This is a genomic window from Streptococcus minor DSM 17118 (assembly GCF_000377005.1).
In the GTDB taxonomy this organism is placed as follows: domain Bacteria; phylum Bacillota; class Bacilli; order Lactobacillales; family Streptococcaceae; genus Streptococcus; species Streptococcus minor.
This window is the reverse complement of record NZ_AQYB01000024.1, coordinates 1-46479: the sequence shown is the minus strand read 5'-3', so window position 1 is coordinate 46479 and position 46479 is coordinate 1. Positions and strand designations below refer to the sequence as shown.

The window sequence follows — 46479 nt, the reverse complement described above, 5'->3', positions numbered from 1 at the left end:
ACAAGATAAAAGCCCGTTGTTACGGGCATCAGTCAAGTAATGAAAGCATAACCTGAACGAAGTTCAGCGAGCGTCTTTAGGCGCCGCTGGAGATGAACGGCTTATAGCCGGTGTACAAGCCACCCGTTTTCACAGGTGGTTATGACTTATAGTACATTGGTCTTAAGAAGGATAGCTAGATAAGTTTTGTTCACTCTTGGCCAATAGCAGTTATTTACTTCAAAAACTAGAGCCTATCCGAATCTATCTGGATAATCCCTCTCCACTATAGAAGAAGAGGTAGTAAATACATGGGGGATAAACTGTTCGAAGAGATACAACTAGCTGCATATTTAAAAAATAGTAATTAGGAGTATGTAAAAAACAAAAAAAGAAGAAGTCAATCAACTTCTTCTTTTAGAATGCTTATTTAATCAATTCTGGAACTGAATCATCCAAGGAGAGAACTTCGTGGAAGACACGTTGTGTCAACTCAGTTTTTTGTTCTTTGGTGAGGTACTTGGTATTGACACAGTAGCCTGAGATACGAACAATAACATCTTCACCACTCATGATTTTTTCATAGACATCATTCAAGTCCATGACGTTCAAGTTGACATGCTGACCACCTTGTTCAAAGTAACCGTCAAGGATAGTCACAAGGTTATTCACTTGCTCATCAAATGTTTTACCAAGAGCTTTTGGTGAAACTTGAGTTGTGAGTGAGATACCATCGTTAGCATGTTTAAAGTTGAGCTTAGACAAGGAGTTGAGGTTTTGCAACCAACCACCGCGTGATTTAGAGGTTGGGTTGGCACCTGGTGGGAAGAATTCAACTTTGCTAGTATTGACTGAGCCATCTTCGTTGAGGAAGACACCACGGTGAACTGGAGAGTTAGCTGTTTGCTTAGAGTAAGCAACGTTTGATGTAATTGTCAAGATAGACACAGTTGCTTCAGCATTCTTGTAGAGTTTGTGTCTGTTCAAACGAGTGAAGAATGCTTCCATGAGCCATTTTGCAATATCATCTACACGGTCATCGTCTTCACCATATCGTGGGAAGTCACCAGTTACTTCGTAGTCGTAGATGAAGCCATCTTCGTCACGGATTGGTTTTACTTGAGCGTACTTGATAGCTGATAATGAGTCAACAGTATTTGCAAATCCACAGATACCGAAGCCCATGTTAGCACGAAGATGAGTTGGCAAGAAGGCCATTTGTACTGCTTCGTAGTTGTACTTATCTGTCATGAAGTGAATGATGTTCATGGCATCTACATAAGTATCAGTCAACCAATCAAGGGCGATTTCAAAGTTCTTGATAACTTTGTCATAGTCAAAGATTTCAGAGGTATCAGGTTCTACACCATCAAACACTTTGTAATCTTTGTGGACATCATCATAACCACCATTCCAACTTGAAAGGAGACCTTTCAGAACGTTGACACGTGCACCGAAGTACTGGATGTTGTGACGTTTGTCTTCACTTTCAGGGTCCAGTGGTGACACACAACAAGAAATACAAGACATCTCGCCGTAACCGTCCTTAGCCATGGTTGTCACACCTTCATACTGGATAGAAGAGTGTTTGTGGCTCATTGCCATACAGTAGCGACGGAAAGCATATGGAAGCTTATCAGACCAAAGAACAGTCAAGTTTGGCTCTGGGGAGTTACCGATATTATCCAAGGTGTTCAAGAAACGGTAGTCCATCTTAGTAACACGGTGGCGGCCATCATTTCCCATACCAGCCATGGATGTTGTCAAGAAAGTTGGGTCTCCAGAGTAGATTTCGTCGAAGGATTTTGTACGAGCGAATTTCACTGTACGGAGTTTCAATACGAAGTCATCAACGAATTCTTGGATTTCAGATTCTGTGAAAGTACCACGAGCCAAGTCACGTTCTGCATAGATATCAAGTACGATTGGCACACGACCAAGAGAAGTCGCAGCACCGTTGATGACACGGCAGACAGCCATAAAGGCAATATTTACCCATTGGATAGCTTCTTTAGTATTCAAGGCTGGGCGACGAACATCCACACCATAGTGATCACCAAGGCGTACCACTTGTTGAAGAGCTTGATATTGCAAGTTGACTTCTTCGCGAAGACGGATTGTTTCTTCGTCAATCGCAACGATAGCATTCCAGTCTTTTACTTTTTCTTCCATCAAGTAGTCAGCTCCGTAAAGGGCAAGACGAGCGTACATACCGATGATACGGCCACGTGAGTAGGCATCTGGTAGACCAGAAACGTGGTGAGAGTGGCGCGCGCGACGGATATTGGAAGTATAGGCACGGAAAATACCATCATTTACAGTTGTCGCATGTTTAGTATAGATTTCGTGGAGAAGAGGGTCTGGGGTGTATCCGTTTTCAACCAAAGTTGTTTCAGCCATACGGATGCCACCACGAGGCATGAAGTTCAACTTGAACAACTCATCATTTTGGATACCAAAAATTAATTCATTTTCTTGGTCAATGTAACCTGCTGGGATATCTGCGATGGAAGTTGCACGATCGATGTCCATAGGGAAACGAGTGTCTTCATAGTGCGCTTTTGTTTCTTCAATAATCTTTTTGATATGAAGAGAGCGCTCAGTTGGACCAGCTAGAAAGCTTTCATCACCATCATATGGTGTGTAGTTTGCTTGTACGAAGCGAGTCACGCTTGCTTTTTCTTGCCAATCTGTGCCGGCAAAACCTTCCCAAGCTTTGGCGAAAATGTCTTCAGTTACATTTTTTGTTTTAACTTTTGTTGACATGAGATTTCTCCTTATTAAAAGTTATGCATCAAAGATGCACTTATGTATATATTATAACATGATGGAAAGCGATTTACAACCGCAAAAAGCTTGAAAATATATGAAAAATTGTGAAAATATTTACATGAGAATTGTGAGAAAAATCACAGCTGTTTCAGGCTTTATTACAAGGTTTTTGGAAGATGTCAGAAGAGAAATAACAAAAAGAAAGGGTTTCCCAAAGAGCGTTGAATGGGTCAGAAATGGGGTGAAAAGGGAGAGAATGTGATATAATGAACTAATGCATAAAAATAAAACCAAGGAGGCTGTTGTGCTCATTTTCCCTCTTATCAATGATACATCAAGAAAAATTATCCACATTGATATGGATGCTTTTTTTGCTGCCATTGAAGTGCGGGACAACCCAGACTTGAAGGGAAAACCAGTCATCATTGCTAAAGATCCGAGGCAATCTGGAGGGCGTGGGGTGGTTGCAACCTGTTCCTATGAAGCGAGAGCGTTTGGGGTTCATTCGGCCATGTCTTCCAAGGAGGCCTATGAGCGTTGTCCCCAGGGAATCTTTATCTCAGGCAACTATGATAAATACCAGGAAGTTGGTCGGCAGGTGCGGGAGATTTTTCATCGTTATACAGATTTTGTGGAGCCAATGTCCATCGACGAGGCCTATTTAGATGTGACGGAAAATAAACTGGGTATTGTGTCAGCTGTCAAGATTGCCAAACTTATCCAGTATGATATCTGGCAAGAGCTTGGTCTGACCGCCTCTGCCGGGGTTTCATATAATAAGTTTTTAGCCAAAATTGCCTCTGATATGGAAAAACCACATGGTTTGACGGTCATTTTGCCAGACCAAGCTATCAGTGTCCTGTCGAAGCTTCCTGTTGAAAAATTTTACGGAGTCGGCAAGAAATCGGTTCAAAGGCTACATGATATGGGGGTTTACACGGGAGCAGACTTGCTGGAAATACCTGAAATGACCTTGATTGACCTCTTTGGGCGTTTTGGTTATGATCTCTATAGACGAGCTAGAGGCATTTCCAACTCGCCTGTAAAAACACATCGGGTTCGCAAATCTATTGGCAAGGAGAGGACTTACAGCAAGCTACTCTACCGGACAGAAGATGTGCAAAAAGAGCTGGCTATCTTGGCTGAAAAAGTCACAAATGGTCTAGAAAAGCATCGCAAGGTCAGCAAGACCATTGTCGTTAAGGTCCGCTATGCTGACTTTACGACCCTTACCAAACGTCGAACCCTAGAGTTTCCGACAGATGAAGAGAAACTAATTTTACGGACTGCAGAGGACATCTTTGATGCAGTCGGTGACTTGAGTAAGGGTATCCGTCTGCTGGGTATCACACTGACAAATTTAGAAGAGAAGCTATTGAAATAATTAAAAAACCATTACCAAAGTGACAATACTTTGATGATGGTTTTTATTGTGTAGTTTTGAAAAAAATTTGGATGTCCTCATCAGTTAAACCGATCATAGGCTCAATGGTCTGGAAGTTTTGGGGAGTTAGGATGTAATTGGATGATTCGACTGGTTGACTGACTTGGTCAGGTTGTGGATTATCTGGAGTTGTCTCAGTCATCTGAGGAATAAAGCGCTCCACTAGGTAGGTCTTGCGCGCTGTTCCAGCATTTTTGACAGCCTGGTCAAAGGCGGATAGCTGTCCCAGTAAAATCAACTTGCTTTTCGAGCGGGTGATGGCAGTGTAAATGAGATTACGCTGGAGCATCCGTTGGCTAGAGTGGGTAATAGGGAGAATGACCACTTGGAATTCGCTACCCTGAGATTTGTGAATAGACATGGCATAGGCCAGGGTGATTTTGTACCATTCGTTTCGCGGATAGGTGATTTCTCCACCCTCAAAATGGATGGTGAGCTCATCTTGCTTAGAGTCGCTGTATTTGGCAGGTAGGAGATCGCTGATATAGCCTAAATCGCCATTAAAGACATTGCTTTCAGTATCATTGACCAGATGGATGACGCGATCCCCTTGTCGGAAAATCTGGTCGTTATAGGGAAATTCGATTTCGCCACTTTCTAGCGGATTGAGGAGTTCTTGAGTGAGTTTGTTGAGTTGATCGATGCCAGCTAGGCCGCGGTACATGGGAGCTAGGATTTGAACTTGGTCTGCTGGGATACCTGAGGCAATCGCAGCAGATACGATGCGTTCCACCATAGCGGGGATTTGTTCATTCTGAGCTTCAAAATAGGAGCGGTCAGCTTTCTTTTCTCGGAAATCATCTGGAAGAAATCCCTGTCGGATATGGCTAGCCAGATGAACGATGGTTGAGTCTTCGGATTGCCGATAGATTTTTTCTAGAGTAATGTTGGGCAAGCTTGGAATTTTTAAGAGATCAGCGAGAACTTGGCCAGGGCTAACGGAAGGGAGTTGCTCAGCATCTCCAACGATGAGAACTTGACTGTTGGAGGAGATGTTTTGGAACAGTTGATGGGCCAACCAAGTATCGACCATGGAAAACTCATCAATAATAATCAAGTCAGCATCGAGATAATCTTCCCTAAAACTCTCGTTTTGTCCTTCAGTCAAGCCTAGATGGCGGTGAATAGTGGCACTTGGAAGTCCTGTCAATTCGTTCATACGACGGGCAGCCCGTCCTGTTGGTGCAGCCAGTAAAATAGGGCTGTCTCCTGTTACCTTGGTCAAATTGAGTTTGTGGAGGAGAGCATACACAGCGATAATACCATTGATGACAGTGGTCTTTCCTGTACCTGGCCCGCCTGTTAGAATAAAGAGAGGATTATTGATGGCTTGAACGATAGCTTCTTTTTGAATCGAATCATAATGGATGCCAGACTCCTGTTCCAAATGAGAAATGGCCTCATCAATGACAGAACGTTCAAAGGGTTTGAGGGTGTGTTTGTTTAGCAGCCTAGTCAGGCTTTTTTTGATGCCTTCTTCGGCAAAGTAGAGGCTATTATCAAAGATTTTAGTGCCAATTTGTTGCAATTTACCATCAGCAATCAAGCCGGTTAATTCTTGAGCGACTGCGGCGGGATCTAGTTCGACCGGTCGGGCCTGTTCTAGGACAGTCAGGGTAGCTTCCAGTAAGTCTCTGGCTTCAATATAAGTATCTCCAGTTTCCAGAGATTGTTGGAGGAGACTGTAGAGGATACCCGCGCGAAAGCGTTGAGGGGCATGGCTGTTTATACCGAGATTGTCTGCGATTTTATCCGCAATGATAAAGCCCATTCCCTGAATATCTTCAACGAGTTGATAAGGATTTTCCTCTATGGTGGTCAAGGTCTTTTCCTTGTAGGTATCTTGGATTTGGAAGGCTAGTTTATTGGGGATTCCATATTCTGCCAGCTTAGCCAAAATCATTTCTGTTCCATAATTGATACGTAGGGTTTCTAAAAAAAGTTGGCGATTTTTAGCAGAAAGGCCTCGAATGGTAGATAGTTTTTCAGGTTCAGCCAGAATATGGTCAATGGTATTTTCGCCATAAAGTTCGACAATCTTTTCGGCTGTTTTGCGGCCAATCCCCTTGAAATGCTCACTAGAAAAATACTTGATGAGACCAGCAGAAGTGGGCTTGCTACGCTCATACCGGCTGACTTGCAATTGTTGGCCATATTTGGGATGGGTTACTAACTGACCATAAAAACAGTAGTCTTCTCCTTCGATGACATCTGCGATGGTTCCTGTTACGATGACTTCATAGTCTTCGAAGTCAGCATTGGTTTCATCAATTTCTAGCAGTAATATTTTGTAAAAATTAGCAGGATTTTCAAAGATTACCCGCTCAATCGTTCCAGTAAAAAAAAGTTCAGTCATAATATAAGATATAAAGGGCGTTTAGCGGACCCAGTGAAAATAAGGAGTAGCGCTGTGTCTTTTGACACAAGCAGGCTCCATATTTTCAGTTAGTCCGTAGCCCGTATTCGATTTGTCAAGATATAAAGGGCGTTTAGCAGACCTAGTGAAAATAAGGAGGGTTGCTGTATCTTTTGACACAAGCAGGCTCCATATTTTCAGTCAGTCTATATGTAGCTTAAAAAGAACAATCGGTATTCATTTTTGGAGATACAAAGAGAGTGGAAGTTGGGATAGTACAACCCCTCCTTTCCCACTCCCTACTTTTTTCTAAAACCGAGTGATGCGGTTAAGGGGCCACATCCGCAAGACAATTTTCCCCTTGATATTCTCTTTTGCAAAGCTGCCGACTGCGCGGCTATCCTGAGAGACGATGCGGTCATCTCCTAATAAGTAGTAGTGTCCTTCAGGTACAGTCACGGTAAAGGACGGTTGGAAATTAGTATCCACAGTGAAGGCTGTTGAAACTTGAGCTCTAGCCTGAAATTGGGCATTATATGAGTAGATGGCCTGGAGCTTATCCTTGGCAAAGGCTTCCAAGTACTCTTTTAAGTAAGGCTCATCCATCTGTTTATCGTTAACATAGAGGATATCATTGTCAAAACGAATGGTATCCCCTGGCATGCCAATTACCCGTTTGACAATGAGTTTGTCCTTGCCCGAACCATCAGATTCTCCGGCAACTACGATGTCAAATCTCTGGATGTCTTTGGTCCTGTACATGATGAGATGCTCTTTATCTTGCAGAGTGGGGTCCATGGAATGACCATCAACGGTCACAGGACTCCAAATCAGCCAACGGGAGATGATGATGATGACGACAATGAGGGTAAAAAGTCCCCATTCTTTGATAAATGCTTTCATAATAACCTCACTCTAGGAGTTTTTGTGCTTTTTTGGTATTGGCAAAGTGGAGCTTGGCTGTTTTTTCCAAGCCTGTCATGCCCTGTTGTTGTAAAATCTGGCTAGCAATCACATCTGACTTGTGGCCAGCACCTGAAGGAAGGGTCACTCCTACAGCCTGGCTCAGCTCGTCTAGGTTGTCCAGAAAGAGCGAGCGAGCCATGATAGAAGAGACAGCCACGGCCAAATACTTGCTCTCGGCCTTCTCAACCAGTGTGATGTTTTGGGTTACTTGATTGTTTTCCTGACGGGCATATTTGTCATAATTTTTAGTGCTGGTAAAGGCGTCGATGACAATTTGCTGAGCCTGGACTCCTTTTTGCAAGAGCAGGAAAATAGCCTGATTATGAAGAGCTACCTTGACCGAAACAGCATTGTAGCCCTGACTGATGACTTGGTTGTATTTTTTAGGTGTCAAGAACAAAGCCTGATGGGGAATGTTTTCTTTTAGGAGCGGGGTGATTTGTCGGATTTTTTGGTCCGTCATTTTTTTGGAGTCATCCACTCCTAGGTCCTTGAGGAAGGCATGGTCTGCAGGTGTAACAAAGCTAGCAACCACCGCAAGACCACCAAAGTAGGATCCGTTTCCAACCTCATCACTTCCAATCATGGGTACATTTTGCTGGATAGTCGCTTGGGTGCTAGTCTGATGTCCCCATTTTTGGGCGTAGCTTGCTGCCTTTTCTCCTTGGAATAGCACCTTACCCGAAGAATAGATGGTAATGCTCGCTCCTTCTGGTTTGAAAAAGGCTTCAACATAAGGATTTTTGCTAGTCTGGGAGAAATTGGCAAATGTCTGTTTGACTTGCTTTCGCTCTTGTTCGTTGAGATGTAACACAATACTTGTCATTCTTTTATTGTAGCACAAAATAAGAAAAAAACCTTTCTGGAGTCTGGTTTTAAAGATAGAGAAACAATTTTCTATGCTTAAAAACAAAAATTTTATAGGAAAAGAGATATAGAAAAGATGAGAGAGAACATGTGAAAATAAGACGTTATCGCCATTTTGATAACTCAAGATATATCTGTCAGTACTACCTTCCCACATACTCAAAGAAAGTTAGCCTTACCCTTGTTACGAAAATGAAAAGAGGTTTTTGCAAACCTCTTTCGTTGTTTATTTTAGAAAATTTAGTGTTTCTTTAGCAATATGGGCTGCTGTCAAGCCGTATTCTTCCATGAGATAGGCCATTTGCCCTACTTGGCCAAATCGTTCCTTGACTCCGATACGACGGATTGGAGTCTTGTTTTCTTCGCTGAGCAACTCAGTGATGGCACTGCCTAGTCCTCCACTTTGATTGTGATTTTCAGCTGTGACAATGGGTTTTCCTGCTAGCACATTTTTTAATTCTTCTGCTAACGGTTTGATGCGGAAAACATCTATAACTCCTACTGAGATCCCATCTTTAGCTAATAGTTCAGCTGCTTTTAGAGCTTCAGCTACCATGATACCAGAAGCAAGGATGACACCGTCTTGGCCATCGCGCAATTGGCAGTAGCCTTTGGAAAAGTCATGGTTTTCTGAGTAGATACGCTCAGGGGCTTTTCGGATAGTACGGATATAGGTCAAACCTTTTATCTCCAAGGTTTGTTCCAGGACAGCCTTGAACTGGGGATCATCACTGACTTCAAAAATGGTTGCTTGTGGGATAAGACGCATCAGCCCTAAATCTTCAAAGGGCATGTGAGTTCCACCGTTCATTTCTGCAGAGACTCCTGCATCAGAACCGATAATGGTAGCATTTAACTTGGCATAACCCAGTGAGAGGAAAACTTGGTCAAATACCCGGCGACTGGCAAAGGGGCCAAAGGTATGGATATAGGGTTTGTATCCCAGAATGGATAATCCAGCGGCAGCTCCCATCATCTCAGCTTCCATAATACCAAGGTTGACATAGCGTTTTCCATATTGGTCAGCTAGCTTGTTGGTTGCCATGGAGCTTGAAAGATCTGCTTCGAGAACTACCAATTTCTCCTCTGCTGAGCTATGTTCGGCAAGGAAGTCTCGATAGACTAAACGCATTTCTTTTGCTGTCATAAGAGTTCCTCCTTTTCCGATTTCAACAGTTCAACAGCTTTTTCTAGTTTCTGACGCATTTCTGCATCTAGTCGCAAGTGGTGATTGGCCTCCATGGTTTCTAGGAACGGAACGCCTTGTCCTTTAATCGTATCCAACACAATTACTTTTGGTTTGTCAGAGCCCGCGTTTTGTAGGGATAAAACAGCATCATAGATAGCTACAATGTCGTCTCCTTTGACACGAAGTCCGTCAAACCCAAAGGCCTGCATTTTTTCAAGAAAATCTTGCGTCTGGCAGATTTGAGCAGTGGTGCCGTCTAGTTGTTTCTTATTGTCATCGATAAAAACGATGAGATTAGATAATTTCTGGTGGGCAGCAAATTGGAAAGCTTCCCAACACTGGCCTTCATTTAATTCCCCATCTCCCACGATAGCATAAGTGTAGTATGGAGAATTGTCTATACTTTGACCGTAGGCAATGCCAGTTGCAACACTGATGCCTTGACCTAACGATCCAGTTGTCATATCGACACCGGGAGTCAGATTGCGGTCTGGATGGGATGGAAGTCCAGTTCCATTTTTGTTGAGAGAATGGAGAAAATCCTTATCGAAGAAACCCTGTAAATGCAAGGTACTGTAAAGGGTTGGCCCTGCGTGCCCTTTGGAGAGGACAAAGTAGTCTCTCTCCTTTTGGGAAAAGACTTCGGGCGTCATAGGCATAAGTTTTCCATATAAAACCGCTAGCGTCTCAACTATGGATAGGCTACCGCCATAGTGACCAAAACCCAGTTGATTAAGGGTTTCAAGTGTATTGATACGGATGTCTCTAGCAAAGTTCTTTATTTCTTGTAACTCGAGTTCAGTAAGGGGCATCACTAACCCTCCTTAGACTCTTTTTTTCCAAAGATTGTGAGAGCGAACATACCAGCCAATACGACAAAGATACCGATGGAAACGGTCATGACACCACCATTCTTGGCAAGAAGACCAAGGAAGATACCAGAAAGACCGAAGTCAGCATCTGAGAAGGTAGAGCCAGCAAAACCGAGGTTTCCAAGAACTGGAAGCAAGAAAACTGGTAGGAAGCTGATGAGAACACCTTGCATAAAGGCACCGACGATAGAGCCACGGATACCACCTGATGCATTCCCCATGACACCAGCTGTTGCACCACAGAAGAAGTGAGGAACAACGCCAGGAAGGATGACCACGCCACCAGTTGCAATCATGATAGCCATGCTGACCAAACCACCGATAAAGCTTGAAATGAAGCCAATCAATACAGCATTTGGAGCATATGGATAAACGATTGGACAGTCCAAAGCTGGTTTTGAATTAGGAACTAGTTTTTCAGAAATACCTTTGAAGGCTGGTACGATTTCCGCCAAGATAAGACGGACACCAGATAGGATAACAAAGACACCTCCGGCAAAAGTACCACCGAGTTGAAGGGCATAGACCATACTATTGGTGCCACCGCTTAGTTCTTTTTCAATATACTCTGGACCAGCAAAGATAGCTACAATGATGTAGATGATGGACATAGAGATGGCAATGCTGACAGTTGAGTCACGTAGAAAGGCCAATCCTTTAGGGAATTTGATGTCTTCTGTTGATTTTGATTTGTCACCCACCAGACTGCCGACAAAACCACTGAGCCAGTAGCCTAGAGCACTGAAGTGACCGAGGGCAACTTTATCATTTCCAGTCAATTGAATCATGTATTTTTGGACAAAGGCTGGTGATAATGTCATGATAATCCCAAGTGCTAAACCACCCATGACAATCAAGCCTGCGGAAGTAAAGCCAGCGACAGACAGGATAACTGCAATCATACATGCCATATAAAGGGTGTGATGGCCTGTTAAGAAAATGTATTTAAATTTGGTGAATCGCGCAATCAGAATGTTGAAGGCCATACCGACCAACATAATGAGGGAAGTCGCTGTTCCATACTCGTTTAAGGCCAAAGCAACAATCGCTTCGTTGTTTGGAACAACTCCTTTCAAGTTGAAGGCTACTTCAAACATTTGACCAAAGGGGTTCAGAGCTGTCAAGAGCAAGGTCGCTCCACCGCCCACAACCAGAAAACCAACAAAGGTTTTTAAACCACCTTTGACCAAATCAGATGCAGATTTTTTCTGCAGAGCTAATCCTAAAATCGCAATCAAGGCTACCAAAATAGCTGGAGTCTTGGCGATATCAATTAAGAAATCTAACATAATATATTCTCCTTTTAATGATGATACAGAGCCCATAAAACTCAAAGCAAGATGAGAAACTCAAGGAAGATTCTTCCGTTTAGGAGAGTTCTTTCTTTTGACAGAGAGCTCAGGGCAGTTTATTTGTTAAGATGAATGATGACAGACTTGTATTTCAATCTATTTCAACAAAAACTATAACAATTCTTTTTCCTGACAGATAGCTGTCACAACTTCTCTCAATTCATCCATATCAATAATGCTATTGAGCGGACGAACATCACCAAGGTGACTAGCAGAATCTGCCAAATCACGGCCGACAATCCAGACATCAGCATCGCTGGCTGTTGCACCACCTAAATCATAGTGCTCCACTTCGACATCCGAAACACCTAAATCTCTCAAAATGGATTCAATATTCATTTGAACCATAAAACTGGATCCTAAACCGGAACCACATGCTGCACCAATTCGTAACATAAGATTACGCCTCCTGTTGAATAATATTTTTGATTTCTGAATAAGACCGGGATGCTAAAAGGTTTTTGACATTTGCATCCTCTCTCAAGATAGTTGTCAAATGAGACAGGGCCTTGAGATGGGTTTCATTGTCAATGGCTGCGATGCACATTAACAAGTATATTTCATGTTTGGGGTCATCCAGTAAGTAGATGGGATGTTCCAAAACCAGCATCGACATGCCGACTTGGTTAACTCCATCTTCTGGTCGTGCGTGGGGAATCGCAATCCCTTTGCCTAGGTCGATAAAAGGACCAAACTCCTCCACTTTTGCAATCATGGCTTCTGGATAGCTAGGCTCAATTTGTCCTGAAGTCAGGAGTGGTTGTGCTGCCAAGCGGATAGCAGACTTCCAATCTAGTTTCTCAGAACAGGTCTGATATGTAGCCTCTGTAATCAATTCATGTAACAAGGGCTTCACTTCCTTTCTATTTTTCTTATTCTCTAATAATAAGTTCCGCAAAGCACTCCGTAGTGCGTTTTCTTGCGTCACATTACTGTATTTTTTGATTGTTTCCATCATTTTTTCCAACATGATGAGATCTCCGCAAATATCTGGAAAATCCTGAATCACCAAATCTGTTAGGCTCTGCGCCTGTTCCTCAGTCATAAGAACCGAGACTGGATAAGTAGGTTTTTGAGACTCAATTTCTACAGTAGAGAAGATGAGATCGTAAGTGGCTTCATCTAAAGCCTTGAGTTGCTCCAACCTAGTGGTGTGGCTAAAAGCAATCTTTGGAAATAGTTTTTTCAGGTCTTCTTTGATAATGAGGGAAGAACTAACGCCATTAGGACAAATAATGACAGCTCGATAAGGGAGCTTGGTTTGCGGTTGCTGGTGCAGGTAGCCGCCAAAATGGACTACAAAGTAGGAAATTTCAGCATCTGGGATAGGGTAGCCAAGTTCATTTTCTAAGGGTTGTAAGGCTCTTTGTACCAAGTCAAATAAATCGGGATAATTTTCCTTTATCTGTTCTGTATAAACATTGGTACTGAATAAGCGGTATTTTAGCCGGAAATAAGCTGGGATTAGGTGGCGCTTGAGTCCCTCTTCTAACTTATCTCGTTGTTCAAAATTCAGGAGAGAAATTTCCTCCATTTTTTCAATAACAGCCTTAGTCAGAGCCTGAAAATAAGAATCATTTTTCTCTAAATCCCCCTCGAAACAACCGGATAAGATACCAGATAGGTAACACTTTTCATTTCCTGTTAAGGCTCTTATCAAAGAAAGGTCAGCTGTGACATCCTGGATGATAATGTCTGTCAGTGATTGTAGGGAGGGGGAGAAGATGTCGTGTTCTAGGCTGACAAATTTGCTGACACGATGATAACGATAAAGAATGAATATCAATAAATAGAGGCATTCTTCTAGGCGATGTTGAATGGGAGTTAGCTGAAAGGCCAAGTAGTATTCTTGGGTTCGCTTCATGACTTCTTCAAATTTATCTGTATATCCCCAAGCTGATAGAACATGGTGCAGAGCCCAAAAGCCAATCGGCAAGGACAGTAGCTGACTGATGGCGTAAAGAGCTAGTCGGTGCTTATCTTTTTCCTGTCCCTGGATAGAGTAGCCTTCGGATCGAGTGTAGGTCAGAATCAAGTCAAATCTCTCCATCAGCTCTCGTAGGGTCTTGATGTCAGTCAAAGAGGTATTTTTGCTGACTCTCAAAAAATCTTGATAGTGGTTGTTTGAAACGAAGTCTCGTCGACAGAAAGTATAGAGATAAATCAGATAAATCCGTTCATTCTGTGTCAGATAGAGCTGTTCTTCTTTAAGCTCTTCAATGATATCTTGGGCTTGTTGCTGAATCATCTCAGGTAGGTCATAATAACCATCGGTCACTACCAGCTCTGGCAACTGCTTGGACTGAAAATAGTGATTTAAGCTATCCACCTGTGCTAGAAGTTCCTTGATGGTCAACTTAGTTTTGACGGAAAGAGCATAGAGTGATAGAGATGGCTCGCTTAGTAAGGTCAATAGTATGACAAGAGTTTTTTGATCGAACATGTATCCTCCCTTCTATTTTTCCTTCTTAAATCTAGTGTAGCGGAAAGGAAAATAAAAAACTAGCCCCTATTGAGCCCAAATTGTTGAAACTTTCCAACTTCACTCGTTGGGCTCAATCAAAAAAACTCTGACAGAAAACTGCCAGAGTTAGTTTTTAAAGCACAATTGCCAGAGTTTGATAAGGTTTTAGAACCAAGTGTTCAGCTAGCTCAACCCCATCATAATTACTGATGAGCACCTGACCAGTCTGGTAGTCAGCTGGGAGCTGGATAGTTGCCTCTTGAGAGAAAAAGTTGTTGAGAACGAGCAGTTTTTGACCATCTAATTGGCGCTCAAAAGCGTAAACCTTATCATTGTCTTGGAAGGCAGCTTGGTAGTCTCCTTCCGCAATCAGCGGTAAGTTTTTGCGTAGCGCAATGAGTTCCTGATAGAAACGAAAGATCTTGCCAGATTTTTCCTTTTCAACATTGATTTCTGGATAAGATTGACCAGCTTTGAGCCACGGTGTACCAGTAGTGAAACCAGCATGTTCGCTACCATCCCATTGCATAGGCGTTCGGGAATTGTCACGGGACTTAGCCTGAATGATGGCAAAAGCTTCTTTTTCAGACTTCCCAGAAGCCAGTAACTCTTGGTAGGCATTGATGGATTCAACATCTACATAGTCTGCCATAGACTCAAAATCAGGGTCAATCATCCCGATTTCCTCACCCATGTAGATATAAGGTGTACCACGTGAGAGATGGATAGCTGCAGCCAGCATGGTTGCTCCTTCAGCTCGGAAGTTTTTGACATCTACAAAACGGTTGAGGGCGCGTGGTTGGTCATGATTGTTCCAAAAGAGAGCAGACCAGCCGTTGCCAGCACTCATGCCTTCTCCCCAAGTATGAAACAGATTTTTGAGTTCTTCGAAATCAAAGGTTTTTACGGTCCATTTTTGGCCATCCTCATAATCCACTTTAAGGTGATGGAAGTTGAAGACCATATCTAATTCTTGACTAGCAGGGTTGCTATATTGGACACAGTTGGGAATGGTTGTAAAACTCATCTCCCCAACGGTCATCCCCCCTTGGTCTTGACCGAAAGTTGCTTGGTTGAGCATTTTTAGGTAATCGTGGTTGATCGGACGGTCTGTGTAGGCTGGTTTTCCATCGCTAATGGGACAATCCTCCAAGACTTCATCTTTACCAATCAGGTTAATCACATCAAAACGGAAACCCTTGACTCCTTTTTCCCGCCAGAAATTGACAACTTTGAACATCTCTTCGCGGACATGTGGATTACGCCAGTTTAGATCAGCTTGGGTGACATCAAAGAGGTGAAGGTAATAGAGTCCAGTATCGCCGAAGGGAGCCCAGGCATTACCTCCAAACTTGGATACCCAGTCAGTTGGCTGATCACGTAAAATGAAGAAATCTTGATAATATTTATCACCGGCCAAGGCCTTTTGAAACCATTCGTGCTCAGTTGAGCAGTGGTTGAGTACCATGTCTAGCATCAGCTCAATACCATGTTTCTTAGCGGCTTGAGTTAGCTCTTCAAAGTCTGCCATCGTTCCAAAGAGAGGATTGACTGCCGTATAATCAGAAATATCGTAGCCATTATCTCTTTGTGGGCTAGGATAGAAAGGGTTGAGCCAGATGACATCGACCCCTAATTCTTGCAAGTAGGGCAATTTCTCAATGATACCACGGAGGTCACCGACACCATTTCCAGTTGTATCTTTGTAGGATTTTGGATAAATTTGGTAGACAACCTGTCTCTTATCAAATGTCATTCTTTCTCCTTTTTTAAAATAGATGATGGAAAAACACTAACAAGCCCGGCGATAGGGATGTGCCAGGCCTGTTTAGTTTCTAAGTTTTATTTTTTAACAGCTGCCAACAATGCTTGACCTGCAACGACACTTGTTGGGAGGTTAGGAAGGTCAGCTGGTGCAAAGGCATCTTGGTTAGTGATGATAACAGGAGTTTCTGTTAGGTATCCTGCAGCTTTGATCGCTTCGATATCAAAGGTGATGAGCAAGTCACCAGCTTTCACGCTATCGCCTTGAGCAACATGAGCTGTAAATCCTTGTCCTTCTAAGTTAACTGTATCCATACCAATGTGCATGAGTAGTTCTACACCCTCAGTTGAAACCAAACCAACAGCATGTTTAGTTGGGAAGAGGACAGAAACTGTAGCGTCAACTGGAGCCACCAATTTACCTTCGCTTGGTTGGATGAGGACACCTTGTCCCATCACGCCTTGTGCAAAGACAGGGTCATTAGCTTGGCTTAATTCTTTAGCTTCACCAGTTAGTGGGCTGAGGATTGAAACTGTAGCACCCGTAGCAACCTCTTCTTTAACCACTTCAACCACTTCTTCTGTAGCAGGAGTAGCGACATAGTCTGCTTTAGCTTCATCTTCTGCCTTGGTCAAGATACCAGCTTTGCGGAAGAAGAAGGTTAAGATGAATGGAATAATAACTGCAACAGCCATAGCTAGGACAAATGGCAACCAATATTGTGCCTTGATAGCCAAGATTCCTGGTAGACCACCGACACCGATGGCGTTAGCTGTGATGTTAAGACTGGTTGAGAGGAGGCCAGCAATACCTGAACCAATCAAACCAGCAACGAATGGATAAATGTACTTCACGTTGACCCCGAAGAGGGCAGGCTCAGTCACTCCCAAGTAAGCAGAAATTGCAGCTGGAAGGGAAACTTGCGCTTCTTTCTCGTTATGACGATTCATGAAGTAGTAAGCCAAAACAGCTGAACCTTGAGCGATGTTAGAGAGGGCAATCATTGGCCAGAGACCAGTACCGCCAGCATCTGCAATCAATTGAGTGTCGATAGCATTGGTCATGTGGTGGAGACCAGTGATAACGAATGGAGCATAAAGAGTACCAAAGATAGCACCGAAGAGCCATTTAAGAGGACCAGTCAAACCAGCCAATACAATAGATGATAGGCCTTGACCTAACCACCAACCAAATGGACCAAGGACAGTGTGAGCCAAGATAAGGGCTGGAAGAAGAGATAGGAATGGTACAAAAATCATAGAAACGACTTCTGGGATGCGTTTGCGCCAGAAGATTTCAAGGTAAGACAAGCTCAGACCAGCTAAGAGAGCAGGGATAACCTGTGCTTGATAACCGATACGGTTTACTGTGAAGGAACCAAAGTTCCATACCCAGTCGCTGGCAATGGTCGCAGCATCTGTACCTGGTACTGCATAAGCATTGAGCAACTGTGGAGATACTAAACAGATACCAAGGACAATACCTAGGATTTGAGTCGTTCCCATCTTACGAGAAACAGACCAGGTGATACCAACTGGCAAGAAGTGGAAGATTGCCTCACCAGGCAACCAAAGGAAGTGGTTGACACCGTTCCAGAACGGAGAAACCATTGTAATGGTATTCCAAACGGGATTACCATCCACATCAAAAACTTTAGCGCCGTCAACAATTTGTTGGCCTAACCATGGCATACCAACGGATTCTAAAACGTTACGGAAACCAAGAATCAAACCACCAACGATGATAGCTGGGATAATCGGAGTGAAAATTTCAGCCAACATGGTCAAGACACGCTGTACCGGATTGAGGTTTTGCTTGGCAGCGGATTTTGCTGCTTCCTTGGATACGCCTTCGATACCTGAAACGGCAGTGAAGTCGTTGTAGAAAATCGGCACATCGTTACCGATGATAACTTGGAACTGACCAGCATTGGTAAAGGTACCTTTTACTGCTGACAAGTTTTCGATGGCCTTGACATTGGCCTTCTTGTCGTCATTTAAGACGAAACGCATACGGGTTGCACAGTGAGATACTGCCGCAACGTTCTCCTTGCCACCGACTGCTTCTAGCAGGGCTTTAGCATCTTTTTCAAATTTCCCCATAATGTCTCCTTATAAGATACGAAAAGATTTCTTGATTTGTACGTACAAATCATTTGCAGGATTATTGTAACCGATTTCTAAATAAAATGCAAGCTTTTTTTCAAAAAAATTTTTTTTTGGTATAATAGTTCAGATTATGTATGTAAAAAAGCAGAACAATGAAAGAAGCTATGAAAAAATATCAAGAGATTTTCAATGATTTACAGGAAAAAATCACTAACGGCCGTTACCAGGCTGGATTTTTATTGCCAACAGAGAAGGACTTACAGGAGCAATACGGAGTCAGTCGAGACACAGTTAGAAAAGCCCTTCGACTTTTGACGGAAAAAGGCCTGATTCAAAAGGTCCAGGGACGAGGTTCTCAGGTTCTCAAGCAGGAATTGCTCAACTTTCCTGTATCTGGTCTGACTTCCTATAAGGAGTTGGTAGATTCACTACACTTAAATAGTCAGACTCGAGTGATTGATTTGGAGCTACTGACGGTGGATGAGCAGACAGCCTTACAAACAGGTTTTTCAGAGGGAAGTCAGGTTTGGAGAGTTTTACGGACACGATCTATTGATGGTGTTATTTCTGTTTTGGATCTAGACTATTTGGCTCAAGATTGTGTCCCCACCTTGACCAAGGAGATTGCAGAAAACTCTATTTATTCTTACCTAGAGGGGGAGTTGGGCTTAGATATTTCCTATGCCCAGAAGGAAATCACTATTCAGGCTTCAACTGAGCGAGAGCGCCTACTCATGGATCATCAAGATGATTATTTAGTGCTGATTCGTTCTCGTGTTTACTTGGGGGATACAAGACAATTTCAGTATACTGAAAGCAAGCACAAAATTGACAAATTCCAGTTCGTGGATTTTGCCCGCCGCAAGCACTCGCTTTGATACGTTTCCTATTAGTCAAAAAAGTTTTTTTGCGGTATAATGAAGTTTGAGGTATTTTTATGAAGAACTTAAATCGATACAAATTTACATTTGGAAAAAAACAGTTGACACTCACAACCGAGCACGATAACCTCTTTATGGAAGAAATTGAGCGTCTGGTTCAAGAAAAATATCAGGCTATTGAAGAGAAATTACCCAATGCGGATGCGGAAACAAAGGCACTGCTTTTGGCTATCAATGCTTTGTCTGTGCAGTTATTACGGGAGATGGAGCATGCTAAAGTAGAGGCAGAATTAGCCAACGTCAAGGAAATGGTTCTGAAAAAGAATGTGACCTTGGTAGATTTAGATGAACTTGAGGAAAAGGTATGATTTCAATCATTTTATTACTCATCTTAGCATGGAGTTTTTATATTGGCTACAGTCGTGGATTGGTTTTGCAAATCTTCTACTGTTTTTCCTCGATTTTAGCCCTACTAGTCGCAGCTGGTAGTTATAAGAAATTAGCCAGCGTTTTCTATCTCTGGGTTCCCTTTGCTAATGCGACACAAGGTGCCAGTAATTATTACTTTGATAGTCAGTATCTCTTTGATTTGGACAAGATTTTTTACTCAGGACTTGCATTTTTGACTATCTATATCTTGGTCTATGCGCTCATGCGCTTGCTAGGAATTTTTATGCATCTGGTTCGTTTTGTCAGTCCGGATACGGCTAAGTTAAACTTGATTAGTGGAGCTTTATCGGTTCTTGTGACAGTGGTTTCCTTGCAGCTAGCTCTGACCATTCTAGCGACCATTCCCATTCCCCTTATCCAAGACACCTTGCATAAGAGTATCCTTGTCAATGCTATTATCAATACCCCATTGACTAGCCAATGGCTGCGTCAGCTCTGGGTTATTAACACAATCGGGTAAGGCTAAGCCTTGCTCTTTTTAGTAAGTAGAAATCAAAATGATGAACAAAAATATTTTAGAAATCTTGGAATTTGATAAGGTTCGAAGTCTTTTGGAACCTCTGGTAGTAACGGAACAGGGTAAAAAGGAGTTACAGGGCATCGGCCCAATGGTAGAGCTCAGTCGCATCCAACAGGCCTTTGATGAGCTAAAGGATATGGCGGATCTCTTTGTCCATTATCCTCATTTTACACTGGGAGCGACACAGGAGATTGGTCCGGCTATGCGCCGACTAGACTTGGAAGCAGACCTCAATATCACCGAATTGCTCGCTGTTAAGCGGGTGCTAACTGTTTCCAAAGAACTGGCTGATTTCTATGCCAATCTAGAAAATGTCCAACTAAGACAGCTAGATACACTCTTTGAAAAAATGGAGACCTTCCCAAATTTGCAAGGAGCCTTGATGGCTGTCCATGATGGTGGTTTTATAGAGGATTTTGCCAGTGAAGAATTACTGAAAATTCGTCGCCAGATTCAAGAAAAGGAAAGTCAAGTTCGCCAAGTTCTTCAGGATTTACTCAAGACCAAGGCGGATATGTTATCGGACACCCTTTTGGCCAGTAGAAATGGCCGCAATGTCCTTCCTGTGAAAAATACCTACCGCAACCGAGTGGCAGGGATTGTTCATGATATTTCATCCTCAGGCTCGACAGTATATATCGAGCCACGAGCAGTGGTTAGTCTCAACGAGGAAGTTACTCATTTACGAGCTGAGGAACGGCATGAAATTGCTCGGATTTTACGAGAGATGTCACGTCTCCTTAGGCCGCACAGCGGCATCATTGGTAACAATGCTTGGATTATTGGACATTTGGATTTAGTGCGGGCCAAGCATCTTTTTGCTCGTGCTTATGATGCGGTTGTGCCAGCCTTGTCTGATAGGCAAGATATCGCCCTTCTCAATGTCCGTCACCCCTTGATTAGTAACCCCGTTGCCAATGATTTAACCTTTGGAAGCCAACTCAAGGTCATTGTCATGACTGGTCCCAATACAGGTGGAAAAACCATCATGCTCAAAACCTTAGGTCTGACCCATCTGATGGCTCAATCGGGTCTGCCTATCTTGGCTGATAAGGGGAGCCGGGTAGCTGTTTTCAACAACATTTTTGCTGATATTGGGGATGAGCAGTCAATTGAGCAGAGCTTATCAACTTTTTCTAGCCACATGACCCATATCGTGGAAATCATGAAGCATGCGGATGAGAATTCCTTGGTTCTCTTTGATGAGTTGGGGGCGGGAACAGATCCACAAGAGGGGGCGTCCTTAGCCATGGCTATCTTAGATGATTTGCGCCTTCGTGGCATCAAAACCATGGCGACAACCCATTACCCAGAGCTCAAGGCCTATGGGATTGAGACTCCTGAGGTGGAGAATGCCAGCATGGAATTTGATACAGATAGCCTGCGTCCGACTTATCGCTTTATGCAGGGAGTTCCTGGACGATCCAATGCTTTTGAAATTGCTCGTAGACTCGGTTTAGCGGAAATCGTCATCCAGTCAGCTAAGGATTGGACAGATACAGATAGTGATGTCAATCGGGTCATCGAGCGTTTAGAAAAGCAGACAGTAGAGAGCCGTAAACGCCTGGACCATATCCGAGATGTGGAACAGGAAAACCTCAAGATGAACCGTGTTCTACGCAAGCTTTATGATGAACTCAATCGTGAGCGCGAGAATCTTCTCAACAAGGCTCGAGTAGAGGCTCAGGAAATAGTAGACTTGGCTCTGTCTGAGAGTGAGGACATTCTCAAAAACCTCCATGAACAAGCCAGTCTCAAGCCCCATCAGATTATTGAAGCCAAGAGCCAGCTGAAAAAACTAGCACCTAATGTAGTGGATTTATCAAAAAACAAGGTCCTGAAAAAAGCTAAGGCCGAGCGAGCGGCCAAGGTGGGAGATGAAATTTTAGTAACAGCTTATGGGCAACGAGGGACTCTCATCAACCAACTCAAGGATGGTCGTTGGGAGGCACAGGTCGGTCTCATCAAGATGACTCTAAAACGCGATGAATTTGGTCTTATTAAGGCAGAAAAAGATAATCAGCCACAACCGAAACAAATCCATGTTGTCAAGAAAACAAGTGGAAAGGGGCCTCGGGCTCGCCTAGACCTACGTGGCAAGCGCTATGAAGAAGCCATGCAGGAATTGGATGAATTTATTGACCAGGCCCTCCTCAACAACATGTCTCAGGTCGACATTGTTCATGGTATCGGAACAGGCGTTATTCGCGAGGCCGTCACCAAGTACCTCCGCAGCAATCGTAACGTAAAGGAATTTGGCTATGCACCACAGAATGCAGGCGGTTCAGGTTGTACGATTGTAACGTTTAAATAAAATACAAAATAGCCATATAGAGTATGGCTATTTTATGTTAGTAGTTGATCATGTTTACCAAACATTTCTGAATAGCTTCTTCTAAGTCTTTTGGGGCAGTTTTGGCAGAAAAACGGTTGACAACATGGCCTTCTCGGTCAATCAAAAATTTGGCAAAATTCCATTCGATAGCCTTTCCTAAGGGACCAGATTTTTCAGATTTGAGCCAGGTATATAGAGGGTCAGCTTCCTTGCCATTAACCTTGATTTTGGCAAATCTGGGAAAAGTAGTTCGGTAGTGAAGACTGCAGAAGTCATTGATTTCATCAGCAGTGCCAGGTGCCTGATGAAGAAACTGGTTGCAAGGAAAATCCAGTACCTCAAACCCCTGTTTTTGGTAGGTATCATAAAGCTCTTGTAAACCTTGGTATTGGGGTGTTAGTCCGCATGCGGTAGCGGTATTGACCACCAGTAAGACTTTGCCACGGTAGTCAGAGAGGGAGATGAGACTACCGTCTTGGGCCTGCACACTAAAACGATAAATGCTTGTCATAAAATATCCTTTCAGCTATCTTTGTTTTATTCTAGCATTTGGTCTAGTCGTCGTCCACTCAAAACCGTAGCAAATTTTTGGAAAAAAAAACTTTTTGGTGTAGAATAATAGTACAAATAAGTAGAAACGGAGAAACATAATGGTTCAAGCAATTACAGATGCAAACTTTGTAGAAGAAACAAAAGAAGGAGTAGTCTTGATTGATTTTTGGGCAACTTGGTGTGGTCCTTGTCGCATGCAAGCACCCATCTTGGAACAGCTAGCTTCAGAAGTGGATGAAGATGAATTGCGTATCTTTAAAATGGATGTAGATGAAAATCCTGAAACAGCTCGTCAATTTGGCATCATGTCTATCCCAACTCTCATGTTCAAAAAAGATGGACAAGTAGTGAAGCAAGTGGCTGGTGTCCACTCAAAAGCACAAATTTTGGCGATTTTAGCTGAAATCGGCTAAGCACAAACTCGGACTTGATCCGAGTTTTTTTTGAAAGAAAGGAAACGGTTATGCCAATCAAAGAAATCTATCTCGCAGGTGGTTGTTTTTGGGGTCTGGAAGAATATTTTTCACAGATTGAAGGCGTTTTGGAAACGCAAGTAGGTTATGCCAATGGTCAGGTCGAAACGACTTCCTATCAGCTACTCAAGCAGACAGATCATGCAGAAACAGTCTTGGTTCGTTATGCTCCAGAAGTGATTCAACTACGGGAAGTCTTACTCTACTATTTCCGAGTGATTGATCCTTTTTCTATCAACCAGCAGGGGCCAGATAAGGGTCGCCAATATCGGACGGGTATCTATTATACAGAGGAGGCTGATTTAGCAGAAATTCAAGCAGTCATGACCCAGCAAGAGGAGCAGTTTGGGCGTGGTTCCTTGGCTGTAGAGTTAGAGCCCTTACGGCATTTCATCGATGCAGAAGAGTATCATCAAGATTATCTGAAGAAAAACCCTACAGGCTATTGCCATATCGATGTTAGTCAGTCTCAAATTCCAGTCATTGATGCAAAGGACTACCAAAAACCAGCTGATGCGCAGTTACGAGCTGATTTGACTCCTGAGCAGTATGCTGTGACACAGGAAGCAGCGACTGAAAGGCCCTTTGCCAATGCTTTCTGGGAAAACGATGAGGCAGGAATTTATGTGGATATTACGACAGGTGAGCCGCTCTTTCTCTCAACAGATAAGTTTGATTCGGGATGCGGTTGGCCTTCCTTTACCAAACCTATCTCCAAAGAAGTAGCTCTTTATGTTCAAGATCTATCCCACGGTATGAATCGGATTGAAGTTAAAAGCCGAGCAGGCCATGCTCACTTAGGCCATGTTTTTGATGATGGCCCTAGCGATAGGGGAGGTCTGCGCTACTGTATCAATTCGGCAGCCCTACGCTTTATTCCTCGCGAGGAGATGGAATCAGCAGGCTATGGTGGTTTTTTAAGTCTTCTAGAAATATAAACAGAAAAAGGTTCGAGATGGTTTTCTCGGACCTTTTTGCAAAAATTTTTGTTATAATAATGGAAAAATGAACTGAATGCAGAAAGAATAATATGACTTTTTTACAAAAATACTTTTCCCAGTTTAATCTGGATGCGTTACTCCTTTCCTTTTTTAGCAAAGCCTTATCCCTTCTTTTGCTTTGTATTGTATTTTTCCTAGCCAAAAAGATAGTCCACTTCTCTATCAAGAAACTCTTGACCTCTTCATTGAAACTAGCCAATCAGGATCAGGGGCGGCAGAAGACCATCATGCGCCTAGTGGAAAATATGCTCAATTATGCTCTATACTTTATCCTGATTTACTGGATGTTGAGCATTTTAGGGTTACCTGTATCTAGCTTATTAGCTGGTGCTGGAATTGCTGGGGTTGCGATAGGTTTAGGAGCTCAAGGTTTCTTATCCGATCTGGTCAATGGCTTCTTTATTCTCATTGAACATCAATTTGATGTAGGAGATATGGTTTGTTTGACCAATGGTCCAATCACCATTGAGGGCACGATTGTCAGTGTCGGTATCCGAACTACTCAGGTTCGGGATGCGGATGGCACCCTGCACTTTATACCAAATCGCAACATTTTAGTGGTTAGTAATAAATCACGTGGCAATATGCGGGCGCAAATTGACCTCCCTCTCTCACCAATGGTAGACTTGGAGAAGGTGGCTCAAGTGATTGGAGCAGTAAACGATCGGTATCTGTCAGATTATCCTGTTATCAAGGACTGCTTGATCCTAGGTGCGCAGGCCTCACCTAATGGACAATTTTCTTACCGTATTCAGTTTATGGTTGAAAATGGCCAGCAAAATCATATTTATCATACCTTCTATGGTCTCTACCAGGAGGCCTTGGTTCAGGCTGGGATTGAGTTGCCCCAAGTCAGCATCATGCTAGGCAATAAGAAATAATTTTCGGCTATTAATAAAAAGAGCTCGTTTTTGAACTTCACCTAAAGGTGTTATTCAAAAACGAGTTCTTTTCTTTATGGTTACACCAAACCTTGGGCAATCATGGTGTCAGCAATCCGTTCGAAGGCTGCGATGTTGGCGCCTGCTAGGTAATCTGTACCGAGGTTGTATTTTTCTGCGGTTGTTTTGGCTGTTTCAAAGATGTTGGCCATAATATCCTTGAGGCGACCGTCTACTTCTTCACGAGTCCATGAAAGGCGGAGACTGTTTTGACTCATTTCAAGGGCAGATACGGCTACGCCTCCTGCATTAGCAGCTTTAGCCAAACCGTAGAGGACATTATTTTCTTTGTAGGTCTTTATGGCATCTAGGTTTGATGGCATGTTGGCACCTTCGGCCACACAGTAAACGCCATTTTTGATGAGATTGGCAGCTTTGCTGCCGTCGATTTCATTTTGAGTGGCACATGGCAGGGCGATGTCGACATGACCGTCGTAGTTCCAGACAGAACCTTCAAAGTATTGAGCTGTCGTTTTTTCAGCGGCATATTCGGTCAAGCGAGCGCGGCGATTGTTTTTCACGTCACAGAGGAGGTCAAAGTCGATGCCTGTTTCATCGATGACATAGCCATTTGAATCAGAAACAGAGATGACCTTAGCTCCAAGTTCAGTGGCTTTTTGGACAGCGAATTGGGCTACATTACCTGAACCAGAGATGAGAACGGTCTGGTCTTTAAAGGATTTGTCATTAGCTTGGAGCATATTGTCTGTGAAGTAAACCAGGCCGTATCCTGTTGCTTCCGGACGGATGAGGGAGCCACCAAAGTTGATTGGTTTACCAGTGAGGACCCCTGCATCAAATTGGCGAAGGCGTTTGTATTGGCCATACATGTAACCAATTTCACGACCACCAACACCGATATCACCAGCAGGAACGTCGAGCGAGGGACCGATGTATTTTTGCAGTTCAGTCATGAAACTTTGGCAGAAACGCATGATTTCAGCATCTGTCTTGCCTTTCGGGTCAAAGTCTGACCCCCCCTTACCACCACCGATTGGTAAACCAGTCAAGACATTTTTAAAGATTTGTTCAAAACCAAGGAATTTTAAAATGGATTGGTTGACAGTTGGGTGGAAACGAAGTCCGCCTTTATATGGACCAACGGCTGAGTTGAACTGGACACGGTAACCACGGTTTACTTGGACATTACCGTCTTTGTCAGTCCACGGTACACGGAAGCTGATGATGCGTTCTGGTTCAACGATACGCGCTAGGATGTTTTCTGTGATGTATTCTGGATGAGCTTCAAAGACTGGCTCCAAGGTGGCAAACAATTCTTCCACCGCCTGAAGAAACTCTGTTTCGTGCGGGTTGCGGGCTTTTACTGCTTCAAAAGAAGATTGAATATAGGCTTTTGCTGTTGTCATAAGAGCACCTCTTGTAATGTTTATTTATTAAATTGTCTGACAATTTAATATATCTGTTGATTATTATAACACCATGATTTCCAAATGTAAAGCAAAAAAAGCGAAATGTTTAGAAAGCTGCGTATCAGTATATGAAAGGATAGAAAAGTTCGGGAAAAAGCATGAAAGAATCAAATTTATGCTATAATAGAAAGAAAAAAACGGAGGAAGACGATGGTTTCGACAAAAACAGTTCTGGGAGATTTTGAATTTGACAACTGCCTCATGAATGCAGCAGGAGTTTGGTGTATGACCAAGGAAGAGTTAGAGGAGGTCAAGGACTCGGTTGCCGGAACTTTTGTAACCAAGACAGCAACCTTAGACTATCGAGCTGGTAATCCAGAACCTAGGTACCAAAATGTCCCTCTGGGTTCCATCAATTCTATGGGGCTTCCTAATCAGGGCTTGACATATTATTTGGACTACCTCTTGGAATTGCAGGAGCGTGAGCCAGAACGGACCTTTTTCCTTTCTCTAGTTGGTATGTCGCCGAATGAGACCCATACAATCCTAAAACAGGTAGAAGCAAGTAATTTTAACGGCTTGGTTGAGCTCAATCTGTCCTGCCCCAATGTTCCCGGAAAACCACAGATCGCCTATGATTTTGAGATGACAGAACAGATTCTCTCAGAAGTTTTTCAGTATTTCACGAAACCTTTGGGGATTAAGCTACCTCCTTATTTTGATATTGTTCATTTTGACCAAGCAGCAGCCATCTTCAATCAATTTCCTTTACGTTTTGTTAACTGTGTCAACTCGATTGGAAATGGACTATATATCGAGGATGAATCTGTCGTCATCAAGCCTAAAAATGGTTTTGGAGGCATTGGTGGAGAGTACATTAAACCGACTGCCTTGGCCAATGTCCATGCTTTTTATCAACGACTCAAACCAGAAATTCAGATTATTGGAACAGGTGGTGTGTTGACAGGTCGTGATGCCTTTGAGCACATTCTTTGTGGTGCGAGTATGGTTCAGCTAGGAACTACTTTGCAAAAAGAAGGTATGGAGTCTTTCCAGCGGATTACAGAAGAACTCAAGACGATCATGGCAGAGAAGGGTTATGAGAAATTGGATGACTTCCGTGGGAAATTGCAGTACATAGAATAAATCTAGCGACTTTAGCCTAGGCATGTTTATTTTAAAAGAAGGTTTGTGGGCACTAGTGGCTTGCAAACCTTTTTTGTCCTATTTCAGCAACAATGAAAATGAGGAATTGTTTTGTAGGCTACTGGCAATAGGGCTTGCTTCTACAGTTTATAAAAAACTTGCTGTCTTATCTTCAAAAAAGAACTTTTTTTCTGTGCACACTGGATTTGACGTTCTTTTGACTCTTGTGATGTTGAATAAATGATTCACAGAGATGTGGGATAGCTTCAAGGTAATTGGCTCTAATTTAGGGAAGTTTTCTAAAGGGATTTCTCAAATCCCCTAGATTTTTACTGGAAAAAAGCTTATACTAATTAAGAAACAAGGAGAGTATAATGAAAAGAAGAAATGACCGCATTGGAAAAAGAAAACGGTACCAAAAAAGAAGATGGGGCGTCTGGGCAGCTGGCGTTCTTTTGGTTCTTAGTTTTTTGGGTTCGATTTACCTTTTATTTAACCATGGTTTGCGTTCAACCGAGAATCCAAGTAGTCAAACCAGTCAGAGGAGTTCAGCTCCTGATAAGGGTACGCAACAAGAAAGAAAAGATAAGACAGCTCGAATTATGGCTCACGGGGACCTTCTTTATCATGACCTGCTCTACATGAGTGCCAAGCAAGAAGATGGTTCCTATGATTTTAGTGAGAATTTTACCTATGTCAAGCCTTGGATTGAACAGGCTGACTTGGCTATAGCAGACTTTGAAGGGACAATCTCCCCAGACTTTCCCTTGGCAGGCTACCCTCTATTTAATGCCCCTGCTGATGTGGTAACAGCGATAGAGGCAGCTGGCTATGATATGGTGGATTTGGCTCATAACCATATTTTAGATTCGCAATTATCTGGACTCATTTCAACTTCCAAGGCATTTACGGATGCAGGGATTGGGGTTGTAGGGGTCTATCCTGAAGGAAATCGCGGAGTCGCACCACTTCAAATTCGTGAAATCAATGGCATTAAGGTAGCTATTTTGGCCTATGCTTATGGTTTTAATGGCATGGAAGGAAACTTGACTCAAGAAGAGTATGAACGCTACTTGTCCGATTTAAACTTAGAAAAAATGCAGCTGGAGATTGAGCAGGCAGAAAAAGAGGCAGATATTACGATTGTCATGCCGCAAATGGGTGTGGAGTATCAGTTAGAACCCACTCAGGACCAGCAAACTCTCTATCGCCAGATGGTGGAATGGGGCGCTGATCTAGTTTTTGGAGGACACCCTCATGTTGCGGAGCCAACTGAAGTAGTCGAAAAAGATGGTCAACGCAAGCTGATTGTTTATTCCATGGGAAATTTCATCTCAAACCAGCGGATAGAAACTATGGATGGAGTACCTACTGCTCAATGGACTGAGCGAGGTGTGCTGATGGATGTGACGATCGAGAAAAAAGACGGTAGAACCACAATTCAGACTGCACATGCTCGACCAACTTGGGTCAATCGAGTGGCCAATGGACGCTATGCTGAAAATGGCCAGCCACTCTATAGCTACCAGACCTATATTTTGGAAGACTTTATCGAAGGTGGTCAGTATCGTAACCAACTAGATGAAGCCACTCAACTTAGAGTGGATACAGCTTATCAGGAGATGAACGACTTGATGAACTTAAATTGGTAACAGAGCTAGAAAGGATGACCATGACCATTAAACTGATTGCAACGGATATGGATGGAACTTTTTTGGACGAAAAGGGAGGTTTTGATCGCCGTCGTTTCGATACTGTTTTGACGGAGTTGGAAAAACGTGATATTCCCTTTGTTGTAGCTAGTGGCAATGGAATGGATCGCCTACTTCGGATTTTTCGAGGATTTGAGGAGCGTCTGACCTTTGTGGCTGAAAATGGCGGACATATTTACCAAAACGGTCAGACACTCTATCGCCAGTCTCTATCCCACTCTCTTATCCGAGAGGTGATAGACTATCTACAAGATGGGGTTAGAGAATATTGCTTCATGTTGGCTCATGATGAAAAGATTTATATGGCTCAAGGGGCGGGTCAGCCTTTTGCTGACCTTTTGGCCATTGAACCAAGCCAAATGGCTGCTTTCTTATCGCGTCTGACCTATCTGCCGGACATCACAGACTTCCCTGAACGAGATATTTTTTATAAGATGGGACTCTGGGTGACAGAAGAAAAGGTCTCTCGTGTGGTGGCGGCTTTCAATCAGGTTTTTGCAGGTAAGCTCGTTGCAGTAACTAGTGGCTACGGAAGTATTGATTTGATGCCAATAGGTACTCATAAGGCCTGGGGCTTGCAACAGATTATGGCTCCCTTGGGGATTGATTCTAGTCAGGTGATGGCCTTTGGGGATAATGACAACGATATTGAGATGCTCAATTTAGCTCACCATTCTTATGCGGTCGACAATGCCAGCCCTGCTGCTAAGGCGGCAGCCAAATTTCATATCCCTCACCATAGTCAAGCCTCTGTTTTGACCAGTATAGAGGCCTATTTGTCAAGAACAAAGAGGAGGTTTTGATGGAGCGTATTCGTTTGATTCTCAGTGATATTGATGGCACTATCTTGGATCAACACCATCAGCTCGATGGACGTCTAAAGAAAAATCTAAACTTATTAACTCAGAGAGATATTCCATTTTGTTTGGCTTCAGCTCGTTCTCCTCAAGGGATTAGGCCGATTCAAGAGGCTCTAGAACTAGATGCACCACTAGTTGCATACAATGGGGCCTTAATAGGCCGTTTTGAAGATGAGGAGTTTCAAGTTCTACAAGAAATTCCTATTGAAGCAGCTGATGTGGAGACCTTGATCCAGATGATTCGGCGATATTGTCCTGATGTTTCCATAGGCCTGTATGCTGGTACAAACTGGCATGTGGCACAAGATAGTCCTTGGATAGAGTTGGAAGCTAGCATTACTGGTGAAACACCTTTGCTGACGGATTTTGAGGAATTTTTGGCTCAAAGACCGGTTGTTCACAAGTTTTTAATGATCGGTGAGGAACTGGATATTAGCCGTCTTTTGACTTATTTAGAAGAGCAAGATTTGCCTGACATAGCCTGTTACCTGTCCAAAGCAAACTATCTAGAAATCACCAACCGTTCTGTTTCCAAGGGGCATGCCTTGGAGCTGCTGGCCGGACTCTATAGTTTGTCCATAGAGCAAACCTTGGCATTTGGAGATCATTTTAATGATGTGTCCATGTTGGAGATTGCCGGAGTTGGAGTAGCTATGGGAAATGCTCCTAAAGCTGTCCAAGAAGTAGCAGATGCAGTCACGGAAACCAGCAGTCATCAAGGTGTCTCGCTTTATCTGGAAGAGTTCGTACTCCAATAAACATATGCACTTGGGACAAATAGCATTTGATTTTTAAAATTATTTCTTATCAATGAAAATAAAAAATGAACAAGCAATATCCTGCTTTGTTCATTTTTTGTATATGAAATGAAATTTTTGTCTCAGCCATATGCCTATTGATAGTATTCTTTCCAGTCAATGGAATCCTTTTCAACAACATTGTTGTATTCTAGATACTGATATTGCTGATAGAGCTCAGAAATAGGAGCTTTTTCAGAGTAGTTGTAATTGGCATCGTAGTAGCCCCAGGTTGTCATAACAGGGATTTCCGCCTGGATATTGGATAAGAATTGATAGTAGGAAGATTGTGGCAGTGCATGCTCTGTTTTAGAGAGGATCTGCATGAGATAAGGAACCAAGTAGTTCGGACTAATGGTTGTTTCTTCTGTTTGTGGCAAGTCAAAGTTTGCCCACATAATAAAAGGAGTTTGGAAGCGAGAGCCTGGGTCACTAGCATCTAGATAGGGTTTGAAATACCCATCCGTCAAGATTGGTTGGTGATCTCCGTACATGATGACGATGGTAGGCTCATCATGAGTAGACAGTGAGGTTACCAGGTTCTCAAAAGCCTCGTCTGAAGCATCAACGCTGGATAGGAAATCTGTGGCAGATGCATCATTTTCCGCATTTGTGATTGAGATGGTCCGCGGAAACTCAGCTTCGCTATTGCTATATCCTCCATGTCCCTGCATGGTCACGACAAAGTTAAAGACAGGGTCTTCATTTTCTTCTATTAATTTCAAACTACCTTGGTAAAGAGCTTGGTCACTGATATAGCCACGCAGCCTCTCAGGATTGGGTACTAAATCTTGAAAAGCTGGACTTGAGTTTTCAAAGTAGGATTGGTCAAAACCAAAGTATCCAAAGACTTGACTGCGGCGGTAGTTGTCCTTTCCATAGGGATGAAAGGCATAGGAAGAGTAGCCCTGATGGTTGAGATAGTTGACGACACTATTTCTAGGCGAAGAGACCAGCTGTTGGAAAGGGAAAGAATTGGGTGGCAAAATAGCCAAGCTGTTGCTAGTTAGAACTTCGTATTCGGTATTGGCGGTACTGCCTGCAAAGACAGAAACCAACAGATTTCCCTTGATAGCATTTTTATCCAGAGAGTGCATGAATTGCAAGGGATCAGATGAAAATTGTAGATTGGTTAATTGCGAGTAGTCGGTTAGCGATTCATTTTGAATCAAGATGATATTGGGTTGTTTAGTAGTCTGTTCAGTTGTGCGAGGGTAGCTTGCTAAAACCTCTTTGGCTACTTGCTTGGAATAACCTTTCGGTTTTTTTATTTGTGATGCGATATGGTAACGTGTCAAGGCAACTGGAAGACCATGGTCATAATAAGTACTCTGCATAGTCCAGAAATAGAGAGAGAGTTCGACACTATTGGCAACGGCATAAATCGCTGGTTTAGCTAGGAAGAAAAGGCTGATGAATCCCATACTAATGAGAACGACCTTATGTATCAGTTTTCTCTGGAAGGAAGAATACTTACCTGTATAGGTTTTCCAGAGAGAAAGACGTTGGGCGATGACTGAAAAGTTAAAGAGTTGGCTAAATGCTGGTAGAAAAGCTATGCTAATCAGGTAAAGCCAGCAAACCAAAATCAAACCAAACATGCTACTGGTAAAGTGGAAATCAGTATCTCCAGCAACGCTCAACCCATCTCTGATTTGTAAGAAGTGATAGGAAAGGAGGGGCATATTTCGGGCGATGAGAAGGATTTTGGTTACCATTCCCACCACCATACTCAGAGCTACCAAGATAAAACTAGCTGCACGGATAGAGGTTGTGAGGAGGGCCAAGGTTAGCCAAATGATGACCAAAATCAAAATATTAGCCTGGTAGTCTCCCATGCTCAGGTGCTCAATGCTGAAAATGGAATAGGCCGTCTCTATCAAATAAAGTCCGACAAAAGGAGCGAGTGCAGTGAGGAAAAAATAGTAGCCTTGCGCCAGCCAACCTAAGCGGAAAGCCCTGAGTTTAGGCAGTTGGATTTTAACGAGGATAGAGAGAACAATGAAGCAAATCAATAGAGCAGAGAGAATAGAAGGAGAGACAAAGGTATTAAATAGGTAAAATTCTTTTGTATCTCCGTACTGAAAGGCTGATTTTAAGCTACCTATCGCCAGAAAATAGAATGCAGTTCCCCAGAGGATGTGGAAAAAGAAACTGTCCTTGTTGTTCTCTTTTGTGCGCCCTTTTTTCGTCAAGAAACTCAACAATAAGAGAGCAAACAGAGCTAGTTGAACCCACCATATACTGTTGGCTTTGGTGATGGCATAATGTTGTTCGAAGGTTAGAGTGATTGGTTTATACACCAGCTCTTTACTGTTGTAAGTATTGATTTGTGTATAGAGGACATCGTCTAGATACACTTGGAGAAATCCACCGATATCATAGCTACTGTATTCAAAATGTAGGCTTTTAATGGGACCATTGTGCTGGATTTCTAAGGTCTGATTTTCAGTTTTTTCCGCATCAGCGACGTAGATTGGAATGGGAATTCCTCCGCCGTATTCCCCCCATTCATTCCGTATGAAAGTGTTTGTATCAGGGATATTGCCGTTGATGGTGAGGTTGGTGCGGATGTTTTCCTTGTAACCATTTGATTGAGGATCCTTAGATTTGATGGCGACAAACTTGATATTACCGTTATTTTCGCCGACAGTTAGTTCATTTCGGATGAGAAAGGCATAGCCAGCAAAAGCCAAAATAGCCAGGATGGCAAAGACGGTCCTTTTTTGGGAGTTTAGCCATCTCCACCAGATTTGGCGACTGAGCCATTGATAGGCTTTTGAATGGTGAATAGCATTTTTGAATGCTCGTGCGCGCGTGTGAAAACTCATGCTAGTCTTTGTCCGACTCTTTTTCATATCTCGTCCTTTGTAAGTTTCGTTTTTCAATCTTCTATACTATATCACGATTTGACCCGAAAATAAAGTTCAGAAAATGAAATCTAAGGGTAGGGTTCGTATACACAGAACAGATAAAGGCAGTTGAGGCTTCTCTTTTTATGATCTAGTATTCCTTTACAGTTTTGTCCATTTTTTGTAAACTAATCTGTGGAAAAGAACTTTTACATGCCTTTAATCCGATCATATTGCCAGATGTAAAAGACTTTTGATAGATAAAAAAATGGTCTTATCGTATCCTACTGTTGAAAGGAGGTCGCAATGGAACTTGGAAAACAATTGGTTCATTATCGAAAGAAAATGAACTTATCACAAGAGGAACTTGCAGAAAAAATCTATGTGACCAGACAGAGTATTTCAAATTGGGAAAACGATAAAACTTATCCTGATATTCATAGTTTACTCTTGCTCAGCCATATTTTTCAAGTGACTCTTGATACTCTAGTAGAAGGAGACTTAGATACAATGAAAACAATTGTGCAACAAAAGGACTTGAAACAATTCTATACAGATGCCAAATGGATGCTTCTGGGAGTTTTCCTGACAGCTATTTCTGGTTATCCGCTCTTTCATTATCTAGGTTGGTGGGGAGCCTTAATTTTTCTTTTAGAGTGGCTCGTAACGATGTATTTTGGTCTGAAAATCGAAAAATTCAAAAAGATTCATGATATACAGACCTATCGCCAAATCTTAGCCATTACCAATGGCGAAACCTTGGATGCCATCCAAATAGCTGAAGAACGTGGAAAATATCCCTATCAAAAAGCCTTAATCGTTTTGCTGTTTACAGTGATTTCAGTGCTACTTGGTGTGCTGGCAAGCATCCTCATTCGATTTTTGTTTTAAAAAACCAGACCCTGTTAGGGTCTGGTTTGCTGTTATATTTATTTTCCTTTTCTTTCCCATCTCAGGATAAGGACCATGAGCCAGAAAAAGATGATTCCAGCCACTAGGAAAAAAATGTTAGCTAGACTTTTCTGACCTTCCTGAAAACTCAGTAAGCTTCCACCTAATACCAGGGCTAGAAAGAGAATGCTAAGAACTATACGATTCCCCAACCCTTGTAGTTGACGTGAACGGCTAGGATAGTCAATGAGGTCATGATTGATGAGTATTCGACCGTTCAAGACTTGCTCCATGAGCTGATTGAGTCGCCGCGGGATGCTCTTGCCATTGCGTAGAAGATAGAGCAGCTCAATCAGGAGAGTGTCACGGTTGAGAACCTGACTCAGGATATCGGTTTTCATATTTTCCATGAAATATTTTTTTGCGAGAGTCATCAGGTCCACATTTGGTGCCAACTCGCGAAAGACACCCTCAATCTGCAACATAGCTTTGCCTAAAATGGTAATCGCAGGATCTGCCTGTAGACCATGCTTTTGAAAAATTTGCAGTTGGTCATCCATGAGATCGGACAAAGAGAGCAGTCCTAAGTTGATATTGCCATACTTGGTCATCATACGCTCCACATCTCGTCCTAATTGCGTCATGTTGACCTGTTCTTCGGTTCTTGTCATCGAAAGGATGGCTCGTGCCATCCCGTCCACATCCTGTGAGGTAAAGCTATAGAGAATTTCATTGAGGTTGGTCCGAACCCCCTCCTCTAAGCGTCCCATAATACCAAAGTCAATAAAGAAAATTTTACCTTCGTGGACAATCAAATTACCCGGGTGTGGGTCGCCATGGAAATATCCATCCTTGAAGACTTGCTTGATAAAGCTGAGCATGAGCTTTTGACCGATATCTTCTAGATCATAGCCAGCAGCTACCAGCTCTTTGTGGTTATTGATCCGAATGCCCGGTATATAAGACTCGACCAACATCCGACTAGTAGTATATTCCTCAAAAACTATTGGAGCACTAATGCAGGCAATGTCAGCATTTTCTTTAGTGAAGTCGAGGATATGCTGGGCTTCGTTACGAAAGTCGATTTCCGCTTCAATGGATGCCTGCAACTGAGATAGGACCTTGGGCAGGTCCACCATGGGCATCCAAGAATCAGGGACTCGCCGAGCCAATTTGACTAGGAGTTCCAAATCTTCCCGCGTTTGTGCCGCTAGGTTTGGTCTTTGGATTTTGACAATCACTTCTTGACCATCCAAGAGCCTAGCTCGGTGTGTCTGAGCAACGGAAGCAGAAGCTAACGGGATTTCATCCAGTTTGGAAAAAACTGCAGAAAAAGGCTGACCGAGCTCATTCTCAATGGCTGCTAAAGCCACTTCCGTGGGCATAGGTGGCACATCATCCTGTAATTTTTCCAATTCCCGAATGTAGACCTCTGGTAATAAATCACTCCGAGTTGATAAAATCTGGCCAATTTTGACAAAGCTAGGCCCCAGCAACTCAAAGGCCAATCGGAGCTTAACAGGTGTGACTCGCTCTTCCCATGGGGTATTTTTTTCTTTTAGATGGGTCAATCCCACTCTGCTAAAGACAGTTAGGATTTCCCCTAAACGCTTATGTGACATGGAACCTTCCTATTTTTCTTAGTCTGTTTTGGACTGGCTGAGTTGCTCCAAGAGAGCATCCAATTTTTCTTCCAAACGTTTCAAATCATCCTTAGTAGCGTATTGGAGACTTTGAGATTTCTCCTTGATTTGTTCCAAGAAGCCTTCTGCTTCAGCCTGACTTTTGCGCTTGAGCTCAGACTGTAATTCTTTCCCTTCATCAATGGTCAGTCGCCCCTTGTCAATCATTTCTTTGACAAATTGTTCCACCTTATCGTAGGTCATGGCTGTCAAGCCGATTCCTGCCAACAACACTTTTTTTAGTTCATCCATGATGAGCACCTCCTTTTATTTCTACCCATATTTTAGCATTTTTCCAGAAAAAAATCAGCAGGAAACAGATAGGTAAACACAAGCAAGAAGGTTACCGCTTTAGATTTACCCCAACAAATCTAGATAATACTGAGCGATGGTCATCTCATCCAGTTTTTTGCCGTATTCTAGCCACCAAGTGACCGTTTCGATAAAGGTAGAGGTTACAAAGTTTTCCAAAAACTCCTTGGGTAAATGGTCTTTCTTGAGCAGAGCTTTCTCTTGCACCAAAGGAAATAGATAGACTTCCAGCTGGTCTTTGAGACGCTTGGTGAAATAGGTGTTTTTTGACAAAAGCAAGGTCGCAATCTTGTCTTGGTTGCGCTTAAAATGCAGGAAAAGGTGAGCAATGAGCTCAAAATACGACATTTCCTCCTGATGTCCGACAAAGGTATGCTCAAATAGCTCCTGACAAAGTTCCTCCAGCAGGGTTTCCTTGGTCTCAAAGTGAGCATAAAAGGTGGAACGACCAACATTGGCCTCATCAATGATTTCCTGAACAGTCATTTTTTCGTAGCTCTTTTGGTTCAGTAGGCTGATAAAGGCTCGGTAGATAGCCCGGCGTGATTTTTGAATACGTCTATCCATAACTCTTTCCGTACAGTTTTGAGAAAGTGTTCGATAACAAACATTTCAGCTAAACTGCTTCTTGTTTCCTCTTGATAAATAATAGATAATAATAGTGAACAAAATGTTCGATATTGTACTTATTATACTATAAATGAAAAAGGAGGACCAAATGAAATCAGAAAAAAATATGCGCATTGCCTTTTTGCTGAATGCTTCTTTTGCCATTATTGAGTGTCTGTTTGGGATTTTATTTAACTCCAGCGCCGTCTTGGCTGATGCTGTGCATGATATGGGAGATGCCTTAGCTATCGGTTTAGCAGCTTTTCTGGAAAAAATTTCCCAGCGCAAAGGTGATGAAAAGTACAGTCTGGGCTACAAACGCTTTAGTCTTCTGGGGGCTGTTTTAACCGCTAGCATCCTGATTGTCGGCTCAATCCTGCTAGTAGTAGAAAATATTCCCAAGCTCTTTGCACCAGAAACGGTTAATTATAATGGTATGTTGGTACTAGGAGTGGTGGCCATTATCATTAACTTTGCAGCTAGTAGAGTGGTCCGTCATGGTCACAGCCACAACGAGTCCATCCTAAGCCTTCACTTTTTGGAGGATATTCTTGGTTGGTTAGCGGTCATTCTGGTGTCTATCATTCTACGCTTTACCGATTGGTACTTCCTCGATCCACTATTATCTCTTGTCATCTCAACCTTTATCTTATCGAAGGCCATTCCACAATTTTGGAAAAATCTGAAAATCTTTCTGGACCATGTACCAGAGGATGTGGACCTGTCTGCTTTTGAAAAAGATATCCTTGCATTAGATCAAATCGAAGCCATCACTCAGCTCAATGTCTGGACCACAGATGGCTTAGAAAAATTTGCCATGCTTCATGTCTGTCCCAAAGATATGCAAGATAGTCAGGTTTGTAAGACCACCCTACGAAAGCTTGCTAGGACCTATGGCATCACCCACCTAACAGTTGAATTGGACCAGAGTGTGATAGAACATAAGGAACACGAAGGGTAAGGTGATTGTTAGAATAACATCTATTCAAAAAAAGAATCTCTCTATCTAACTAACTGCAGTGTGTCATAGCACTGCTTTTTATTTTGGTTGTTTTGTATGAAATGGAATGATGCTAAAAAAATATTCTATTTTATTCAAAGATTTGATTTTACATTGAAAAATTATGATAAAATAAAAGGAGTATTTTTAATAACCTTACAAAAATAATATAGAATATAGAGATAGGTAGAAAAGTGAAAAGATTTAGGAAATGGGCAGGTCTAATTTTGTTAGTCTCTCTTCTTGTTGCTGGCTTTTATGGGATGAAAAGCTTAGAAGATAGACAGTTAGAAGACAGCACGAAAAAAGAACTGATTAATCATAGTCATGCTAACCCAGATGTCTACGCTTGGCTAAAAGTTGAAGGGACCAATATTGATTATCCTATCGCCCAACATCCAAATGATGATAACTACTATCTGACCCATGATTTAGAACACCAAGCAACTTATTATGGTGCCATTTTTACAGAGAAAATCAATACCAAGTCTTTTGATGATTTTGTAACCATTATCTATGGGCATGCTATACAAGATGGTTCGATGTTTGGAAGTCTAGAAAACTTTTCTGAACAATCGATTTTTGAACGATATAAGACTATTGAAATTGAAACAGTTGATGATAAGTTCTCTTATGACATTATTGCAGCTTATCAAATGGATGACAGTCATCTTTTTCATAGCTACAAACTGGGAGATAAAGATAGGGTTAAAGAGTATGTTTTGAGTTTGGAGAGTCAAGCAAGACTTCAAGGAGGTTTTTATAGATTTCGCCCTTTTGATGTTGAAAAAGATAAGTTACTTATTCTATCAACTTGCGATTCTCAAACAGACACAAAGAGATATATCTTACATGCAGTCAGGAGGAATGAATAAAAATGGATTTTCTAAAAAAATATAGACGATATAGTGAATTGGTATTGGGGTTTCTCGCGTTCGGTCTTGGTCAAAGACTTCTAGGAACTGGGGTGTTGAGGCCATGGGCAGAAGAAAGGCAGTTTTCACTTAATTTGGGAGTGATTGGTTCGGTCCTATTTATAGGAGGAATCATTTTACTCACTCACTTACTCAGTTGGCTATTACGGAACTACAATCAAGATAATCGTATCCTAAAAGTGCTGGTTAGAGCACTTCTAGTTTCTATAACAGTAGGATTTTTGTTCGGACTTTTGGGAGAGTTTTTGTACGACTACACATCTATCTCCTACCAGTTCGTAAAAAATGTTATTTGGATTTTATCCAGTTTGATTCAAGCTAGCATAAAAATAACAGTCCTTTATAGTTTAATAACTTTTTATAAAGGAAAGGGGCTTTCTTTCAAAGAAAAAGAATTTAGAAATCTTCTTTTATTCGCTCTATTAATAATTGGCCTAGTTTCTGTCTGTAGTTTGCTCCTCCCACAACTAGCTGAAGTTCTGCTCTTTGTAACAGACAATTTTCTGGTATTGGGAACAGTTTATTATTTTGTAATTAAAGAAAAAATTTAGGATGAGATAAAATATGAAAAAAATAAGAAAAGTGTGTTCGTGGGTGATGTTGCTGACGATTGTCTTGACAAATAGTCCGCTCATATATGCAGAAGAAATTCACAATGCGATTGAAACCACTCAGTCTGAAGAATACCATCATCAATCAGTTGAAGAAGCTCAAGAAGCTGTCGTGGGAAATCAAAATCAAAACACCCCTGAACAAGCAGATAAGAATAAAGTTTTGGACGCAAAAGATAAGGATGGCGGAGATGCTATCCAACAGCCGAAACTTCCAGAGAGTGGACTTGGTGCAGAAGAAGCCGCTCTTCGTGAGAAGTATGGGGAACCGGTGGCTCAAAGTGGGCAGGAACAGCTTTACAAGGTAGATGAAACGCATTTTGTGACCTATATTGGTAGCGATGTAAAAACTTATAAGAACCAAGATGGACAAGAAATTCCAGTTGATTTAGATCTCTATTCTTACCATGTGGATGGAAAACATTATTATCTTCCCAAAGAATCACCAGTTGGAGTTGTCTTACCGAGTCAAGTTGATAAAGAAACGCCCATTGATGTCATCAGTCAAGACGATAAGATTTCTCTTTATCCTATTGATAAGACATATGAGAATGCGACTGTCCAAGAAAATGCAATCCTTTACAATAACGTAGAAGGAGCAATGGATGTTCAGTATACCGTTCAAGCAAACGGAGTAAAAGAAGAAATTGTCCTTGCAAACTGGGAAGGAAAAAATCGTTTTACCTACGGTCTAGATGCGACTTCCTATGATGTAGTACTTGAAAATAATCAAGTTTTAGTGAAGCAAAAAGGAAAAGATACGGTTCTTTTTGTTCTGACAGCTCCTATCATGGTGGATGCTACTGGACAGGAAAGCCAAGATATTACCTTAGAATTGAAGAAAGCTGGAAAACAATATGAATTAACAGTTGTTGCCAGTGAGGATTGGTTGAAAGATGCTAGTCGTTCCTACCCTGTTCGAATTGACCCAACTGTTACTGTACCAAGGGAAAACCTTTTAGATGTGGTGACTAGCTCTGTGCGCGGAACATTTCTCGGAAGTGCCTATGGTTTTGTTGGCTATATCACTGCTGAAAACATGGGTATGCCGGGAGTAGCAGATATTGGCCGTAGTCGTATGTACTTTAAGATCAATTATGATTTTAAAAAGAGCATCCCCTCTGAAGCAAAAATTGATAATGCAACGCTCAATCTTTACCAATATTCAGATGGAAAAGGAACAGCCAATGCAACTTTTACAGCATACCGTGTCAAGCAAGATTTTGATATTCAAACGATTACGTGGCTCTCGTCCCTCAGCTTAGAAGATGAAATCTCAGGAGAGAATGCTCTTAGTCCTGCTAATCTTGGAATGCACCATTTTGATATTCGTGAAACGGTCAATGGCTGGGTGCAAGGCCTCTATCCAAACTACGGATTGGTCGTGAAAGCGACGAATGAAGGTGACTATGGTGGTGGTTTTTATACGACTGAAGCCAATGTAGCTAATAATGCACAAGGTGGTTTTACCCCAGATAAAGCACCTAGTATCACCATTAACTGGTCTGTACCAGATCCGGTAGATGTTAACTATGCTATTGGCGATACGATTATCCATCTCCGTAATATGGTCAAGACTGAAAAGTCTGGAAAACTCCAATTCCAAGGTGTTTTTGCAGATGGTGTAACAACTCCTGGAGCGCTGGTGACCTACAATCTGAGTGATGTAGGCAAAAATTATACAGGTCAAGTGCCAGGAAGTTTTTCCTATAAATTCCCGGATACGTCTAACTTTATTTCAGCATTTGAAAAAGGAACGACTCAGTATAAGGATAAGCTCTCTAACTGGCAAACGATTGTTCCTTTTACAGAACCAGAATTTAACAAAGTCTATACAATTGATGCAGAAAGTCAAAAAGATGGGCAGACCAGTGGTAAGAAATCAAGCGACACCTTTGTCATCTACAAGGTCACACAGTATGATACCTTACCAAAAATAGCTTCTTACTACGGTGTCCCGCTCAAGCAACTTGCCTATGATAACCGTATTCAAGACATGCTCTTGGTCAAGAATAATACCCTTTTTATCCGTAATCCAAAGAAGAATGCCACCAAACCTTATAATCCGCCTAAGTTAAATGATACAGTTAAGTCCGATGTAGATATGCTATTGATGGGGCGTGGACTACATTGCGAGTTTGGGTTTGAACCCATTAACTTAAATACAGGGAATTTCTACTTAGACCGTACAGACATTTCGATTCCTGATCTAGGTGGTGACTTTGAAATTGTTCGCTTCTACAACTCCAAAGCTGCTGGAATGAATAGTCTCTTTGGTAGAGGTTGGTCCTTTGCTTTTAATGAACAAGTGACCAGCGACGAAGAGGGGAATCTCTACTATACCCGAACGGATGGTTCTATCCTGACCTTCAAAAAAGATGGAAATAAATACCAAGCACCTGAAGGTTATGACTTGACCATGACCATTAAAGAAGTCGAAACAAAAAAAGCAGACTTTGGAAATGGAGAAGAAGAATACACAGTTAAAGAATATCGTATTACAGATAGTGAACAACAGGAAAAAATCTTCAATTTCCATGGCTTGTTGACTAGTCAGACCGATGAAAAAGGCCATAAAACTAGCCTAGACTACAACGAAGAAGGTATCTTGACCAAGATTACCTCACCAACTGGTCTCATTTTTAATGTGACTATGACTGAAGAAGGCTATATCGGTGCTGTTGGCTTACCGAATGGTTCAACCTTGACTTATGAGTATGATGAAAATGGGAATCTGATCACCTATACTGATGCAACTGGGGTACCGACTCGATATGAGTATGATGATAAAGGTTTGATGACCGCTTGGTATGATGGTAATGGTACCAAAGTTATTGAAAACATCTATGATGATCAGGGACGGGTGACCCAACAAACAGACGGTTCGGGTGCGGTATCAACTCTTGCCTATTCTGACGGGCAAACGGTCGCAACGGATGCCAATGGTCACAGCACTACCTATACTTATGATAAACTTTATCGCACTATGGGTATAGCTTACCCAGACGGTAGTAGTGTGTCAAAAACCTATGATGAAGCCAATCGACTGGCTAGTGAAACCAATGAACTTGGTCAAACAACTAGCTACACTTACGATGAGAATGGCAATGTTCTCAGTGAAACTCGTTTTGATGGAGCAGTCAAATCATCTACATACGATAGTAAAAATCATCTCCTGTCCGAAACAGACTTTGATGGCAATACCACTAGCTATACCTATGATAAAGAAGGCAATCTTCTCTCTACCACTCTCGCAGACGGATCAAAAGTCACTTATACAGTAGATAAAGAAGGTCGAATCCTCTCAACAACGGACGCACTTGGCAATACCACAAATTTTGCCTATAATGGGGCCAATATGGTCAAAGTGACCAATCCTTTGGGAGGCGTATCTACGCTAGCCTACAATGCCCATAACCAGTTGGTTTCTGTGACGAATCCACGTGGAGGTGTGACTAGTTATACCTACGATGGTGAAGGTCGCAAGATGAGTGAGACAGATCCAGATGGCGTATCAACTACCTATAGTTTTGATGGAGCTGGACAGGTGACAGGAGTGACTGAAGGAAATGGTAATACCTCTACCTTTAGTTATGACGGTTTTGGTCGAAAAATCGCAGCGACTAATGGTGAAGGTGGTATCTACTCCTACACTTACGATGGAGTCGGGAATCAACTGTCAATGACAGATACTGAAGGCCATACGACTACCTATACCTATGATAGCCGTGGCCGCTTGCTGACAGAAACGGATGCAGCTGGTCATACAACACAATTTAAACGAGATGGTCTTGGACGTGTACTTACGCGAATTAATGAAGCAGGGCACCGTAGTAGCTTAACCTATGATGACCGATTCTCTCAAGTCGCAACAATCACAGATGCTCTAGGTCAAATCACAGAAAACACCTATGATCCATCTGGGAATCTCACAAAGGTAACCTATCCAATCGGCACAGCCTCTGAGTACAGCTATGATAAGCTCGGAAGGATCCTCTCCTACAAGGATGAGTCGGGGCAAACTATCAGCTATACCTATGATGCCCTCGGTCGAAAACTGACAGAAACCATCGGTGACCGCACCACCAGCTACACCTATGATGCGGCTGGAAATGTAACTCGCATCATCTATCCAGATCAATCAAGTGTGTCGTACACCTACGATGCTATGGGTAATGTTCTCACCTTTACGGATGCGAAGGGTAAGAAAACCAGTTATGATTACACAGATGCTGGTCGCCTCTTAGCCACAAGAGATCCACTCGGTAATACAACTAGCATGGGCTACGACAAGAACGGGAACCATAGCTCCGTGACCGATGCGGCGGGCTACACAGCCTCCACAGTCTACAATGGACAAAACCAAGTCAGTCAAGTCACAGATGGATTGGGCAATAGCACACAGTTTGCCTACAATCAGATGGAACTTCTGACGGAGGTCACAGATGCCCTTGGTGGAAAAACCAAGTACACCTACAATGAACTTGGTTACCCAGTCGCAGTAGAAGATGCCAACGGAAACACAACCAAAATTTCCTATACGGCAACAGCTCAGATCCAAGAAGTGGTCAATGCAGATGGTAGTACCATCACCAATGAGTACGATGCTCTGGATCGTCTGATCAAACAAACCCATTCCAGCGGTTTAGTGACAGACTACACCTATGATGCGGCAAATCGTATCCTTTCTATCAAGGACAATCAGGACTTGGATGAAACGTATACCTATGATGCAGTAGGTAACCGTTTGACAACAACGAATAGCCTAGGTCAAGTGACATCTTACAGCTATGATAACGTTAATCAACTGACTAAAACGACTTTCCCAGATGGGAGCAGTGAAAGCTACACCTACGATAAAGTCGGCAACCTTGCTACTAAAACAGATGTAGAAGGTCATACCACTACCTATCACTACGATAAGAATGGCAATCTAACCAAGACAGTTGACCACCTTGACCGTGAAAATAGTTACACTTATGATGCAGTCAACCGAGTGGTGACGGAAAGCGACCCCGAAGGAAACACCATCTCTTATGAATACGATGTCTTAGGAAACTTATCGAAAGTAACAGATGCCAACGGTCATACCTCTAGTTATGGTTATGATGCCAATCAACACCTAGTCCTCTACAAGGATCCAAAGGGCAATGAAACAGCCCTCAAGTATGATCCTCTGGGCCGCTTAACGGAAACGGTTGCGCCAACAGGAGCGACACAGACCTTCACCTATGATGCACTTGGCAATACTCTGACATCGACCACTGGTGAAGGCCATACCACCAGTTATAGTTATGATGCTATGAACCGTGTCAGCACCATGACCAAACCGACAGGTGGTGTCACCACATACAGCTATGATGCGACAGGTAGTTTGGTCAGTGAAACAGACCCAAGCGGAGATATGACCAGCTATATCAATGACCTTTATGGACGTGCCACCAAACGGACTCTTCCAAACAAAGCTGTCTTTACCTATACCTATGACAAACTAGGGCGTCTGGAGAAACAAACGGCTCCGCAAGGTCTCTCAAAAGTTTATACTTATGATCTATCGGGGAACTTGACTAAGGAAACCGACCAATCAGACCGCACTACTAGCTACACTTATGATGTGGCGGGTCGTCTTTTGACTGAAAAAAATGCTTTGAACTTGGAAACAACGTACGCCTATGATAAGGCCGGAAACCTGACCACAGTCACCACACCAAGCGGTGCCAAGACTAATCTGGAATACACTAAGTTAGATCAGCTCAAGACCATTACTACTCCAACTGGACGCAAGACTGACCTCAGCTATGACCCAGTCGGACAGGTGACCAAGCGGACCATAAATGGTAAACGGGAAGAAACCTATGCCTACGATCCAAATGGTAATCTAGAAAAGCTCGTTAATCCACTTGGTCAAAGCCAGACCAAGACCTATGACGCGCTGAATCGCCTAACGGCAGAAACAGATGTAGCTGGGCAAACGACACTTTATCACTATGATAACGATGACCGTTTGACAAACGTGACAACAGGCTCAGGTGCAACTGCTTCTTATACCTATGATGGAAATGGCAACCTGACCCAAGTCACTTCTGGTAGCCAGCGTTTATCTACCTATACCTATGACAGTGAAAACCAACTACTCACTGCGACCAAAGGTTCAGGTGAAAAAGCCTCCACTTCTACCTATACCTATGATAGCGTCGGAAATATGACATCCGTGACGAATGGTAATGGCCAAGTTACCAAGTACAGTTACGATCAACTGTCTAATATGGTTGAACGGATGACAGCCTTAGGGGATGCAGAAACCTACACCTACGATGTCAATAACCAACTGTCCCAAATCAAAAAAGCAGATGGCAAGACTATTTCTTACGACTACAATAAGCTAGACCAACTCTTGACGACCAAGTACTCTGAA

The 46479-nt window shown here is 42.5% G+C and carries 34 protein-coding genes; 17 read left to right on the top strand and 17 right to left on the bottom strand.

The annotated features are described in order from the left end of the window. Window positions 1–405 precede the first annotated feature (405 nt). Window positions 406–2745: a formate C-acetyltransferase gene (gene pflB, locus F602_RS0101830; protein ID WP_018166256.1), complete on the bottom strand. Its 2340-nt coding sequence runs from the start codon at window positions 2743–2745 to the stop codon at window positions 406–408. Between the two features lie 310 nt (window positions 2746–3055). Here pflB and dinB point away from each other — a divergent pair, with 310 nt between their 5' ends. Further along, entirely contained in the window at window positions 3056–4135 is a 1080-nt protein-coding gene (gene dinB / locus F602_RS0101820) for a DNA polymerase IV (protein ID WP_026183258.1), read from the top strand. 43 nt (window positions 4136–4178) lie between these two features. Here the strand turns inward: dinB and recD2 are convergent, their stop codons facing one another. The 10 genes from recD2 to treP all read right to left on the bottom strand — a co-directional run bounded on the left by recD2 (window position 4179) and on the right by treP (window position 18128). Beyond that, entirely contained in the window at window positions 4179–6551 is a 2373-nt protein-coding gene (recD2, locus tag F602_RS0101815) for an SF1B family DNA helicase RecD2 (RefSeq protein WP_018166253.1), read from the bottom strand. A gap of 309 nt (window positions 6552–6860) precedes the next feature. Then, window positions 6861–7454 carry a signal peptidase I gene (lepB, locus tag F602_RS0101810; protein WP_018166252.1) on the bottom strand — a complete coding sequence of 198 codons (594 nt, stop codon included), beginning with the start codon at window positions 7452–7454 and terminating at the stop codon, window positions 6861–6863. Window positions 7455–7461: 7 nt separating this feature from the next. Then, window positions 7462–8343 (bottom strand): ribonuclease HIII, encoded by an 882-nt coding sequence (gene rnhC, locus F602_RS0101805; protein WP_018166251.1) that lies wholly within the window; start codon window positions 8341–8343, stop codon window positions 7462–7464. A gap of 267 nt (window positions 8344–8610) precedes the next feature. Beyond that, window positions 8611–9531 carry a transketolase family protein gene (locus F602_RS0101800; protein WP_018166250.1) on the bottom strand — a complete coding sequence of 307 codons (921 nt, stop codon included), beginning with the start codon at window positions 9529–9531 and terminating at the stop codon, window positions 8611–8613. Next, window positions 9528–10385 carry a transketolase gene (locus F602_RS0101795; RefSeq protein WP_018166249.1) on the bottom strand — a complete coding sequence of 286 codons (858 nt, stop codon included), beginning with the start codon at window positions 10383–10385 and terminating at the stop codon, window positions 9528–9530. The genes F602_RS0101800 and F602_RS0101795 overlap by 4 nt, the downstream gene beginning before the upstream one ends. 2 nt (window positions 10386–10387) lie before the next feature. Next, entirely contained in the window at window positions 10388–11734 is a 1347-nt protein-coding gene (locus F602_RS0101790; RefSeq protein WP_018166248.1) for a PTS ascorbate transporter subunit IIC, read from the bottom strand. A gap of 174 nt (window positions 11735–11908) precedes the next feature. Continuing rightward, entirely contained in the window at window positions 11909–12193 is a 285-nt protein-coding gene (locus tag F602_RS0101785; RefSeq protein WP_018166247.1) for a PTS sugar transporter subunit IIB, read from the bottom strand. 4 nt (window positions 12194–12197) lie between these two features. Further along, complete coding sequence (locus F602_RS0101780; protein ID WP_018166246.1) at window positions 12198–14240, bottom strand: BglG family transcription antiterminator; 2043 nt, start codon at window positions 14238–14240, stop codon at window positions 12198–12200. Between the two features lie 154 nt (window positions 14241–14394). Continuing rightward, on the bottom strand, window positions 14395–16017 hold the full coding sequence (gene treC, locus F602_RS0101775; protein ID WP_018166245.1) for an alpha,alpha-phosphotrehalase: 1623 nt from the start codon (window positions 16015–16017) through the stop codon (window positions 14395–14397). 86 nt (window positions 16018–16103) lie between these two features. After that, window positions 16104–18128, bottom strand: a complete 2025-nt coding sequence (gene treP, locus F602_RS0101770; protein WP_018166244.1) for a PTS system trehalose-specific EIIBC component — start codon at window positions 18126–18128, stop codon at window positions 16104–16106. A gap of 170 nt (window positions 18129–18298) precedes the next feature. On the opposite strand from treP, the gene treR reads away from it, so the two are divergent. Genes treR through F602_RS0101750 form a run of 4 tightly spaced genes read left to right on the top strand, consistent with a single transcriptional unit; the run spans window position 18299 to window position 22299 of the window. Further along, window positions 18299–19012 carry a trehalose operon repressor gene (gene treR, locus F602_RS0101765; protein WP_026183257.1) on the top strand — a complete coding sequence of 238 codons (714 nt, stop codon included), beginning with the start codon at window positions 18299–18301 and terminating at the stop codon, window positions 19010–19012. A gap of 59 nt (window positions 19013–19071) precedes the next feature. Next, window positions 19072–19383 (top strand): hypothetical protein, encoded by a 312-nt coding sequence (locus F602_RS0101760; RefSeq protein ID WP_018166242.1) that lies wholly within the window; start codon window positions 19072–19074, stop codon window positions 19381–19383. Continuing rightward, a complete protein-coding gene (locus F602_RS0101755) occupies window positions 19380–19925 on the top strand; it encodes a CvpA family protein (RefSeq protein ID WP_018166241.1) in 546 nt (181 codons plus the stop codon). Before F602_RS0101760 ends, F602_RS0101755 begins: the two co-directional genes overlap by 4 nt. Before the next feature lie 40 nt (window positions 19926–19965). Next, the gene (locus F602_RS0101750; protein ID WP_026183256.1) at window positions 19966–22299 is read left to right on the top strand and encodes an endonuclease MutS2; all 2334 of its coding nucleotides are present in this window, start codon (window positions 19966–19968) and stop codon (window positions 22297–22299) included. A 37-nt stretch (window positions 22300–22336) separates the two neighbouring features. Here F602_RS0101750 and F602_RS0101745 read toward each other — a convergent pair whose 3' ends face one another. Continuing rightward, on the bottom strand, window positions 22337–22831 hold the full coding sequence (locus F602_RS0101745; RefSeq protein ID WP_018166239.1) for a glutathione peroxidase: 495 nt from the start codon (window positions 22829–22831) through the stop codon (window positions 22337–22339). A gap of 139 nt (window positions 22832–22970) precedes the next feature. Between F602_RS0101745 and trxA the strand changes: the two genes are divergently transcribed. The 3 genes from trxA (at window position 22971) to F602_RS0101730 (ending at window position 25227) form a co-directional block, all read left to right on the top strand. Beyond that, complete coding sequence (gene trxA / locus F602_RS0101740) at window positions 22971–23285, top strand: thioredoxin (RefSeq protein ID WP_018166238.1); 315 nt, start codon at window positions 22971–22973, stop codon at window positions 23283–23285. Window positions 23286–23341: 56 nt separating this feature from the next. After that, window positions 23342–24283 (top strand): peptide-methionine (R)-S-oxide reductase MsrB, encoded by a 942-nt coding sequence (gene msrB, locus F602_RS0101735; protein WP_026183255.1) that lies wholly within the window; start codon window positions 23342–23344, stop codon window positions 24281–24283. 92 nt (window positions 24284–24375) lie between these two features. Then, on the top strand, window positions 24376–25227 hold the full coding sequence (locus F602_RS0101730) for a mechanosensitive ion channel family protein (RefSeq protein WP_018166236.1): 852 nt from the start codon (window positions 24376–24378) through the stop codon (window positions 25225–25227). An 80-nt stretch (window positions 25228–25307) separates the two neighbouring features. Here the strand turns inward: F602_RS0101730 and gdhA are convergent, their stop codons facing one another. Next, window positions 25308–26654 (bottom strand): NADP-specific glutamate dehydrogenase, encoded by a 1347-nt coding sequence (gdhA, locus tag F602_RS0101725; protein WP_018166235.1) that lies wholly within the window; start codon window positions 26652–26654, stop codon window positions 25308–25310. A gap of 213 nt (window positions 26655–26867) precedes the next feature. Between gdhA and F602_RS0101720 the strand changes: the two genes are divergently transcribed. The 4 genes from F602_RS0101720 to F602_RS0101705 all read left to right on the top strand — a co-directional run bounded on the left by F602_RS0101720 (window position 26868) and on the right by F602_RS0101705 (window position 31133). Further along, complete coding sequence (locus F602_RS0101720; RefSeq protein WP_018166234.1) at window positions 26868–27803, top strand: dihydroorotate oxidase; 936 nt, start codon at window positions 26868–26870, stop codon at window positions 27801–27803. Window positions 27804–28177: 374 nt separating this feature from the next. Continuing rightward, entirely contained in the window at window positions 28178–29455 is a 1278-nt protein-coding gene (locus F602_RS0101715) for a CapA family protein (RefSeq protein ID WP_018166233.1), read from the top strand. A gap of 20 nt (window positions 29456–29475) precedes the next feature. Then, window positions 29476–30318, top strand: a complete 843-nt coding sequence (locus F602_RS0101710; protein WP_026183254.1) for a Cof-type HAD-IIB family hydrolase — start codon at window positions 29476–29478, stop codon at window positions 30316–30318. Continuing rightward, window positions 30318–31133 carry a Cof-type HAD-IIB family hydrolase gene (locus tag F602_RS0101705; protein ID WP_018166231.1) on the top strand — a complete coding sequence of 272 codons (816 nt, stop codon included), beginning with the start codon at window positions 30318–30320 and terminating at the stop codon, window positions 31131–31133. The genes F602_RS0101710 and F602_RS0101705 overlap by 1 nt, the downstream gene beginning before the upstream one ends. A 134-nt stretch (window positions 31134–31267) precedes the next feature. Here the strand turns inward: F602_RS0101705 and F602_RS0101700 are convergent, their stop codons facing one another. Then, window positions 31268–34030, bottom strand: a complete 2763-nt coding sequence (locus F602_RS0101700) for an LTA synthase family protein (RefSeq protein WP_018166230.1) — start codon at window positions 34028–34030, stop codon at window positions 31268–31270. Window positions 34031–34330: 300 nt separating this feature from the next. Here F602_RS0101700 and F602_RS0101695 point away from each other — a divergent pair, with 300 nt between their 5' ends. Next, on the top strand, window positions 34331–34915 hold the full coding sequence (locus tag F602_RS0101695; RefSeq protein ID WP_018166229.1) for a helix-turn-helix domain-containing protein: 585 nt from the start codon (window positions 34331–34333) through the stop codon (window positions 34913–34915). A gap of 38 nt (window positions 34916–34953) precedes the next feature. On the opposite strand, the gene F602_RS0101690 is transcribed toward F602_RS0101695, so the two are convergent. The 3 genes from F602_RS0101690 to F602_RS0101680 form a co-directional block, all read right to left on the bottom strand. Further along, window positions 34954–36537: an ABC1 kinase family protein gene (locus F602_RS0101690; protein ID WP_018166228.1), complete on the bottom strand. Its 1584-nt coding sequence runs from the start codon at window positions 36535–36537 to the stop codon at window positions 34954–34956. Between the two features lie 18 nt (window positions 36538–36555). Continuing rightward, entirely contained in the window at window positions 36556–36849 is a 294-nt protein-coding gene (locus tag F602_RS0101685; RefSeq protein ID WP_018166227.1) for a phasin family protein, read from the bottom strand. A gap of 105 nt (window positions 36850–36954) precedes the next feature. Further along, complete coding sequence (locus tag F602_RS0101680; protein WP_018166226.1) at window positions 36955–37476, bottom strand: TetR/AcrR family transcriptional regulator; 522 nt, start codon at window positions 37474–37476, stop codon at window positions 36955–36957. Between the two features lie 151 nt (window positions 37477–37627). On the opposite strand from F602_RS0101680, the gene F602_RS0101675 reads away from it, so the two are divergent. From F602_RS0101675 to F602_RS0101660, 4 genes are all read left to right on the top strand, one after another. After that, window positions 37628–38479 carry a cation diffusion facilitator family transporter gene (locus F602_RS0101675; RefSeq protein WP_018166225.1) on the top strand — a complete coding sequence of 284 codons (852 nt, stop codon included), beginning with the start codon at window positions 37628–37630 and terminating at the stop codon, window positions 38477–38479. Between the two features lie 233 nt (window positions 38480–38712). Further along, window positions 38713–39393, top strand: a complete 681-nt coding sequence (locus F602_RS0101670; RefSeq protein ID WP_026183252.1) for a class B sortase — start codon at window positions 38713–38715, stop codon at window positions 39391–39393. A 2-nt stretch (window positions 39394–39395) separates the two neighbouring features. Then, window positions 39396–40004 (top strand): hypothetical protein, encoded by a 609-nt coding sequence (locus F602_RS0101665; protein WP_018166223.1) that lies wholly within the window; start codon window positions 39396–39398, stop codon window positions 40002–40004. A 13-nt stretch (window positions 40005–40017) separates the two neighbouring features. Then, the coding region (locus F602_RS0101660) for a DNRLRE domain-containing protein (RefSeq protein ID WP_026183251.1) at window positions 40018–46479 on the top strand (6462 nt) is incomplete at its 3' end.

What these genes read in the sequence shown, in the direction of transcription:
- gdhA (WP_018166235.1), bottom strand. Translation starts at nt 26,654, where the DNA reads ATGACAACAGCAAAAGCCTATATTCAATCTTCTTTTGAAGCAGTAAAA.
- F602_RS0101800 (WP_018166250.1), bottom strand. Translation starts at nt 9,531, where the DNA reads ATGACAGCAAAAGAAATGCGTTTAGTCTATCGAGACTTCCTTGCCGAA.
- F602_RS0101730 (WP_018166236.1), top strand. Translation starts at nt 24,376, where the DNA reads ATGACTTTTTTACAAAAATACTTTTCCCAGTTTAATCTGGATGCGTTA.
- recD2 (WP_018166253.1), bottom strand. Translation starts at nt 6,551, where the DNA reads ATGACTGAACTTTTTTTTACTGGAACGATTGAGCGGGTAATCTTTGAA.
- F602_RS0101715 (WP_018166233.1), top strand. Translation starts at nt 28,178, where the DNA reads ATGAAAAGAAGAAATGACCGCATTGGAAAAAGAAAACGGTACCAAAAA.
- F602_RS0101695 (WP_018166229.1), top strand. Translation starts at nt 34,331, where the DNA reads ATGGAACTTGGAAAACAATTGGTTCATTATCGAAAGAAAATGAACTTA.
- F602_RS0101665 (WP_018166223.1), top strand. Translation starts at nt 39,396, where the DNA reads ATGGATTTTCTAAAAAAATATAGACGATATAGTGAATTGGTATTGGGG.
- F602_RS0101690 (WP_018166228.1), bottom strand. Translation starts at nt 36,537, where the DNA reads ATGTCACATAAGCGTTTAGGGGAAATCCTAACTGTCTTTAGCAGAGTG.
- F602_RS0101710 (WP_026183254.1), top strand. Translation starts at nt 29,476, where the DNA reads ATGACCATTAAACTGATTGCAACGGATATGGATGGAACTTTTTTGGAC.
- F602_RS0101750 (WP_026183256.1), top strand. Translation starts at nt 19,966, where the DNA reads ATGAACAAAAATATTTTAGAAATCTTGGAATTTGATAAGGTTCGAAGT.
- pflB (WP_018166256.1), bottom strand. Translation starts at nt 2,745, where the DNA reads ATGTCAACAAAAGTTAAAACAAAAAATGTAACTGAAGACATTTTCGCC.
- treC (WP_018166245.1), bottom strand. Translation starts at nt 16,017, where the DNA reads ATGACATTTGATAAGAGACAGGTTGTCTACCAAATTTATCCAAAATCC.
- F602_RS0101700 (WP_018166230.1), bottom strand. Translation starts at nt 34,030, where the DNA reads ATGAAAAAGAGTCGGACAAAGACTAGCATGAGTTTTCACACGCGCGCA.
- F602_RS0101745 (WP_018166239.1), bottom strand. Translation starts at nt 22,831, where the DNA reads ATGACAAGCATTTATCGTTTTAGTGTGCAGGCCCAAGACGGTAGTCTC.
- F602_RS0101790 (WP_018166248.1), bottom strand. Translation starts at nt 11,734, where the DNA reads ATGTTAGATTTCTTAATTGATATCGCCAAGACTCCAGCTATTTTGGTA.
- F602_RS0101760 (WP_018166242.1), top strand. Translation starts at nt 19,072, where the DNA reads ATGAAGAACTTAAATCGATACAAATTTACATTTGGAAAAAAACAGTTG.
- F602_RS0101795 (WP_018166249.1), bottom strand. Translation starts at nt 10,385, where the DNA reads ATGCCCCTTACTGAACTCGAGTTACAAGAAATAAAGAACTTTGCTAGA.
- F602_RS0101780 (WP_018166246.1), bottom strand. Translation starts at nt 14,240, where the DNA reads ATGTTCGATCAAAAAACTCTTGTCATACTATTGACCTTACTAAGCGAG.
- treP (WP_018166244.1), bottom strand. Translation starts at nt 18,128, where the DNA reads ATGGGGAAATTTGAAAAAGATGCTAAAGCCCTGCTAGAAGCAGTCGGT.
- F602_RS0101680 (WP_018166226.1), bottom strand. Translation starts at nt 37,476, where the DNA reads ATGGATAGACGTATTCAAAAATCACGCCGGGCTATCTACCGAGCCTTT.
- F602_RS0101720 (WP_018166234.1), top strand. Translation starts at nt 26,868, where the DNA reads ATGGTTTCGACAAAAACAGTTCTGGGAGATTTTGAATTTGACAACTGC.
- lepB (WP_018166252.1), bottom strand. Translation starts at nt 7,454, where the DNA reads ATGAAAGCATTTATCAAAGAATGGGGACTTTTTACCCTCATTGTCGTC.
- F602_RS0101705 (WP_018166231.1), top strand. Translation starts at nt 30,318, where the DNA reads ATGGAGCGTATTCGTTTGATTCTCAGTGATATTGATGGCACTATCTTG.
- rnhC (WP_018166251.1), bottom strand. Translation starts at nt 8,343, where the DNA reads ATGACAAGTATTGTGTTACATCTCAACGAACAAGAGCGAAAGCAAGTC.
- F602_RS0101755 (WP_018166241.1), top strand. Translation starts at nt 19,380, where the DNA reads ATGATTTCAATCATTTTATTACTCATCTTAGCATGGAGTTTTTATATT.
- treR (WP_026183257.1), top strand. Translation starts at nt 18,299, where the DNA reads ATGAAAAAATATCAAGAGATTTTCAATGATTTACAGGAAAAAATCACT.
- F602_RS0101685 (WP_018166227.1), bottom strand. Translation starts at nt 36,849, where the DNA reads ATGGATGAACTAAAAAAAGTGTTGTTGGCAGGAATCGGCTTGACAGCC.
- F602_RS0101675 (WP_018166225.1), top strand. Translation starts at nt 37,628, where the DNA reads ATGAAATCAGAAAAAAATATGCGCATTGCCTTTTTGCTGAATGCTTCT.
- F602_RS0101785 (WP_018166247.1), bottom strand. Translation starts at nt 12,193, where the DNA reads ATGTTACGAATTGGTGCAGCATGTGGTTCCGGTTTAGGATCCAGTTTT.
- trxA (WP_018166238.1), top strand. Translation starts at nt 22,971, where the DNA reads ATGGTTCAAGCAATTACAGATGCAAACTTTGTAGAAGAAACAAAAGAA.